This is a genomic window from Ralstonia sp. A12, from assembly GCF_000801955.1.
Taxonomy (GTDB): domain Bacteria; phylum Pseudomonadota; class Gammaproteobacteria; order Burkholderiales; family Burkholderiaceae; genus Ralstonia.
This window is the reverse complement of record NZ_JSZO01000028.1, coordinates 287,728-336,686: the sequence shown is the minus strand read 5'-3', so window position 1 is coordinate 336,686 and position 48,959 is coordinate 287,728. Positions and strand designations below refer to the sequence as shown.

51 protein-coding genes (1 of these 51 running past the window's edge) are annotated in these 48,959 nt (G+C 64.1%); 29 read left to right on the top strand and 22 right to left on the bottom strand.

What is annotated here, in order from left to right; translation table 11 throughout:
• Nucleotides 1-590: 590 nt before the first annotated feature.
• The gene (locus tag PI87_RS23565; protein ID WP_039600132.1) at nucleotides 591-1,991 is read right to left on the bottom strand and encodes a GntP family permease; all 1,401 of its coding nucleotides are present in this window, start codon (nucleotides 1,989-1,991) and stop codon (nucleotides 591-593) included.
• A gap of 150 nt (nucleotides 1,992-2,141) precedes the next feature.
• Nucleotides 2,142-2,468, bottom strand: a complete 327-nt coding sequence (locus PI87_RS23560; RefSeq protein ID WP_039600163.1) for a hypothetical protein — start codon at nucleotides 2,466-2,468, stop codon at nucleotides 2,142-2,144.
• A gap of 177 nt (nucleotides 2,469-2,645) precedes the next feature.
• On the opposite strand from PI87_RS23560, the gene PI87_RS23555 reads away from it, so the two are divergent.
• Nucleotides 2,646-3,977 carry an MFS transporter gene (locus PI87_RS23555; RefSeq protein WP_039600131.1) on the top strand — a complete coding sequence of 444 codons (1,332 nt, stop codon included), beginning with the start codon at nucleotides 2,646-2,648 and terminating at the stop codon, nucleotides 3,975-3,977.
• A 37-nt stretch (nucleotides 3,978-4,014) separates the two neighbouring features.
• Here PI87_RS23555 and PI87_RS23550 read toward each other — a convergent pair whose 3' ends face one another.
• Nucleotides 4,015-4,767, bottom strand: coding sequence for an oxidoreductase (locus tag PI87_RS23550; protein ID WP_039600162.1), 753 nt, complete (start codon nucleotides 4,765-4,767; stop codon nucleotides 4,015-4,017).
• A gap of 301 nt (nucleotides 4,768-5,068) precedes the next feature.
• On the opposite strand from PI87_RS23550, the gene PI87_RS23545 reads away from it, so the two are divergent.
• Nucleotides 5,069-5,353, top strand: a complete 285-nt coding sequence (locus PI87_RS23545; protein WP_003272088.1) for an HU family DNA-binding protein — start codon at nucleotides 5,069-5,071, stop codon at nucleotides 5,351-5,353.
• A 93-nt stretch (nucleotides 5,354-5,446) separates the two neighbouring features.
• On the opposite strand, the gene PI87_RS23540 is transcribed toward PI87_RS23545, so the two are convergent.
• The 7 genes from PI87_RS23540 to PI87_RS23510 all read right to left on the bottom strand — a co-directional run bounded on the left by PI87_RS23540 (nucleotide 5,447) and on the right by PI87_RS23510 (nucleotide 10,664).
• Nucleotides 5,447-6,025, bottom strand: coding sequence for a HutD/Ves family protein (locus PI87_RS23540; protein ID WP_039600130.1), 579 nt, complete (start codon nucleotides 6,023-6,025; stop codon nucleotides 5,447-5,449).
• The gene (gene hutG / locus PI87_RS23535) at nucleotides 6,022-6,972 is read right to left on the bottom strand and encodes a formimidoylglutamase (protein ID WP_039600129.1); all 951 of its coding nucleotides are present in this window, start codon (nucleotides 6,970-6,972) and stop codon (nucleotides 6,022-6,024) included. Before hutG ends, PI87_RS23540 begins: the two co-directional genes overlap by 4 nt.
• Nucleotides 6,969-7,760 (bottom strand): amino acid ABC transporter ATP-binding protein, encoded by a 792-nt coding sequence (locus PI87_RS23530; protein WP_039600128.1) that lies wholly within the window; start codon nucleotides 7,758-7,760, stop codon nucleotides 6,969-6,971. The genes hutG and PI87_RS23530 overlap by 4 nt, the downstream gene beginning before the upstream one ends.
• Nucleotides 7,757-8,425, bottom strand: coding sequence for an amino acid ABC transporter permease (locus PI87_RS23525; protein ID WP_039600127.1), 669 nt, complete (start codon nucleotides 8,423-8,425; stop codon nucleotides 7,757-7,759). The genes PI87_RS23530 and PI87_RS23525 overlap by 4 nt, the downstream gene beginning before the upstream one ends.
• Nucleotides 8,426-8,443: 18 nt before the next feature.
• The gene (locus PI87_RS23520; RefSeq protein WP_039600126.1) at nucleotides 8,444-9,208 is read right to left on the bottom strand and encodes a glutamine ABC transporter substrate-binding protein; all 765 of its coding nucleotides are present in this window, start codon (nucleotides 9,206-9,208) and stop codon (nucleotides 8,444-8,446) included.
• A 69-nt stretch (nucleotides 9,209-9,277) separates the two neighbouring features.
• The gene (locus PI87_RS23515; protein ID WP_039600125.1) at nucleotides 9,278-10,036 is read right to left on the bottom strand and encodes an IclR family transcriptional regulator; all 759 of its coding nucleotides are present in this window, start codon (nucleotides 10,034-10,036) and stop codon (nucleotides 9,278-9,280) included.
• Nucleotides 10,037-10,145: 109 nt separating this feature from the next.
• Complete coding sequence (locus PI87_RS23510) at nucleotides 10,146-10,664, bottom strand: hypothetical protein (RefSeq protein ID WP_039600124.1); 519 nt, start codon at nucleotides 10,662-10,664, stop codon at nucleotides 10,146-10,148.
• Between the two features lie 299 nt (nucleotides 10,665-10,963).
• Here PI87_RS23510 and PI87_RS23505 point away from each other — a divergent pair, with 299 nt between their 5' ends.
• Together PI87_RS23505 and PI87_RS23500 are read left to right on the top strand one after the other, a co-directional pair.
• Nucleotides 10,964-11,884 carry a DUF2167 domain-containing protein gene (locus tag PI87_RS23505; RefSeq protein ID WP_039600123.1) on the top strand — a complete coding sequence of 307 codons (921 nt, stop codon included), beginning with the start codon at nucleotides 10,964-10,966 and terminating at the stop codon, nucleotides 11,882-11,884.
• Between the two features lie 19 nt (nucleotides 11,885-11,903).
• Nucleotides 11,904-12,629, top strand: coding sequence for a site-2 protease family protein (locus PI87_RS23500; RefSeq protein WP_039600122.1), 726 nt, complete (start codon nucleotides 11,904-11,906; stop codon nucleotides 12,627-12,629).
• Between the two features lie 81 nt (nucleotides 12,630-12,710).
• Here the strand turns inward: PI87_RS23500 and sodB are convergent, their stop codons facing one another.
• Both sodB and xseA read right to left on the bottom strand, forming a co-directional pair.
• Nucleotides 12,711-13,289, bottom strand: coding sequence for a superoxide dismutase [Fe] (sodB, locus tag PI87_RS23495; RefSeq protein WP_039600121.1), 579 nt, complete (start codon nucleotides 13,287-13,289; stop codon nucleotides 12,711-12,713).
• Nucleotides 13,290-13,449: 160 nt separating this feature from the next.
• Nucleotides 13,450-14,856, bottom strand: a complete 1,407-nt coding sequence (xseA, locus tag PI87_RS23490) for an exodeoxyribonuclease VII large subunit (protein ID WP_039600161.1) — start codon at nucleotides 14,854-14,856, stop codon at nucleotides 13,450-13,452.
• Between the two features lie 1,089 nt (nucleotides 14,857-15,945).
• Here xseA and PI87_RS23485 point away from each other — a divergent pair.
• From PI87_RS23485 to PI87_RS23455, 7 genes are all read left to right on the top strand, one after another.
• A complete protein-coding gene (locus tag PI87_RS23485; RefSeq protein ID WP_039600120.1) occupies nucleotides 15,946-16,566 on the top strand; it encodes a MotA/TolQ/ExbB proton channel family protein in 621 nt (206 codons plus the stop codon).
• Between the two features lie 27 nt (nucleotides 16,567-16,593).
• Nucleotides 16,594-17,025 (top strand): ExbD/TolR family protein, encoded by a 432-nt coding sequence (locus PI87_RS23480; RefSeq protein ID WP_039600119.1) that lies wholly within the window; start codon nucleotides 16,594-16,596, stop codon nucleotides 17,023-17,025.
• A 28-nt stretch (nucleotides 17,026-17,053) separates the two neighbouring features.
• Entirely contained in the window at nucleotides 17,054-18,103 is a 1,050-nt protein-coding gene (lpxK, locus tag PI87_RS23475; protein ID WP_039600118.1) for a tetraacyldisaccharide 4'-kinase, read from the top strand.
• 70 nt (nucleotides 18,104-18,173) lie between these two features.
• A complete protein-coding gene (locus tag PI87_RS23470; RefSeq protein ID WP_004631803.1) occupies nucleotides 18,174-18,362 on the top strand; it encodes a Trm112 family protein in 189 nt (62 codons plus the stop codon).
• Nucleotides 18,363-18,379: 17 nt separating this feature from the next.
• On the top strand, nucleotides 18,380-19,186 hold the full coding sequence (gene kdsB / locus PI87_RS23465) for a 3-deoxy-manno-octulosonate cytidylyltransferase (protein WP_039600117.1): 807 nt from the start codon (nucleotides 18,380-18,382) through the stop codon (nucleotides 19,184-19,186).
• A gap of 335 nt (nucleotides 19,187-19,521) precedes the next feature.
• The gene (gene adk, locus PI87_RS23460; RefSeq protein WP_039600116.1) at nucleotides 19,522-20,190 is read left to right on the top strand and encodes an adenylate kinase; all 669 of its coding nucleotides are present in this window, start codon (nucleotides 19,522-19,524) and stop codon (nucleotides 20,188-20,190) included.
• Between the two features lie 146 nt (nucleotides 20,191-20,336).
• Nucleotides 20,337-21,095, top strand: a complete 759-nt coding sequence (locus tag PI87_RS23455; protein ID WP_039600115.1) for a 3-hydroxyacyl-CoA dehydrogenase — start codon at nucleotides 20,337-20,339, stop codon at nucleotides 21,093-21,095.
• 9 nt (nucleotides 21,096-21,104) lie between these two features.
• On the opposite strand, the gene PI87_RS23450 is transcribed toward PI87_RS23455, so the two are convergent.
• Entirely contained in the window at nucleotides 21,105-22,001 is an 897-nt protein-coding gene (locus PI87_RS23450) for a LysR family transcriptional regulator (RefSeq protein WP_039600114.1), read from the bottom strand.
• Between the two features lie 119 nt (nucleotides 22,002-22,120).
• On the opposite strand from PI87_RS23450, the gene PI87_RS23445 reads away from it, so the two are divergent.
• Nucleotides 22,121-23,140 (top strand): bile acid:sodium symporter family protein, encoded by a 1,020-nt coding sequence (locus tag PI87_RS23445; RefSeq protein ID WP_039600113.1) that lies wholly within the window; start codon nucleotides 22,121-22,123, stop codon nucleotides 23,138-23,140.
• A gap of 13 nt (nucleotides 23,141-23,153) precedes the next feature.
• Here the strand turns inward: PI87_RS23445 and PI87_RS23440 are convergent, their stop codons facing one another.
• From PI87_RS23440 to tsaE, 3 genes are read right to left on the bottom strand one after another with little or no spacing between them, the layout of a single operon-like run.
• Nucleotides 23,154-23,693 (bottom strand): GNAT family N-acetyltransferase, encoded by a 540-nt coding sequence (locus PI87_RS23440; protein WP_039600112.1) that lies wholly within the window; start codon nucleotides 23,691-23,693, stop codon nucleotides 23,154-23,156.
• Nucleotides 23,693-25,231 (bottom strand): N-acetylmuramoyl-L-alanine amidase, encoded by a 1,539-nt coding sequence (locus PI87_RS23435; protein WP_039600111.1) that lies wholly within the window; start codon nucleotides 25,229-25,231, stop codon nucleotides 23,693-23,695. The genes PI87_RS23440 and PI87_RS23435 overlap by 1 nt, the downstream gene beginning before the upstream one ends.
• The gene (gene tsaE / locus PI87_RS23430; RefSeq protein WP_039600110.1) at nucleotides 25,225-25,779 is read right to left on the bottom strand and encodes a tRNA (adenosine(37)-N6)-threonylcarbamoyltransferase complex ATPase subunit type 1 TsaE; all 555 of its coding nucleotides are present in this window, start codon (nucleotides 25,777-25,779) and stop codon (nucleotides 25,225-25,227) included. The genes PI87_RS23435 and tsaE overlap by 7 nt, the downstream gene beginning before the upstream one ends.
• A gap of 51 nt (nucleotides 25,780-25,830) precedes the next feature.
• On the opposite strand from tsaE, the gene queG reads away from it, so the two are divergent.
• From queG to plsY, 6 genes are all read left to right on the top strand, one after another.
• Nucleotides 25,831-26,994: a tRNA epoxyqueuosine(34) reductase QueG gene (gene queG, locus PI87_RS23425; RefSeq protein ID WP_039600109.1), complete on the top strand. Its 1,164-nt coding sequence runs from the start codon at nucleotides 25,831-25,833 to the stop codon at nucleotides 26,992-26,994.
• 231 nt (nucleotides 26,995-27,225) lie between these two features.
• A complete protein-coding gene (locus PI87_RS23420) occupies nucleotides 27,226-27,888 on the top strand; it encodes a chalcone isomerase family protein (RefSeq protein ID WP_039600108.1) in 663 nt (220 codons plus the stop codon).
• Between the two features lie 108 nt (nucleotides 27,889-27,996).
• On the top strand, nucleotides 27,997-28,473 hold the full coding sequence (locus tag PI87_RS23415; protein ID WP_039600107.1) for a methylated-DNA--[protein]-cysteine S-methyltransferase: 477 nt from the start codon (nucleotides 27,997-27,999) through the stop codon (nucleotides 28,471-28,473).
• The gene (gene xerD, locus PI87_RS23410) at nucleotides 28,470-29,405 is read left to right on the top strand and encodes a site-specific tyrosine recombinase XerD (RefSeq protein ID WP_039600106.1); all 936 of its coding nucleotides are present in this window, start codon (nucleotides 28,470-28,472) and stop codon (nucleotides 29,403-29,405) included. Before PI87_RS23415 ends, xerD begins: the two co-directional genes overlap by 4 nt.
• A gap of 14 nt (nucleotides 29,406-29,419) precedes the next feature.
• A complete protein-coding gene (ybaK, locus tag PI87_RS23405; protein ID WP_039600105.1) occupies nucleotides 29,420-29,911 on the top strand; it encodes a Cys-tRNA(Pro) deacylase in 492 nt (163 codons plus the stop codon).
• 70 nt (nucleotides 29,912-29,981) lie between these two features.
• Entirely contained in the window at nucleotides 29,982-30,605 is a 624-nt protein-coding gene (gene plsY / locus PI87_RS23400) for a glycerol-3-phosphate 1-O-acyltransferase PlsY (protein WP_039600104.1), read from the top strand.
• 7 nt (nucleotides 30,606-30,612) lie between these two features.
• On the opposite strand, the gene PI87_RS23395 is transcribed toward plsY, so the two are convergent.
• Nucleotides 30,613-31,629, bottom strand: coding sequence for a GlxA family transcriptional regulator (locus PI87_RS23395; RefSeq protein ID WP_039600103.1), 1,017 nt, complete (start codon nucleotides 31,627-31,629; stop codon nucleotides 30,613-30,615).
• Nucleotides 31,630-31,780: 151 nt separating this feature from the next.
• Between PI87_RS23395 and PI87_RS23390 the strand changes: the two genes are divergently transcribed.
• On the top strand, nucleotides 31,781-34,165 hold the full coding sequence (locus PI87_RS23390; protein ID WP_039600102.1) for an acylase: 2,385 nt from the start codon (nucleotides 31,781-31,783) through the stop codon (nucleotides 34,163-34,165).
• Nucleotides 34,166-34,374: 209 nt separating this feature from the next.
• Nucleotides 34,375-35,781: an aspartate ammonia-lyase gene (gene aspA, locus PI87_RS23385; protein WP_039600101.1), complete on the top strand. Its 1,407-nt coding sequence runs from the start codon at nucleotides 34,375-34,377 to the stop codon at nucleotides 35,779-35,781.
• Between the two features lie 62 nt (nucleotides 35,782-35,843).
• On the opposite strand, the gene PI87_RS23380 is transcribed toward aspA, so the two are convergent.
• Nucleotides 35,844-36,329, bottom strand: a complete 486-nt coding sequence (locus PI87_RS23380; protein ID WP_009241389.1) for a YajQ family cyclic di-GMP-binding protein — start codon at nucleotides 36,327-36,329, stop codon at nucleotides 35,844-35,846.
• Between the two features lie 106 nt (nucleotides 36,330-36,435).
• Here PI87_RS23380 and murB point away from each other — a divergent pair, with 106 nt between their 5' ends.
• Entirely contained in the window at nucleotides 36,436-37,464 is a 1,029-nt protein-coding gene (gene murB, locus PI87_RS23375) for a UDP-N-acetylmuramate dehydrogenase (RefSeq protein WP_039600100.1), read from the top strand.
• Nucleotides 37,465-37,468: 4 nt separating this feature from the next.
• On the opposite strand, the gene PI87_RS23370 is transcribed toward murB, so the two are convergent.
• The gene (locus PI87_RS23370) at nucleotides 37,469-38,521 is read right to left on the bottom strand and encodes a patatin-like phospholipase family protein (protein WP_039600099.1); all 1,053 of its coding nucleotides are present in this window, start codon (nucleotides 38,519-38,521) and stop codon (nucleotides 37,469-37,471) included.
• Nucleotides 38,522-38,716: 195 nt separating this feature from the next.
• Here PI87_RS23370 and ppnP point away from each other — a divergent pair, with 195 nt between their 5' ends.
• Nucleotides 38,717-39,034, top strand: coding sequence for a pyrimidine/purine nucleoside phosphorylase (ppnP, locus tag PI87_RS23365; RefSeq protein WP_039600098.1), 318 nt, complete (start codon nucleotides 38,717-38,719; stop codon nucleotides 39,032-39,034).
• 39 nt (nucleotides 39,035-39,073) lie between these two features.
• Complete coding sequence (gene argG / locus PI87_RS23360; RefSeq protein ID WP_039600097.1) at nucleotides 39,074-40,411, top strand: argininosuccinate synthase; 1,338 nt, start codon at nucleotides 39,074-39,076, stop codon at nucleotides 40,409-40,411.
• Between the two features lie 83 nt (nucleotides 40,412-40,494).
• Here argG and argF read toward each other — a convergent pair whose 3' ends face one another.
• Entirely contained in the window at nucleotides 40,495-41,421 is a 927-nt protein-coding gene (gene argF, locus PI87_RS23355) for an ornithine carbamoyltransferase (protein WP_039600096.1), read from the bottom strand.
• A gap of 379 nt (nucleotides 41,422-41,800) precedes the next feature.
• Here argF and PI87_RS23350 point away from each other — a divergent pair, with 379 nt between their 5' ends.
• Nucleotides 41,801-42,118, top strand: a complete 318-nt coding sequence (locus PI87_RS23350) for a DUF3579 domain-containing protein (RefSeq protein ID WP_039600095.1) — start codon at nucleotides 41,801-41,803, stop codon at nucleotides 42,116-42,118.
• Between the two features lie 139 nt (nucleotides 42,119-42,257).
• Here the strand turns inward: PI87_RS23350 and rpsT are convergent, their stop codons facing one another.
• Nucleotides 42,258-42,524, bottom strand: a complete 267-nt coding sequence (gene rpsT / locus PI87_RS23345; RefSeq protein WP_039600094.1) for a 30S ribosomal protein S20 — start codon at nucleotides 42,522-42,524, stop codon at nucleotides 42,258-42,260.
• A gap of 309 nt (nucleotides 42,525-42,833) precedes the next feature.
• On the opposite strand from rpsT, the gene murJ reads away from it, so the two are divergent.
• Together murJ and PI87_RS23335 are read left to right on the top strand one after the other, a co-directional pair.
• Nucleotides 42,834-44,387: a murein biosynthesis integral membrane protein MurJ gene (gene murJ / locus PI87_RS23340; RefSeq protein WP_039600160.1), complete on the top strand. Its 1,554-nt coding sequence runs from the start codon at nucleotides 42,834-42,836 to the stop codon at nucleotides 44,385-44,387.
• On the top strand, nucleotides 44,387-45,232 hold the full coding sequence (locus PI87_RS23335) for a SirB1 family protein (RefSeq protein WP_039600093.1): 846 nt from the start codon (nucleotides 44,387-44,389) through the stop codon (nucleotides 45,230-45,232). Before murJ ends, PI87_RS23335 begins: the two co-directional genes overlap by 1 nt.
• Before the next feature lie 3 nt (nucleotides 45,233-45,235).
• On the opposite strand, the gene PI87_RS23330 is transcribed toward PI87_RS23335, so the two are convergent.
• Nucleotides 45,236-45,883 carry a VTT domain-containing protein gene (locus PI87_RS23330; protein WP_039600092.1) on the bottom strand — a complete coding sequence of 216 codons (648 nt, stop codon included), beginning with the start codon at nucleotides 45,881-45,883 and terminating at the stop codon, nucleotides 45,236-45,238.
• A gap of 135 nt (nucleotides 45,884-46,018) precedes the next feature.
• Between PI87_RS23330 and mutL the strand changes: the two genes are divergently transcribed.
• The 3 genes in view from mutL to PI87_RS23315 are tightly spaced (at most 7 nt apart) and all read left to right on the top strand, a layout consistent with a single transcriptional unit that may run on beyond the window.
• A complete protein-coding gene (gene mutL, locus PI87_RS23325) occupies nucleotides 46,019-47,938 on the top strand; it encodes a DNA mismatch repair endonuclease MutL (protein ID WP_039600091.1) in 1,920 nt (639 codons plus the stop codon).
• Nucleotides 47,939-47,945: 7 nt separating this feature from the next.
• Entirely contained in the window at nucleotides 47,946-48,926 is a 981-nt protein-coding gene (miaA, locus tag PI87_RS23320) for a tRNA (adenosine(37)-N6)-dimethylallyltransferase MiaA (RefSeq protein ID WP_039600090.1), read from the top strand.
• Nucleotides 48,923-48,959, top strand: the beginning of a protein-coding gene (locus PI87_RS23315; protein ID WP_039600089.1) for a GNAT family N-acetyltransferase. 488 nt of this gene lie beyond the right edge of the window; only the first 37 of its 525 coding nucleotides appear in the window; the start codon lies at nucleotides 48,923-48,925; its stop codon lies off the right edge, out of view. Before miaA ends, PI87_RS23315 begins: the two co-directional genes overlap by 4 nt.

Genomic DNA, 48,959 nt, shown 5'->3' with positions numbered 1-48,959 from the left:
GTTTGGCCTTGGTGGTCCATCCCCTGTTTCATCCCCTGCCGGGGCTGACTCACTTTCTTTGTCTTGCCAAAGAAAGTCAGCAAAGAAAGGCGCGCCCGATGCGGCGAAAGCCTCCTTGAATTTCTGTCGCAAGGAGGGGAAGGGAAAAACTCGCTGCGCTCAAACAGTTTCCCTTCCTTTTTCCTCCTTGCAACAGAAATTCAAGGCGCCGCATAGGGCAGGGAAAGTCAAAGGCCACACCATCTGGACGCCAGCCAAAACGACAAGGCCAACCCCGCGAGGGGTTGGCCTTTGTCTTTTGACGTTCCTGCCCTAGATGGCGCCTTGAATTTTCGTAAGCGGGCGGATAAAGGAAGGAGGCTTGTCTGAGCGAAGCGAGTTTGCCTCCTTCCCCGCACGGTTACGAAAATTCAAGGAGGGGGTCGCCATCTCGGGCGCGCCTTTCTTTGCCTACTTTCTTTGGCAAGACAAAGAAAGTAGGTCAGCCCCGGCAGGGGATGAAACCAGGGATGGACCACCAAAAGCAAAACAGGGAATGAACCCAAAGAGCCCATTCCCCGTTTCCCCACAGCAACCTGCTGCAAGCAGAATCAAACAATCCCAGTGGCGTAGAACATCGCAATCACAAAGAACACTGCCAGCGTCTTGATGATCGTGACGCAGAACACATCGCGATACGCCTCGCGGTGCGTGAGGCCGGTCACGGCCAGCAGCGTGATGACAGCGCCGTTATGCGGCAGCGTGTCCATACCGCCCGAGGCCATCGCCGCCACACGGTGCAGCACCTCCATCGGAATGCCCGTCGCCTGTGCGGCCTGCACGAACTGATCTGCCATCGCAGCCAGCGCAATGCTCATACCGCCCGAGGCCGAACCGGTGATACCCGCCAGCGTGCTCACCGTCACGGCTTCGTTGACGAGCGGATTCGGAATCGCGCGCAGCCCGTCAGCCAGCACTAGGAAGCCCGGCAGTGCAGCGATCACGCCGCCAAAGCCGTATTCCGATGCCGTGTTCATGGCGGCCAGCAATGCGCCCGACACAGCCGCTTTGCTGCCTTCAGCAAAGCGCCCCTTCACAGCGCGGAAGCCGAACACGAGCACGACGATGATGCCGATCAGCAGCGCCGCTTCCACCGCCCAGATCGCCGTCAGCTTGTCAGCTTCCACCGTCAGCGGCTTGGGCAGGCCCGGCAGCGCAACGGTGACGACCTTGCTGTACCACATCGGAATCCAGCGTGTGAACAGCAGGTTCATCACGCCCACCAGCACCAGCGGCGACAGCGCGATCAGCGGATGCGCGAGCGTGCCAGTCTCGGCCGTTTCCGGCTCGTTCACCAGCTTGGTCAGGCCATGGTCATAACCATGGCCGTTGCGCAGTGCCACGCGGCGACGCCATTCCAGATACGCCATGCCCACCACGATGATGAACAGCGCGCCGATCGTACCGAGCCACGGTGCCGCCCACGAGGTGGTGTGGAAGAACGTGGTCGGGATGATGTTCTGGATTTGCGGCGTGCCCGGCAGCGAATCCATCGTGAACGAGAACGCGCCCAGCGCGATCGTGCCCGGGATCAGGCGCTTGGGGATGTTGCCCTGGCGGAACATCTCCGCCGCAAACGGGTACACCGCAAACACCACCACAAACAGCGACACGCCGCCATACGTCAGCAGCGCACACACCAGCACGATGGACAGCATCGCGCGCTTGGCCCCCACCACGCGGATGACCGAGGCTACGATCGAGCGCGAAAAGCCCGACAACTCGATCACCTTGCCGAACACGGCACCGAGCAGGAACACCGGAAAATACAGTTTGACGAAGCCGACCATCTTCTCCATGAAGATGCCGGAGAACACCGGCGCCACGGCCGATGGATCGGTCAGGAGCACCGCGCCCAGGGCGGCCAGCGGTGCAAACAGGATGACGCTGTAGCCGCGGTAGGCGGCGAACATCAGAAATGCCAGCGCAGCCAGCACGATGATCACGGACATCGACAATCTCCTCGCATTCTTCTTTTAAGAGCGATGGATTGTATGTCGCGATGCAGCAGACTCCGTTACGCAATCACGCGTATTGAACTGGCTGCGGAATTGGCGTTGAGCCGCGCCAGGCGTGTGTCTTCGTCACGTTGATATGACAGATCAATGACGGTGGCCCCAGCCACCGCGTCCGCCCCAACCCCGGCCGCCCCAGCCGCGACCACAGCCCCAGCAACCGCCGCCGCCAATCCATACGCTGCCAAAGACCGGCGCCGGATAGAAGGCGGGGCCATAGTAGTAATACGGGTCGTACGGATACGCCGGATATGAAGCCACCGGTGCCGGCGCAACGGCCGCCGGAGCAATCGGATTGCCATAAGCGTCGTAGTACGGCGCGACCACGCAACCGCCCAGCAAGGCGGCTGCGCACACGGCCAGCGCCCCCGGCAAGACTGCGACAAGGCGACCGCGTTGCGATGTCGGGTTCATGATGTGCTCCGTCAGATGCATGTGCATATGCGTTGGACAATGATTGGCCGAGTCGATTCAATGGCTTTCACACTGTGTGACCGCATTCCTTGCCGAATCACTTACTATGGCCGCTTCGCCGTCGCGCGGGGGAGAGATCGCGGCGTGCGATGCCCATAACAACTGGAGGACACATCCATGCAAGCCACGGCAACGCCCGCTCCGGGTGCTCGTGCAACGGCCCCGGCCATATCCGCATCCACCCGGCGCAAGGCCATCATCGCCGCCACCATCGGCAACGGCCTTGAATGGTTCGACTTTACTGTCTACAGCTTCTTTGCGGTCATCATCGCGCGGCTGTTCTTTCCCACGGGTAACGACTTCACCTCATTCATGCTGACGGTTGCGACCTTTGGCGTGGGCTTCTTCATGCGGCCGGTCGGAGCGGTGGTGCTCGGCGTCTATGCCGATCGCGTGGGACGCAAGGCAGCACTGACGCTCACCATCATGCTGATGGCGATCGGCACGGCCATCATCGGGCTCGCACCAACGTATTCGCAGATCGGCATCGGCGCGCCGATCCTGATCGTGATCGCGCGGCTCATCCAGGGCTTCTCGGCTGGCGGTGAAGTCGGCGGTGCCACGGCATTCCTGATCGAATACTCGCCGGATGAACGCCGCGGTTACTTCGCAAGCTGGCAGCAGGCGAGCCAGGGCATCTCGTTCATCCTCGGTGCAGCGATGGGCGCGATCGTCACCAACGGCCTGTCGCCCGAGCAGATCGACGCCTGGGGCTGGCGCATTCCGTTCCTGTTCGGCTTGCTGATCGGCCCGGTGGGCATGTACATCCGCTCGCACCTGCATGAGCCGCCCGCGTTTGAAGAGCAGAAGGCCAAGGCCGAGATGGAATCGCGTCTCGCGCCGCTGTCGCAGGTGCTACGCGATCACCCGCGCGAAGTGCTCGGCGGCCTGGGCGTGACCATCCTGTGGACGGTCTGCACGTACACGCTGGTGTTCTACATGCCGACGTATGCCAAGCAGCAGCTCGGCCTGCCGCTGGGCGCGACGTTCCAGTCGACGGCACTGTGCGGGGCGATCATCTTCGTGCTGTGCCCGATCATGGGCACGCTGTCTGACCGCATCGGCCGCAAGCGCATGTTGGGCACGGTGGCACTCATCATCGCCGCCGCCGCGTATCCGCTCTTCCACTGGCTGAACGTCGACCCGACCGTGCAGACGCTGCTGCAGGTGCAGGTAATCCTGGGGGTGCTGCTGGCCGCGTTCACCGGCCCCGCGCCGGCGGTGCTGGCCGAGCAGTTCCCGACCGCGGTGCGCTCTACCGGCCTGTCTATTTCGTACAACCTGGCGGTGACGATCTTCGGCGGCTTTGCTCCGCTGATCGTGACGTGGCTGATCGCCAGCACGGGCAGCAAGCTGGCACCGTCGTACTACGTGATGGTCGCTGCCATCATCAGCGTGTTTGCACTGTCGCTGATGCACGATCGCACAGGCAAGCCGATCGAGAAGTAAGCCACTGAAATCATCCGACTCGGCAACGGCCGGTGGCTCAAACCACCGGCCGTTCGTCTTTTGCGGCCAGTAGCGCAGCGTTCTCGAGCACACGCGCACCCGGCGCATCCACACGCGCCGCGGCCACCAGTGCGGCCGCCACCGATTCCGCAGGCACCGGCCGCCATGCTTTGGGCACCACCCATCCGATTGCGTGCGACAGATTTTGTGCAATGCGTTCGCCAAACCGGAATTCGCTGCGCTTGCCGAGCAGCAGCGACGGCCGCACGATCGTGACCGACGGAAAGCCGATCGACAGAATGTCTGCTTCCACTTCGCCCTTGCAGCGATTGTAAAAAACGCCCGAACGCGCATCGGCGCCCAGCGCGCTCACCAGCAGGAAATGGTGCGCACCCGCCGCGAACGCGCGCCGTGCCAGCTCCGCCGGATATTCAACATCAACACGCCGGAATGCCGCCTGTGAACCGGCCTGGCGGATGGTCGTGCCAAGCGCGCAGATGACGATGTCGGCGGCCAGTGCGGACTGCGCTTCGGGAGCGTCCAGCCGGTCGAAATCGACCACGCACTCGCGCAACCTGCCGGGCATCGCCTGCCCCGGTGTCAAGGCCCCCTGACGCCGCACCAGCGCGGTCACGCTGCCGGCCCAGGTCTGCGCAACCAGGCGGTGCACCACCGCGCGGCCCACCAATCCGTTGGCGCCGGCCACCAGCACGGCCGGTCCGCGTGGCTGCTCGGCGGCATCGCCGCTGCCCGCGAAGCCTTGTGCGACAGGCGTTTGCGAACTCGACATGATGTTCTCCATGAGGTTTGCATTGGCTGCGAACACACAGTGTACGGCGGCTTTCGTGCCCGCTTCCGGCACCCGGCGTGCGCGCTTTCGGTGCGGACGATGCTTTTCGAAATGCAAACAAACCCTGTCGATATCAGGTGTTTCCCGGATGCCCGGCCCGCAAACGTAGACAGGACAAGTGTCGGTTACGAGCAACGGCCCGCAAAGCCTTGCAGTTAGGGGATTTGCAACCCTTCGCAACGGTGATATAAAACGGGTCGCAGTACAACGCTGTCCAACAAACCTGATGTGGGGAACTGACATGACGACCAAATCCGAACTCGTAGCCGCCATTGCAAAAGACGCAGAACTGAGCAACGCCGCCGCCGAGCGCGCGCTGAACTCCGCGCTGGAAAACATCAAGAAGACCGTCGCCAAGGGCGGCACCATCACGCTGGTTGGCTTCGGTTCGTTCTCGTCGGGCAAGCGTGCTGCACGCACCGGCCGCAACCCGCGCACCGGCGAAGCCATCAAGATCCCGGCAACCAAGACCGTGAAGTTCACGGCTGGCAAGGGCTTCAAGGATGCCGTGAACAAGAAGAAGTAAGAGTCTTCTGCCGAGCTCTACGGAGCCGGGAGACTTGCAAGGGACCCTACGGGGTCCCTTTTCTTTTGGCCGCTTTCTTGACCCAGCGCAAACTCACGCGACCGGCCAGAGCGCGACCAGATAGCCGATCGAACCAACGCGCGCGACCAGCGCATCGCTACCGGACGGCGCATCCAGCCACACTGCCCCACCTTGCGGCACGTCAACGCCATCAAGCGACAGTACGCCGTGCACGCAGTAGACCAGCCATTGCATGCCCGGATGCGTGCGCGGCAACGACCGGCGCTCGCCGGCGGCCAGCGTGATCGCTTCGGCGTGATGCGCCCAAGCGCTGCGGCGCGTCATCACGTTGAAGTCCGAGAGCGGTGCGTCGAGCGTGGCGTGAATGTCCACTTCCCCAGGAAAGCGCACGGGAGCCTCGCCCGGCGAAAGCGACACGACTTCGCCGTCCGCGCGATGCATCGTCAGCCGCCCACCCGCGATCACCGCCAGCGAGCGGTCGATGCCGGCAAAGCGCGAGAACGGTCCCGCCGCATCCACTTGCGCGGTGCTCACGCGCCAGTCAAAGTTTTCAATCGTGGCACCGGCCGGTGCGATGGCGATTTCGGTGGTGACACCGCCGCCGTTCTTCCACGGCATGCGGCGCATTGCGTCGGCAGGGATCAGCTTCATGAGCGGCGCAGCAAGTGATACGCCAGGCGTGCCGCCACACGGACGGTGCGGCGATCTTGGTCGTATTCGGGATTGGTCTCGGCGATGTCCGCCACGCGCACCTTGCCCGTCGCGCACACATGCTGCACGAGTGCTTCAAGCACTGGCAGCGTGATGCCATAGGCGGCAGGCGCGGACACACCCGGCGCCACAGCGGCAGCCAACACATCCATGTCGATGGTCAGGTAAACGTGATCGACATTGGCCAGCCACGCGTCCAGATCGGCCATGCGTGCATCGAGGTGGCGCTCCTGCACGTCGGTGTCTTCCACGTAGTGCGCGTGCAGCGCATCGGCGCGGTCGAACAACGCGGGCGTGTTGGATAAGCGGCTCACACCCAGGCAGCAGTACGTCAGGTCAATGCCGTGCGCGGCGCAGTCCTCAGCGATCTGGTCGAACGGCGTGCCGGAGTTGCCAGGGCGGCTCGTGCGCAGATCGAAATGCGCGTCAAAGTTGACGACGGCCAGACGCCCGCGCCAACCCTGTTTCTGCCAGTGCTTGCGCAACCCCTGATAGGTGCCGAATGCCACCTCGTGACCACCGCCCAGCACGACCGGACGTGCGCCGGCATCGAGCAGTTCGCACACGGCTTCACCGAGTTCGGCTTGGGCACCTTCGAGATCGCCGTCATCACACGTGACATCACCCGCATCGGCGAGCACCGCAAGGCCATGCGCCGGCACGTTGGCCAACGCACGACGAATCTCGCGCGGCGCCTGCACGGCACCCACGCGACCATGGTTGCGTGCGACGCCAGCATCGCAGGCGAAACCGAGCAGCGTAGGCGTACCAGACAGCGACGTCACATAGGCAGACTGCGCGACCTGGAACAGGCGCGTCACATCACCACGCTCGCCTGTGTCATCACGGCCTCGCCAGATAGAAGCATCAAACGTCGTCATCGTCATGAGCGCGTGAGCACCGCTTGCAGGAACGAACGCGTACGCGCTTCCTTGGGCTCGCCAAAGATGACCGACGGCGGACCGGCTTCGACAATGCCGCCGCCATCCATGACCACCACCACGTCAGCCACTTCGCGTGCAAAGCCCATCTCGTGTGTGACGACCAGCATCGTCATGCCTTCCTTGGCGAGCAGCTTCATCACCTGCAGCACCTCGCCGACGAGTTCGGGGTCGAGCGCAGACGTCGGCTCGTCGAACAGCATCACCTTCGGTTCCATCGCCAGCGCACGTGCAATCGCCACGCGCTGCTTCTGACCGCCGGAGAGGCTCGCGGGCATCGCATCCGCCTTGTGCGCCAGGCCCACCTTCTGCAACAGCTCACGCGCTTGCGTTTCGGCTTCGTGCTTCGACTTGCCGCGCAGCATGCGCGGCCCGACGGTGACGTTGTGCAGCACCGAAAGGTGCGGGAACAGATTGAACGACTGGAACACCATGCCGACCTGCTGGCGCAAGTGGTTCAGATCGCTCTCGGGCAGCATTGTGCCGTTGTCGATCAGCCGCTTGCCGCAGATGTCGATGGTGCCGCCTTCCGGCACTTCCAGTCCGTTGCAGCAGCGCAGGAAGGTGCTCTTGCCCGAACCGCTGGGGCCGATCACAACCACCACCTGCGAGGCATCGACCTCGAAGTCGATGCCCTTGAGCACCGTGTGATCACCGTACGATTTGGTCAGGCCGCGGATCTGGATCATGGGCACATCCAGCGCAGATTTAAGTGTTTGCGGGTTCACGTTCATTGCACCATGCCTCCCGCACGGATGTTGCGCTCAAGCCGATGCAGCAGGTAGCTGGCAGCGCTGGTCAGCACCAGGTACACCAGGGCAATCGCCAGATAGACCTCCAGCGAGCGATACGACACGCTGATGATCTTCTGCCCCTCGTGCATCAGGTCGTGAATCGTGAGCAGCGACACCAGCGCCGAGTTCTTGATCAGCGCGATGAACTCGTTGCCCAGCGGCGGGATCATCCGCACCACAGCCTGCGGCAGGATGATCGCGCGCATCGATTGCGCCGACGACATGCCGATCGAACGTGCGGCTTCCATCTGGCCGCGGTCCACCGACTGGATCGCACCACGCACGATCTCCGACACATAGGCGCCCGAATACACGCCCAGCCCCAGCACGCCGCACACGAAGGCCGGCAGCAGGATGTCGAACTGCGGCAGCCCGAAGAACAGCAGGAAGAGCTGCACCAGCAGCGGCGTGCCACGGATGAACGTCACGTACACCGTGCAGATGCCGTAGATAAACCGCCGGCGCGGGTTCAACCGCCCGATGCCGACCAGCAGGCCCAGCACGCAGCCGAGCATCAGCGCGACGGCCGTCACCTCCACGGTGACGAGCGCACCGTGAAGGATGTCGGACCAGCCGGCCCAGACAGGGGAGAAATCCAGTTCCATCAGCGTGTCCGGTCGTCGTTACTTGGCGGCAGCGCCAAACCACTTCTTGAGGATCTGGTCGTACGTGCCATCGGCCTTGATCTTCTCCAGCGCGGCGTTGAGCGCCTTCGTCAGCTCGGGCTGGTCACGGCGCACGGCGATACCGTATTCCTCGGTGGTCAACGCCGGCTCAACGATGCGCAAACCCGGGCGTGCCTTCACGTAGTACGCGGCAGCCGGGCGGCCCGTGACCGCGGCGTCAGCACGGCCGATCTCGACCAGATTGAACATCTGCTCGTTCTTCTCGACTTCCACGCGTTCGACCTTCGGGTAGTTCTCGCGCAGGTAGTTGACCGACTTGGTGCCCACCTGCACGCTCACCTTCTTGCCGTTCAGGTCGGCCGGCGTCTTGACGGCCGTGTTGCCCTGCTTGACCAGCGCAACCAGGCCGCCGTGGTAGTACGGCACCGTGAAGTCCACGACCTTCTTGCGCTCTTCCGTGATGTAGATACCCGAGATGGCCACGTCGAAGCGGCGCGAGATCAGGCCCGGCACGAGGCCCTTGAAGTCGATGTCGGTCCACTCGACCGGGCGGCCCATGGTGCGGGCCAGCGCTTCGATCAGGTCCACATCAAAACCGGTGCGCTTGCCGTTCTCGACAAACTCCATCGGCGCGAAGGTGGCATCGGTGGCCACGCGCAGCGGCTCGCCCGCGGCGTGCGCTGCGGTTGCGAAGGACGCCGCAGCGGACAACGCCACGGCACAAGCCAGCATCGAATGCATGAAATGACGGCGATTCCCCATGAGTGGTCTCCTTGTGTGGTGCGTGTGGGGTGGAAAAAATAATTCGAGTAGTTCGAGTCGTTCGAAGATTCAGATGTCCTGCAGCCGCGCCGAAATAGAGGCGGCCGCAGCCACAGTCATATCGATCAGACGCTGTTCCTTGCCACGCACGCGCGTAGCAGGTGCCATCAACGTGATGGAGCCGAGCGCGTGACCGGGCATGCGGAACACCGGCGCACTCACGCCCCAGACGCCGGGGTCGACTTCACCTTCGGACAACGCATAGCCCGCAGCGCGGATCTCAGTCAGTTCGGTTTGCAGTTGCGCTTGGCTGTCGGCATCAATGGCCAGCAAGTCGGCGAGGATGGCGCGCGCTGCCGTCGGCGGCATGAACGCGAGCAGTGATTTGGCCGAGGCGCCGGCCAGCAGCGGCACGCCGCGCCCCTTCTCGAACGAGCAGCGCAGCGACTGCTGGCTCTCGACCATCTCCAGGCACACGGCCTGGTCTTTGACGGCCACCACAAGCCCGACCGATTCGCCCGACTCGGCCACCAGTTTTGCCATGCCGATGCGCGCTTCCTGCACCAGATGCGAGGCGTGGTCGAAGCCGAGTGCGAGTTGCAGGCTGATCGGCCCGGGCGCGTAGGTGCCCGCCGATTCGAGCACGAAGCCCCAGCGCTTGAGCATCGCCACCTGGCGGTACAGCGTGCTCTGCGGCAGACCGGTCAGCTCAACCAGCTCACGCGCTGCGACCGGGCGGCCGTGGCGCGCGATGGTGGCGAGCACCATCAGCACGCGGTCCGAACCGCTGGTAGCGGCTGCGGGTTGTGCTGAGGTTGATTCGGTCATCGCAACAGCTCCGTGGCATGGAATGCGACGGAGAATGCGACTGTTTTCTCAAATCATCAACGCACGATTCCCGGTATATGAGAAAAGTACGCAAATTCAGTATTTACACCTAGGACGTCTCGGTCACATTCCAGCCCTCTTCGTCCAAACGCGCTTCCAGGAACGCGACGACGGCGTGGGCAGATGCCTCGCTGCGGCAGGTGGTCAACGCGGCGTACAGCGGTGCGGCCAAGCCATTGAGAAAGTCGAGCGGCGCTTCCGGACCTTCGGCAAGGTAGCGCTGCAGCGCCGAGAACGCGCCCGCCTGGCTCAGGCGCCAGTCGGCAATCGAGGCCTGCCGCACGTGGCGCGGCGCCGCCGGCGCGGCTGATGCCGGTTTCGGCGGTGCCTTGGGCTTCGGGGCCACCTTGACTGGTGCGCGGCTTGTTACGTAGCCGTCCGCAATCAAACGCACTATGTCTTCCATGTCGGGGCCGGCGCTGCTCAACTGCGCCAGGATCTCCGCGGCCGACCGCTCGCCGTTGATCAGCAGCAGAATCGCGCGCTGGCGGTGCGTGACATGTCCACTGCGCGTTTGCAGCTCCTGTGTGCCGCGCTCGGTGCGCGCCAGGATATGGCTCAGGTCCATCGTTCCCCTCCCTTTTTTGTATGTGTCTGTTCGGTGAAGGGTCAGTCTAGAAAAACCCGGCGCAGCGCGGACCGTTTGAACGCCGTCAGGCGCCGCATACCGACTATCACGTGCGCAGCATTGCGCTCAACGCCAAAGCAGTCTTTCCGACAGCCGATCCGCCGTCTTGTTAACGCGTGATAACAGCCCGGCGCCCTGCTCCCGCTATGCTTCGCCCCAGCTTGCAGGCCGCTTAGCGGCAGATAGAGCGATAGAAGAAACGAGCCAACGAATACACAAAACGTCTTCAGGAGAAGCACATGGGAATGGGGTTTCAGGGCGCACTGCGCGCCTGGGCGAGCGCGCTCGCCTGCGCATCGACGATGGGCCTGATGGGTGTCACGGCAGCCCACGCACAACAGGCCAGCAATCCGGAACAGGAAATCAAGCAGGCCTGGGCTGCCGCCAAGGCCAGCGCACAGGCGGGGCCCACGTCGGTCGCGCTGCGTGACCAAGCCACGCTCAAGATCGGTGCGAACGAGGTCTTCATCCCGCAGCCGGCCGCCGGCCAGCTCATGCACGCAATGGGCAACGGCAACAACCAGGACTTGCTCGGCCTGGTCATGCCCACCGACGAAGAGAGCGACTGGATGGTGATCGCCGAGTACGAGGCTTCGGGCTACATCAAGGACGACGACGCCAAAGACTGGAACGTCGACGACCTGTTCAAGTCGCTCAAGGAAGGCACCGCTGCCGCCAACGAAGAGCGCGAGAAGCGCGGCATCCCCGCGCTGGAGATCCAGGGCTGGGTTGAGCGCCCGCACTATGACGCCGCCACGCACCGCCTGATCTGGTCGATGGCCGCGCGCTCCAAGGGCCAGCCCGCCAACGAGCCGGAATCGGTCAACTACAACACCTACGCGCTGGGCCGCGACGGCTACATCAGCCTGAACCTGATCACGGCAAGCGACCACGTCAACGCCGACAAGCCTGCCGTGCAGAAGCTGCTGGCCGACCTCGACTTCAAGGACGGCAAGCGCTACACCGACTTCAACGCCAAGACCGACAAGGTGGCCGAGTACGGCCTGGCCGCGCTGGTGGGTGGTATCGCGGCCAAAAAGCTGGGCCTGTTTGCCGTGATTGCCGCGTTCCTGGCCAAGTTCGCCAAGGTGGCGATCTTGGCGGTGGCAGGCTTTGGCGCGGCGATTGCCAAGTTCTTCAAGCGCAAGCCGAGCGCCTGATCACGCCGGCACACACACCATGACCAAGCTGCTGATCCTGCTGTTCTCGGGGCTCAAGTTCGGCAAGCTGCTGACCACCGGCGGCACGATGCTGCTGTCGGTGGTGGTGTACGCCTTTGCGTTTGGCTGGCGCTATGCGGTGGGCTTCGTGGTACTGCTGTTCATCCACGAGATGGGGCATTTCATGGCCGCGCGTCAGCGTGGGCTGGCCGTGGGTGCGCCCACCTTCATCCCATTCGTGGGCGCGTGGATCGAGCTCAAAGAACAGCCGATGGATGTCGAGACCGAGGCGTACATCGGCCTGGCAGGCCCCGTTGCAGGCACCGTTGGGGCGATGCTCTGCTATGGCCTCGCGCGCTATACCGACAGCCAGTTGTTGCTGGCATTGGCCTACGCCGGCTGCTTCCTGAACCTGTTCAACCTGATCCCGATGTCGCCGTTTGACGGTGGCCGCATCACCGCGGTGCTGTCACCGCGCATCTGGTTTTTAGGGGTGCCCGTGCTGGTGGCACTGTTCATGTGGCGGCCGAGCCCGATCCTGATCCTAATTGCAGTGCTGGCCGTGCCGCAGTTGATGAAGGCCTGGCGTTACGATCCGGATGCGCCCGAAAACCGCGCGTACTACAGCATCTCCAACGAGTCCCGCCTGACCTACACCGTGTACTACATCGGTCTGGTCGCCTTCCTGGCAATGATGAGCCACGAGCTGCACGACATGCTGGGCAACGTACGTGCCGTCAGTTGAGCCGTGTAAAAACCAAGCGCGCATAAAAAAACCTCCGCCCTAGAGCGGAGGTTTTTTCTTGGATCGCCGGAGCGGTTCGCTTTAGGCGAAGTTTGCAGCGACGAAGTCCCAGTTGACCAGGGTCCAGAACGCTTCGACGTACTTCGGACGGGCGTTGCGGTAGTCGATGTAGTAAGCGTGTTCCCACACGTCGCAGGTCAGCAGCGGCTTGGCGTCGGTGGTCAGCGGCGTGGCGGCGTTCGAGGTGGACACCAGGTCCAGCGAGCCGTCGGCCTTCTTCACCAGCCAGGCCCAGCCCGAACCGAAGGTGCCAACGGCCGTCTTCGTGAACTCTTCCTTGAACTTGTCGAAGCTGCCCCACTTGGCGTTGATGGCGTCAGCCAGCGCGCCGGTCGGAGCGCCGCCGCCGTTCGGCTTCAGGCCGTTCCAGTAGAACGTGTGGTTCCACACCTGTGCGGCGTTGTTGAACACACCGCCCGAGGACTTCTTGACGATGTCTTCCAGGCTCAGGTTTTCGAACTCGGTACCCGGGATCAGGTTGTTCAGGTTCGTGACGTAGGTCTGGTGGTGCTTGCCGTAGTGGAACTCCAGGGTTTCCTTGGAGATGGTCGGCGCCAGGGCGTCGAGTGCGTAGGGCAGCGGGGGGAGCGTGTGGGCCATTTGTTCTTCCCTTCTGTGGGTTCGTGGGTTGGGAGCGACGATTGTAGGAGAGTTGCAAAACCGGCGCAAACCGCGCGCCAAATACTCGGAATACCCGTGAAACACGTGCGGCATCACACAAACGCGCGCACGCGATCGTTATCAGTAGCTCATGCGTTGGTCACATATCGAGCTTGGGCTGCACCTGGGCGATCTCGATATCGACCGTGCCCTGCGCCAGCCTTGCCTCGATGCGTGCCCGGGCATGCAACGCGTTCGGATCGCGGATCGCGTGCCCCTTGGCGTCGAGCAGGACCGCATAGCCGCGCTCCAAGGTGCGCTGCGGTGCCAACAGCTCCAGGCCGGTGTGTTGGCGCGCCAAACGCTCTTGAGTGCGGGCCAGCGTGTCACGCATGGCGCGTGCCAGAGCCGCCCCAATGCGCTGCACGGCCGCGCGCTCCTGCGCGACATCCGGGCGGGCAGCGGTCAGGCGCATCGTCAGCAAACGTTGCACGTGCTCGGCACGCTGCACGCGGCCGGTCAGGGCAAAACGCAGCCGCCCTTCCAGGTGCGACAGCTGCGTGCGGCGCTCGCGCATCTGCGCCTGCGGGCTGCGTAGACGGCGCGCGAGCCAGTCGACCGTCTGGGCGCGGCGGTCAAGCTGGCGGCGGAACTGTGCTGAGAGTGCATCCCAGTCGCGCCCCACGTCGCGCAGCATGCGAGCGCGGTCCGGGCTGACCAGTTCTGCAGCACCGGTGGGCGTCGGGGCACGCACGTCGGCCACAAAATCGACGATGGTCACGTCCGTCTCATGCCCAACGCCGGCCACGATGGGAATCTCCGAAGCCGCCACGGCACGCGCGACCGGCTCTTCGTTGAACGCCCACAAGTCTTCAATGCTGCCGCCACCTCGGCACAGGATGACGACATCGACTTCTGCCCGGGCATTGACGTTGTCGAGCATGGCAGCGATGCGCTCGGAGGCGCCCGTGCCCTGCACCGGCACTGGATAAACGATCACCGGCACATGCGGCGCACGCCGGCGCAGCGTGGTCAGCACGTCGCGCAAAGCCGCCGCCTGTAATGAAGTCACCACCCCGATGGCACGCGGGTGCCTAGGCAGCGGCCGCTTGCGTTCCGGATCAAACAACCCCTGTGCCTCCAGCGCGGCTTTCAGTCGCAGGAACGCTTCATACAGATTGCCCAAACCGGCGCGGCGGATGCCCTCGACGCTCAGTTGCAGTTCGCCGCGCGCCTCGTACATCGTGACCAAGGCGCGCACCTCGACGGCTTCGCCTTCGCGCGGGGTGAAATCGGCGTACTGGTTGCGCCCCTTGAACATCACGCAGCGGATCTGCGCGCCGGCGTCCTTGAGCGAGAAGTACCAGTGACCGCTGGCCGCACGCGTGAAATTGGAGATCTCGCCACGCACCCAGCCCAGCGGAAAGTTGCGCTCAAGCAGCCCAGCGATCCGCCGGTTGACCTCGCTGACGGTCAACACATCCTGCCCACCCCGAGCCGGTGCGGACGGCGCCGGAGACACTTGAGTGGCTTGCGATGCACTCGCCGCGGGGGCGGGAGCATCCATCCAAAAGGGGCGGCGGGAAGACGGCGGCGTGGTCATAAGTGGTCGTGGCGGCGCAATGCGATGGGGCTCCGGGGCGACTTCTACCTTGAATGAGGGAGAGAATTCGCGTCAGCCGGGCTACCTGTCCACAGCATAACCTCCTTGTCAAGCTTGACAGACGTTACGTGACGCGCTCTCTGCATTTTGACGCAACCCGTTGATTTTTATGAAAAATCCCCTCGTGTCAAAAATTCAGCAGCCCAAGTAATTTCGTTCTGCGTCAAGCATTTAGCGCATGCGCCCCAAGGATGTTCACAAAGTTATCCACAGCAGCGCTGGAAAACCAGGATGTGACGCCTAGGCAGTGGATAAATCGGCGGTGGATTTTCACACGTGCAGGGCTTGCATCCCCATTTCTCCGTAGAAAACCCTGTTGCCCATTTTTTAGGCGGCACACCGAACACCCTTTTGAATCAGTCACTTAAGGTGCTTGTCCGGGCAATGTCCACAACCCGTCCACAAGACTGTCCCGTATCCGTGTGGATTTCCCGCCGGTTTTGCGAGCGGCACGCGGCTTTTTCCCAAAATCTGCACAGAAACCCCGGCTGCACATTTTTTAAGCATGGCATCAGACTCCCTTATGCATCAAGCACTTAGCTCGCTTGTTCGGGGAATGTCCACAACCCGTCCACAAAACTGTCCCGCTGCGATGTGGATTACCCACCGGCTTCAGAGGGAGTCGGGCGTTTTGCACGTGGATTGGCCCCAAAAATGTCCATTGCACATTTTTTAAGCAGAGCACCGAACACCCTTTCGCATCAAGCACTTAGCTTGCTTGTTCCGGCAATGTCCACAACCCGTCCACAAGACTGTCCCGCATGGTTGTGGATTGTGCGCGCACTGAACTCTGTGACGACGCTTTGACTATCGGACGTGCCTGTCGCTACGGTGCGCCATCGTGTTGCCGAGGCAGGTCCGACGCGCTAGAGTGGCGCCTGTTTTTGCCGCAACGGACCGCGTTCGGGGACGCGGACGGCATGAACAGCACACGAGGGCCGCATCCATTGCGCCCCAAATCACTCTTTCCACAACGACAAAACGGGTTGTCCAGTGTTTTCCATCATTCAAGCCGCCGGCTGGCCGATCTGGCCGCTGTTGATTGCCTCGGTGCTCGCTCTCGCGCTCATCATCGAACGCTTCGTCGCCTTGCAGCGCAAGAAGATCATTCCGTCCAAGGTGTATGACGAGGCGCTGGCCGTTGCGCATCAACGCAAGGCCACGCCGGAAGTGGTGAATACGCTGGAACAGGGTTCGCCGCTGGGCCGCCTGCTGGCCGCCGCGCTGCGCCACGTGGTGCTGCATCCCAACACCACGCGCGACGCCGCCAAAGAAGTGGTGGAAGAAGCCGGCCAGAACGTCGCCCACCGTCTGGAGCGCTATCTGAACGCGCTCGGCACGATCGCTTCGGTGGCGCCGCTGATGGGCCTGTTTGGCACCGTGGTCGGCATGATCGAAATTTTCGGCAGCCAAACCGCCGCGGGCACCAACCCGCAAACCCTGGCACACGGTATCTCCGTCGCCCTGTACAACACGGCGCTGGGCCTGGTCGTGGCCATCCCGACGCTGATCTTCTGGCGCTACTTCCGTGGCGTGGTCGATAACTATGTGGCCGAGCTGGAACACCTGTCGACCATGTACCTCGACGCGATCCTGCCGCCGCGGCGCGGTTGATCCGGGCTTTGCGAACTGGATAGAGCCATGCGCTTCCGCCCGCGCCACGCCCGCGAAGAGCCGGAGATCAACCTGATCCCGCTGATCGACGTGCTGCTTGTGATCCTCATCTTCCTGATGATCACGACCACGTATTCCCGCTACACCGAACTGAAGGTCAACCTGCCGACTGCCGACGCCGAGAAGGCAACCGAGCGCCCGGGCCAGATCGTCGTGTCCGTCACTGCCAACGGCGTCTACTCCGTTGACAAGCAAGTGCTCGATACACGCGACGTGACCAGCCTGGCCGACGCCCTGCACAATGCCGCAGGCAACGCCGGCGGCCGCGAACCCATCGTCGTCGTCAACGCCGATGCGCAAGCCGCGCACCAGGCCGTGGTGAACGTGATGGAAGCCGCCCGCGTGGCCGGCCTCTCGCACCTGACCTTCGCAACGCAAACCGGCAACGCCGCCCACTAAACCGACACCCCACCGCCACCGCCTGCGCATGCCCGTCGCCCAGCACCGCCTCGCCAGCTTCGTCACCCGCCAATGGCAGCAACGGGGCTGGTTCGCGTGGCTGATGCGACCGCTGTCGTGGCTGTTCGGGGCAATCAGCGCGCTGCGCCGGCTGCTGTTCCGCTGGGGCTGGCTGCGCTCGGTGCGCCTGCCGATGCCGGTGGTGGTGATCGGCAACGTCACCGTGGGTGGCGCAGGCAAGACGCCCGCCGTGATTGCGCTGGCCTCGGCACTGGCCGATGCGGGCCTGCGCCCGGGCATCGTCTCGCGCGGCTACGGTGTCGAACTCAAGCACCCGCGCCCGGTGCGTGAGCACTCCCGCGCAGAAGACGTCGGCGACGAGCCGCTGCTCATCGCCCGCGCCACCGATCTGCCCGTGTGGGTCTTCCCCGACCGCGTGCTCTGCGCACAAACCCTGCTGGCCTCACACCCGGGCTGCAACGTCATCGTGTGCGACGACGGCCTGCAGCACTACCGCCTGCGCCGCGACATCGAGATCATCGTGTTCGACACGCGCATGGGCGGCAACGGCTTCCTGCTGCCCGCCGGCCCGCTGCGCGAACCGATGACGCGCAAGCGCGACGCCACGCTCATCAACGACCCGAACTACCGCGCGACGCCCGATCGCCCGAACATCTTCGGCATGCACCTCGCGCTGCAGGACGCCTACAACCTGGCCGACCCGGCGCTGCGCCGCCCGCTCGCCCAGTTCGCACGCGTCGAAGGCGAGCAACTGCTGGCCGCCGCCGGCATCGGCAACCCCGAGCGCTTCTTTGCCTCGCTGCGCGCCGAGGGCCTCAAGCCCAGCACGCTGCCGCTGCCCGATCACTACGACTTCGCGAGCAACCCGTTCGCCGACAGCCACGCCGAGGTGATCCTGATCACCGAAAAGGATGCCGTAAAATGCGGCCATCTCGACGATCCGCGCATCTGGGTAGTGCCGACCACACCGGTGGTCGACGCGGCGCTGGTCGAACAGGTCTGCCAGCGCGTGCGCGCCCTGGCCGATCGCGCTACGCCCAAGGCAAGCGCACAATAACGCCCTCTGCCCTATCTGCTGTATCGGCGCGCTGCCCGGCTTGGGTGGCCGCCCCGGAGCCACTACCGCCATGGACAATCGCCTGCTGGAAATCCTCGTCTGCCCGTTGTGCAAGGGCACGCTGCAACACGACCGCGCCAATAACGAACTGATCTGCCACGTCGACAAGCTCGCCTACCCAATCCGCGACGGCATCCCCGTCATGCTGGCTGACGAAGCCCGCCAGACCGTGGAAGGCACGCCGGTCGATCCGGCCTGACATCCGAGCTGATCGTCATGTCGCACGCACCGTTCATCGCCGTCATTCCCGCACGGCTAGCTTCCACGCGATTGCCCAACAAGCCACTGGCCGACATCGGCGGCAAGCCGATGGTGGTGCGCGTGGCCGAGCGTGCGCACCAGTCGTCTGCCGCGCGCGTGGTGGTCGCCACCGATGCGGCATCGGTGGCCGACGCCTGCATGCAGCATCACGTGGAAGCCGTGCTCACCCGCGCCGACCACGCCTCCGGCACCGACCGCCTGGCCGAAGTGGCCACCGTGCTGGGGCTGCCCGATGACGCCATCGTCGTCAACGTGCAAGGCGATGAGCCGCTGATCGCCCCGACGCTGATCGACAATGTGGCCGCCCACCTGCGCGACCACCCGGACTGCGCCATCGCCACCGCTGCGCACCCGATTCACGACGCGGCCGATGTGTTCAACCCGAACGTCGTCAAAGTCGTGCTGGATGCTGCCGAGCGTGCTCTGCTGTTCTCGCGCGCGCCGCTGCCCTGGGCGCGTGATACCTGGACGCCCGCTGTGCTGGCGCAACCCGCCGCCGAGCGTCCGCTGCCGGCCATGCCGGTGCTGCGCCATATCGGCATCTACGCCTATCGCGCCGGCTTCCTGCGCCGCTTCCCGCAACTGGCCGCCGCACCGCTTGAGCAGACCGAGCAGCTCGAACAACTGCGCGCCATGTGGCACGGTGAGCGCATCGCCGTGCTCACCACCGACGACGCTCCCGCCGCCGGTGTCGACACGCCGGAAGACCTCGCCCGCGTGCGCGCCGCCTGGAGCGAACTGCTGGCCCAGGATGGCCCCTGAAGCATAGATTTCGCGGAACTTGCGGCCACCACGCCGAAACCCCGGCGCTGGCGTGGCATAATCGCGAGGACGACAAGTCGCATGCAGGCGCCCACGCAAGGCGCCGCAGCGATAACAGGGAGACAAATCGAGCCCTCGGTGCCGCCGTCCGGCGGGTACCGGATCCCCAGTGTCCCGGTAAGGCTGGCGTCAACTTCGCCAGCTAGGCTGCCTGTTTGTGTCGATCAGGCGCGCATTAAGGCGTATTGGGAATCCGCCCTCTCGGACCGATTCCCAACGCGCTTCACGCTGCCAGAGAGCGCGACAAGATTCGAAAACTTGAGGAACTCGTCACCATGCGGTTGATTCTGTTGGGCGCGCCCGGCGCCGGCAAAGGTACGCAAGCCAAATTCATCTGCGAGAAATTCGGTATTCCGCAGATCTCCACCGGCGACATGCTGCGCGCCGCCGTCAAGGCCGGCACCCCGCTGGGTATCGAAGCCAAGAAGGTGATGGACGCAGGCGGCCTGGTGTCGGATGACATCATCATCGGCTTGGTCAAAGATCGCCTGCAGCAGCCTGACTGCAAGAACGGCTACCTGTTCGACGGCTTCCCGCGCACCATCCCGCAAGCGGAAGCCATGAAGGACGCCGCCGTGGCGATCGACTACGTGCTGGAAATCGACGTGCCGTTCGACGCCATCATCGAACGCATGAGCGGCCGCCGCGTACACGTGGCCTCGGGCCGCACGTACCACGTCAAGTACAACCCGCCCAAGACGGAAGGCGTGGATAACGAAACCGGCGAACCGCTGATCCAGCGCGACGACGACAAGGAAGAAACCGTGCGCAAGCGCCTGGACGTGTATGAAAACCAGACGCGTCCGCTGGTCGACTACTACTCGCAGTGGGCTGCCAACGGCAACGACACCGCCAAGGTGGCACCGCCGAAGTACCGCAAGATCAGCGGCGTGGGTAATGTGGATGAAATTACCGCCCGCGCGTTCGGTGCACTGCAGGACTGATCGCCCCCTACGGACCCGCTAAGGAAAACGGCGCCTCATGAACGAGGCGCCGTTTTTTTTTGCGCGATCGCCCACCGCTTCGCGCTACCATATGACGTTGACGTAAACGTCAAGTAACGCACAGACCACACACAAGGAGACACGGCATGGAGATTCGCGATCAGGTATTCATCGTCACCGGCGGCGCGTCGGGACTGGGCGCCGGCACGGCACGCACGCTGGCAGAGGCTGGCGGCAAGGTGGTGATTGCTGACCTGAACGAGGCGGCGGGCACGGCGCTGGCACAAGAACTGGGCGGCCGCTTCGTGCGCTGCGACGTTGCATCGGAAGCCGACGGGCAAGCCGTGGTCGACGCCGCCACCTCGCTGGGCACGCTGCGTGGGTTGGTGAACTGCGCAGGCATCGCCACGGCTTCGCGTACGGTGGGCAAGACAGGACCGCATCCGCTGGACCAGTTCGCGCGCGTCATCAACATCAACCTGATCGGCACGTTCAACATGATCCGCCTGGCCGCGACGGCCATGGCCGGCAATGAACCCAACGCGGGCGGCGAGCGCGGCGTGATCATCAACACGGCGTCGGTGGCAGCGTTTGACGGGCAGATCGGCCAGGCGGCCTATGCGGCGTCCAAGGGCGGCGTAGTGGCGATGACGCTGGCGATTGCCCGTGACCTGTCGCGCGACGGCATCCGCGTGATGACGATTGCGCCGGGCATCTTCGAGACGCCGATGCTGCTGGGCATGCCGCCCGAAGTGCAGGACGCGCTGGGCAAGATGGTGCCGTTCCCACCTCGCCTTGGTAAGCCGGCGGAGTATGCGCAGCTCGCGCGCGCCATCGTCGAGAACCCGATGCTCAACGGCGAAACCATCCGCCTGGATGGCGCCATCCGCATGCAACCCAAGTAAGCCAGGCGATCAGGCGGCCGCCGGCAGCGCCATCCGGCGAATCATCTGCCACGCCGCCTCGGCCGCCGGCGACAGCGACCTGTCATGCCGGCGCGCCAGCACAATGGCGCGCGTCTCCTTCGGTGCAAGCGGCACCGACACCAACGGCGACGACGACGGCAGCGGCAACGACAGCGACGGCACCACGCCTGCGCCGATCCCCGCCTCCACCATGCCGAACACGGCACTGCTGTGGCCCATCTCCTGGGCCACGTCAGGGTGCACGCCGTGGCGCAAAAAAATCCGGTCGATCAGCGGGCGACTGCCTGAAGCATGGTCCAGCAGAACGACCGCCGTGCGATGCAAGTCTTTCCAGCGCACGCTGCTGCGCTGGGCGAAGGGATGATCCTTGCGGCAGACCAGGCAGAACGGGTCGATCAGCAACGGCTCCGTCCACAGGCCCTCGGTGTCGAGCGGCTCCACCACCACACCGAAATCCGCCCCGCCCGTGCGGATCAACTGCAGCGTGTCGACTTGCACCGAGTCCCGCACGATCATGCGGATGTCCGGATAGCGCGCTGCGCATTCGGCCACGTACACCGGCATCAAACGCGTCGATACCGTGGGGCTGGATGCCACCACCACGCGCCCGCGCCGCTGCTCACTCACCTGACGCGCCTGATGCAGCGTGTCATCCAGATCGGCAATGAGGCGATCCAGCGCCGTCGCCAGTGAGCGCCCCACCTCCGTCAGCACCACTTCGCGCGTGGTGCGATCGAGCAGCTTCAGGCCGAGCTCGCCTTCCAGCTCTGAGATCGAGCGACTGACGGCCGGCTGCGTCAGGCCAATGGTGTCGCCCGCGCGACTGAAGCTGTGCGCACGTGCCACCGCCAGGAAGACGCGCAACTGACGCAGGGTCACATTCATGCCGACACCGTATAAATTGATTCGATCAATGCATTTGTATTCTAGATGCGGATGTTGTGCAATAGCGCCTATCCCCGCATCCCACTGGCGCCAGCACGTAATTGTGATGGCACATGCATATGAAAATTCCGCTGTTGTCTCGTATTGATGGATTCATCCAAGCCATGTTGGTGATGGTGGCGCTGGCCCTGCTCTTCCCATCGCTCGGCGCCAGCGATGGTCCGCTGCATCTGGATGTCGTCACCATCCTTGGCGTTTCGTTGATCTTCTTTCTGCACGGCGCGGCACTGTCGCCCGAGAAAATCGTGGAAGGGGCGCGCAATTGGCGCTTGCACTTGTTCGTGCAGAGCTGCACGTTCATCCTGTTCCCTCTGATTGGCGCAGCCATCCTGCTGGTGTGCAAACCGTTCATTCCGGCCGAGTTGCTGCTGGGCGTGTTCTACCTGTGCGCGCTGCCGTCCACGGTGTCGTCGTCTGTGGCGATGACGGCCATCGCCAGGGGCAACGTGCCCGCGGCAATCTTCAACGCCACCATCTCGGGCTTGATCGGCATGATGGTCACACCGCTGCTCATGAGCTTCCTGATCCACGCGTCGGGTGCGGACTTGTCGGTCGGCAAGGCGATGTTGGGTGTTGCTGAGCAATTGCTGTTGCCCTTCGTGCTGGGTCAGTTGCTGCGTCCGGCACTGCGTGGCGTCATGACCAAACACAAGGCCATCATCAACAAGATCGACCGCGCGGTGATCCTGCTGATCGTGTTCAACTCGTTTGCCGATTCGACGCACGCAGGGGTGTGGTCGAAGTATCCGTGGGAGACCGTCGTAGCCGTGGCCGCTATGAGTGGCGCGCTGCTGTTCGTGGTGCTGGGCGCGACGACGTGGCTCGCGCGGCGTGCGGGCTTCGGGCTGGCTGACGAGATCACCGCCGTGTTCTGCGGCTCGAAGAAGAGCCTGTCCAGCGGTGTGCCGATGGCGAAGATTCTGTTTGCGGGCAACCCCGCACTGGGGCTGATCGTGCTACCAATCATGATCTACCACCAACTGCAGTTGATCGTGTGCTCGGCGCTGGCACGCAAGTATGCAGATCGCGTGGCGCACGCCGAGGCGGGTGCCGGTGCACCGGCCAGCCGTCCGGCCTGACCGCTTGGGCCAACTAAGGCAAGTCCACCAAACCCGTCGTTTCCGGCCAGTGGTAGGTGCGCACCCACGCATGCCCACCATCGGCCGTCTCCAGCCAATCACGGCTGACCGGCACACCGCCCAGGGCTTCGTAGAAGCCGATTGCGGCGGTGTTCGCCTCGTACACCAGCAGATGCAGTTGTTTGACACCCTGGGCCGCGGCCCAGCGCGCCACCTCACCCATCAGGCGCTTGCCGACGCCGTGGCCGCGCGCGGCGGGCAGTAGGTGGAGGTTGTCGATAAGCGCGCCCCATGGCGTGTCGTCATGCAGGAGTGCGCAGAGAAACCCGATGGTCTGGCCGTCGAGATCAGCACACCAGACGTATTGGCCAGCCACCGGAGCCGACATGCGCTCGCGCCACTTCGCCTGCATATCGACCAAGGCTGTGTCATCGAGGTAGGCATCCGAGAGGATGCCTAGCCCGCGATACGCGCTCTGCCAGCTCCGCGTGTGGAGGCTGGCGATGGTGTCGGCGTCAGCCGCACCGCCTTCGCGCAACGCGGCCGTCGCCATCAGACACCCGGGTTGTGCGACAGCGGCGGGTTCTTGGCGAAGTACGCGCGGATGCCGCGCAGGATGGCGTCAGCCAGTTGGTTTTGGTGGCCGAGGTCGTTGAGCTTGGCCTCTTCTTCCGGGTTGGAGATGAAGGCTGTCTCGACCAGGATCGACGGAATATCCGGTGCCTTGAGCACCGCAAAGCCGGCTTGCTCGACGGCCCCCTTGTGCAGGCGGTTGATGCCGCCAATCTGCTCCAGCACGGCGCGGCCGACCTTCATGCTGTCGCTGATCTGCGCGGTGGTCGACAGGTCCAGCAGCACGCGCGTGACCTGTGCGTCCTTCGAGCCCAGGTTGGCGCCGCCGATCATGTCCGCCGCGTTCTCCTTGTTGGCGAGCCATTTGGCCTGCGCGCTGGAGGCTCCGCGGTCGGACAACGCAAACACCGACGCCCCACGCGCCTCCGGCGTCACGAAGGCATCAGCGTGGATGGAGACGAACAGGTCGGCCTGCACGCGGCGCGCCTTCTGCACGCGCACACCCAGTGGCACGAAGTAGTCGGAATCGCGCGTCATCATGGCGCGCATGTTGGGCTGCGCATCGATCTTGGCCTTGAGCATGCGGGCGATCGACAGCACCACGTCTTTCTCATGCGTGCCCGCACCACCCGTAGCACCGGGGTCTTCGCCACCGTGGCCCGGATCAATGGCGACCGTCAGCAGCCGACGCATGCGTGGGCTGCCGGACGATGTACGTGGCGGCACCGGTTGGTCGGGCACGATATCCAGCGGCGGCGACTGCGGCGCATTCGCCAGTGTCGAAGGCGGATTCGCAGGCTTGGTGGGCGGTGTCTTGGCCGGTGGCGTACGGCTGGCAATGGTCGGACGCGTGTCATTGGCCGGCGGCACTGCCGGCGTGGCGGTGCCACTGCTCTCGCGACGGGCCAGCGCGGCGATCGGGTCATCGTCGTCCCCCGCAGATGACGACTGCGGCATCGGCGTACCGCCCGAGGCCGCAAAGCGCTCCTGCTTGCCCTCGGTGGCCTGCACAAGCTGCATCAGCGGGTCAGGCGGATTGGTCGGATACAGGTCGAACACGAGCCGGTTTCGGTAGCCCGCAATCGGCAGCAGCGTAAAGACCTGCGGATTGACGCTCTCCTTCAGGTCAAACACCAGGCGCACCACGCTGGGCCGGTTCTGGCCCACGCGCACCTGGCGAATGTACGGATCGTTCGGCGTGATCTTGGCGACCAGTTCGCGCAGGGTCGGATTCAGGTCCAGCCCTTCGACGTCGACCATCAGACGGTCCGGATCCTTGATGAGCTGGTGCGTGGCCTTGAGCGCGACGTCGGATTCGATGGTCACGCGCGTGTAATCCTCTGCCGGCCACACGCGCACGGCGACGATGTTGGCGCCGCGTGCGATCTGCGTGCCAGCCAGGCTGAGGATGACGGTACCCGCGCCAGCCTTGGCCATGCGCGTGAGCCATTGCCTGCGGGCCTGGCTCGGCAGGGTGGGATCATCCGGTTGATCGGTCGGCAGATGCTTGATCAGCATGGGGGCAAAGGTGACAGCGACTGTAAGAGTTGAAGGCCGGTTGGCGTGTACGCGCTCAGGTGCGCGGCGCGCGGTGCATGTTCAACGCCGTCATCATAGGTTTCGTGCACAACGTCAACGGCCAAAGCGATATGCAGGTCAGGCGTGCCAAGCAGCGCCTGCGCTTTCTCGGGCCATTCGACCAGGCACAGGGCGGGCTCGGCAAAGCAGTCGCGAAAACCCGCATCGGTCCATTCTTCCGGATCGGCAAAGCGATACAGGTCGAAGTGATAGACCTTCTGCGTGCCGGTGGTTCCCGCAACATCGTATGGCTCGACCAGCGTATAGGTGGGGCTGCGCACGCGCCCGGTATGGCCCAGGCCGCGCAGGATGGCCCGTGACAGCGTGGTCTTGCCCGCGCCCAGATCGCCCGAGAGCTGCACCTGCACGGGCCGCGGACCAAGCGCCAGCACGGCCTGGGCGAGCGCCGCCCCAAAGGCCGACGTAGCAGCCTCATCGGCGAGCGGCACAGTGCGCTCGGCAAGCGGTGCGTTCAAACCAATGGGCATGGCAAGTGGATGAGAGCAGGAAGCACGGTAGGCATTGCGTACAATTTAGGCATGTCCGCCACCCCCACGCCAGCGCTCACAGCAGCGCTCGAAACGAACCTCGATGCGCGCCTGCCCAGCAATGCGGCAGATGTTGCTGCGCTTGTCGCGCAGATCCGCGCCTGGGGCGCCGAGCTCGGCTTCGATGCCATCCGCATCGCCAGCGTCGACCTCTCGCACGCTGAAGAAGGGCTCCAGACGTGGCTTGCGCAGGGGTTTCACGGTGACATGGATTATATGGCGAACCATGGATTGCTCCGCGCACGTCCCGCCGAACTTGTTGCCGGAACGGTACGCGCCATCGTCGCGCGCATGCCGTATCTGCCACATCATCGAGATCAGCAAGCGGCCGGCAGCGACTGGCGCGCCATCGAGTGGGACCGCATGCGCCGGCCCGAAGACGCCACCATCTCGCTCTACGCGCGTGGTCGGGACTACCACAAGGTGCTGCGCCAGCGTCTGCAGAAGCTGGCCGAGAAGATTGCCGGCGCGGTCGGGCCCTATGGCTTTCGCGTGTTCACGGATTCCGCACCGGTGCTGGAAGTGGCGCTGGCCAGCAACGGCGGCCTGGGCTGGCGCGGCAAGCACACGCTGCTGCTCGATCGCGACGCGGGCTCGATGTTCTTCCTGGGCGAGATCCTGATCGACCTGCCGCTGCCCGTCGACCCACCAGTCGAACCACACTGCGGCAACTGCACGCGCTGCATTGACGTCTGCCCCACGCAGGCAATCGTCGCCCCGTACACGGTGGACGCACGCCGCTGCATCTCGTACCTGACCATCGAGCACAAGGGCAGCATTCCCGTCGAACTGCGCGAGGCGATGGGCAACCGCGTGTACGGCTGCGACGACTGCCAGCTCATCTGCCCCTGGAACAAGTTTGCGGTACCCGCCAACCTGCCCGATTTCGACGTGCGCAACGGATTGGACGCCACCGCGCTGGTCGACCTGTTCAACTGGACGGAAGGCGAGTTCAACCAACGCCTCGAAGGCAGCCCGATCCGGCGCATCGGGCATGAGCGCTGGCTACGCAACATCGCGGTTGCGCTGGGCAATGCGCTGCGCGCGCCGTTGCCGGAGACGTCGCGTGCGCAGTTGCGGGCTGCGTTGCACGCGCGGGCTAATCACCCCTCAGACATCGTGCGTGAGCATGTCGCCTGGGCCCTAGCGGCCTGACGGCAAATCAATACCTGGCGCTTTAATTCCCTATTGGAATCAGGGGCGGATATTGTTTTAAAAACAAGACAATTTGCGCCTAGCACAAACAGGAGAAACCGTGGTTAACGTCAAGTGAAATGCAGCCTTATTCCTGGCGGAACGCAAACGGTTGCGGATCAGGGCAGACACCAATGGTTTTGAAATAGAAATTTGCAAAAATAGAGCCTTACAAAAAACCGCGTGTTTTCGATGTTCTCCGCCTTGCTTTCCCTCCGTCGCGCACTGCGTTTTGAAGTGCGTGCCCGCTCATTCAGCCGCTCGCACATCATTCGGCGCACATGGCGCCACGGCATCGCAGGTGCCGCGCTGCTGACCGCATGCGCGCTTCCCGCCTGGGCGACGGTGGACATCGAGGGCGTGCACTTTGACGACGCCGCACGCCTGGCTGGCCGCGAACTGCCGCTCAACGGCACGGGACTGCGCTCGGTGTTCGTCATCAAAGGCTATGTGGCGGGCCTGTACCTGCCCGAGCGCGCCAAGAACGCGGCGCTGATCCTCGCAATGAAAGGGCCGAAGCGGCTGCAGATCCACCCGCTGCGCGATGTGGGTGCCGACACGTTCATCCGCGCGCTGAATGACGGCATCCACCACAATCAGACCGAGATTCAACTGCAACGGCTGTCCGATCGCCTGACGCAGCTGGAAGACGCCATGCGCCAGATCGGCTCCACCCGCCGCGGCGACACCATCAACTTCGACTACACGCCCGACGCCGGCACCACCATCAGCATCAACGGCGTGGCACGCGGCAAGCCCATCCCCGGCGAAGACTTCTACCAGGCCGTGCTCAGCATCTTCATCGGCAACAACCCGGTCGACCGTGACCTGAAAAGCGGACTGCTCGGTAGCTGACGATCCGCTTTCCCAGCCGCAGGCCGCGATGGTATGCATTGCGGCGGGCACCCGGCACTGAGCGACGTGCTAGATTCCCGGGGTCGCTTTTCCGCGCTGGACCCTATCATGCCCTCCCCTTTCGATGCCGTTCTCGAAGCGCCCTTCGGCAAGCTGGGCGTGCGCGTGGCCGGCGGCGCCCTGCGTGAACTCTCCTATCTGCCGGAGAGCACGCCCACTGTCGACTCCAACGACGCGCTGATCACCAAGCTGGCCCGCCAGCTCGACGCGTATTACAGCAACCCCAACGCCACGTTCGACGTACCACTCGCGCCCGCCGGCACGGACTTCCAGCACCGTGTGTGGAATGCCATCAGCGCCATCCCATGCGGCAGCGTCATCACCTACGGCACCATCGCCAAGCAAATCGGCAGCGTGCCGCGTGCGGTGGGCCAGGCGTGTGGCGACAACTGGTTTCCGATCCTCATCCCGTGCCACCGCGTAGTGAGCGCATCGGGCATCGGCGGGTTCTCGCACCACACCGACGGCTACCTGCTGAACATCAAGCACTGGCTGCTGCGCCACGAAGGCGTGATGCTGATATGAGAAACGCTGCACCGAAAGACACCGAAACCCCGGCCCTGCCCCCGCAGAGCGCCGACGCCATCCAGCGCTTTTGCGATGCGCTCTGGCTCGAAGATGGTCTGGCGCGCAACACGCTCGATGCGTACCGACGCGACCTGACGCTCTACGCGCACTGGCTGGCCGAGCGCAGCAAATCCATCGCCGAAACCGAAGATGGTGACCTGGCGGACTACTTTGCCGCTCGCCATGCCGAAAGCCGCGCCTCCACCGCCAACCGACGTCGTACGGTGTTCAAGCGCTTCTTCGTGTGGGCCTTGCGCGAGCACGTGGTGAGCACCGATCCGTCGCGCCTGCTGCCCACGGCCAAGCAGCCGCCGCGCTATCCGAAGACGCTGTCTGAAGCACAGGTCGAGGCGCTCATCAATGCACCCGACGTCGACACACCGCTCGGCCTGCGCGACCGCGCGATGATCGAACTGATGTACGCCAGTGGCCTGCGCGTGTCGGAGATCGTCGCGCTGAAGACGGTGGAAGTCGGCCTGAACGAAGGCGTGGTGCGCGTGATCGGCGGCAAGGGCGGCAAGGACCGGCTGGTGCCGTTCGGCGCCGAGGCCGGCGACTGGCTGCGGCGCTACCTACGTGATGGCCGCACAGCACTGCTTGGCGAGCGCACGACCGACGCGCTGTTCGTCACCACGCGTGGTGAGGGCATGACGCGTCAGGCGTTCTGGCACCTCATCAAACGCTATGCGCTGCGTGCAGACATTCACGCGCCGCTTTCGCCGCACACGCTGCGCCACGCGTTCGCCACACACCTGCTCAACCACGGTGCTGACCTGCGCGTGGTGCAGATGCTGCTCGGCCACGCGGACATTTCCACCACGCAGATCTACACCCACGTCGCGCGTGAGCGGCTGCGCACGCTGCATGCGCAGCACCATCCGCGCGGATAGCGTTTTCCTTCCCTATGAGCAAGTCCAAACACGTTTCCGAAACGCCCGCCACGCAGTTCCTCAAGGCCCACGGCGTCGCCTTTACCGAACACACCTACGACTATGTCGACAAGGGCGGCACGACGGAATCGTCGCGCCAGCTCGGCGTGGATGAGCATGCCGTCGTCAAGACGCTGGTCATGGAAGACGAGCACGCCAAACCGCTGATCGTGCTGATGCACGGCGATTGCTCGGTCTCCACCAAGAACCTCGCGCGCCAGACTGGCCGCAAGAGCGTGCAGCCGTGCAAGCCCGAAGTGGCGCAACGGCACAGTGGCTACCTGGTCGGCGGCACGTCGCCGTTTGGCGTGCGCAAGGCGATGCCGGTGTACGTGGAGGCCTCCGTGCTGGAACTGGAGCGCATCTATATCAACGGCGGGCGGCGCGGCTTTCTGGTGAGCCTGGCGCCCAGCGTGCTAACCACGGCGCTGAACGCGCAGCCCGTCAACTGTGCAAACCCCGATTGATACGAACGCGGCCGCCGGTGCACGCTACGCACCACGCTACAATCGCGCAGCCTGATTTCACAGAACCCCTATGTCCCCAGTCGTCGCAACCGTCCTTTTTACCGTAGCCGCCTACCTGATCGGCTCGATCTCGTTTGCTGTGGTGGTCAGCCGCGTGATGGGACTGGCTGATCCGCGCACCTACGGCTCGGGCAACCCAGGCGCCACCAACGTGCTGCGCTCGGGCAACAAGAAGGCCGCGATCCTGACGTTGCTGGGCGATGCGGCCAAGGGCTGGCTGGCGGTATGGCTGGCGCAACTGCTGGCGGCGCGCTTTGGCGTGGACGAAACGGGCATCGCTCTGGTGGTGATTGCCGTGTTCCTCGGCCACTTGTATCCGGTATTCCACCGCTTTGCCGGCGGCAAGGGTGTGGCTACCGCAGCCGGTATCCTGCTGGCGCTGAACGTCTGGCTGGGCCTGGCGACGCTGGCCACCTGGATCATCATCGCCGTGTTCTTCCGCTATTCGTCGCTGGCGGCGCTGGTGTCGGCGGTGTTTGCACCGTTCTTCTACGTGCTGATGAACGGCTTCGACTGGGTTGCCGGCGCGGTTGCGCTGATGGCCGTGCTGCTGATTGCACGCCACCGCGCCAATATCGCCAAGCTGCTGGCCGGCAAGGAAAGCCGCATCGGCGAGAAGAAGAAAGCCGCCTAACTCGGCACTAGCTCCGCAACTCCGCGCGCACGGAATGCGCGCGTCGATGTTCTCCCGGCGGCCGCCCCGTGTGCCGCCGGATCAACCGCCGGAAGGCGGACATGTCCTGATAGCCGCACTGTTCGGCAATTGCCGTCAGGCTCAGCGTGCTAACTTCCAACAGGTGACACGCGCGCTCCACGCGCAGCCGATGCAGCAATTGCAGCGGTGACGTCCCCACCGTTTTCGCGAAATGCCGCAGCAGCGTCCGCTCGCTGGTCGAGGCGGCGGCAGCGAGTTTCCCCAGATCAAACGGTTCGTGCAGATGCTGCTGCAGGTAGCGCCGCGCGCGCAGCACGACGCTGTCGCGGATGGCCGGCTTGCTGCGCAGCCAGATGCCGATGGCCTCGCCGCGCGTAGGGTGGTCGAGCGCCGTATTCGCCAGCGTGCGGGCGAGCCGTGCGTCGGACAGCCGCCCCACTACACGATGCATCAGCGCCACACCATGCTCCATCGCCCGCGCGGTGATCACGTTGCCGCTGCTGACGATGGCCTGTGCCGGCGCCACCTTCAGGTGTGGGAAATTGCCCTGAACCCAGCCGGCGATGAGCCAGGTCACCGTCAAGCGTTGCCCGGCTGGCAGCACATCGGCCAGCATCGCCACGCCCGTAAAAGACGAAGCCACAAGCCGCCCCGCCGCCAGATAGCGGCGGATCGCGGCGCGCTCCACCTCCAGCAAGGCCAGGCGCTGCTCCAGCGTGCCGATATGGTCGAAGTGCAGCGGCGGAACAATCAGCGCGTCGCCAAGCGCACCATCGTCTTCCGGCAACGCATCGCAGCGGCTGGCAAGCGCTTCTGCTGCGGCCCGCCAACGAACTGGATCCCGCGCGACGAGTCGCCAGCCAAACACCGGCGCCTTGGCGGCATTAGCCCGCTTGCCAGCCTGCATGGATGCCAGCGCATTCGCCACGCCCAGCGTGTCAGCAGCGGTTGCCAGCGTGGAAAAACCGGCATCGGGAAAGGTCAACAAGTCGATATTGGGCATGCCGCAGTATAGGCATGGGCGGCAATCTACGTGGCGGGATCAACCCTAACTCTGGCGGGAATACCTCTTTCAGATAAGACCCGTCCGATTGACGATGCAGCGGTGGCTGCGCACAGACGCGGCCGCTGATAACAACATCAGGAGACAACGCATGACGCAGGGATTCACACTGCGCGGCACGCTCGCCATGGCCGCGCTTGCGGCGCTGGCTGGCTGCGCAAGCACCGCTGACAGTGGCTGGGCCACGCCGTCGGACACCGGCCTCTCGGCCCAGATCAGCCGCACCCGCTTCGGCATTCCGCACGTCCGCGCCAACGACTACGCCAGCCTCGGCTTCGGCATGGCCTATGCCTATGCGCAGGACAACGTCTGCCTGCTGGCCGACCAGGTCATTACCGTCAACGGCGAGCGCTCGAAGACTTTCGGGCCGGAAGGCACCGTAACCGTGTCGTTCAAGCCGATCCCGAATACGCAGTCGGATGCGTTCTTCAAGGGCGCGTTTGATGAAGCCGGCCTGCGCGCCGGTTACGCGCAGATGTCGCCGGAAGCGCGCGAGCTGCTGCGCGGCTACATCGCGGGCTACAACCGCTATCTGAAAGACACGCCGCCGGCTGACCGCCCGTCCGCGTGCCGTAACGCGGCCTGGGTACGCCCGCTCACGCTGGGCGACATGATGCTGATGGGCGAAGAGAAAGCCATCCAGGCCAGCGCTGGTGCCATGCTGCAGAGCATCGTTGCTGCGCAGCCGCCGGGCGGTGCACCGGTGTCGAACCTGACGATCCCGCCGCACGCCATCGACACGGCCGCGCTCGACCGCGACCTGCAACTGCGCGACATGCCGATCGGCTCGAACGGCTGGGCCTTCGGCAAAGGTGCCACCGACAACGGCCACGGTGTGCTGCTCGGCAACCCGCACTTCCCGTGGACGACCACCAACCGCTTCTATCAGGTCCACCTGACGGTGCCGGGCAAGCTGGACGTGATGGGCGCGTCGATTGCCGCCTTCCCGGTCGTCAGCATCGGTTTCAACAAAGACGTGGCGTGGACGCATACCGTCTCCACCGGCCGCCGCTTCACGGTGTTCGAGCTGAAGCTCGCCGAGGGCGATTCGACCACGTACCTGATCGACGGCACGCCGCACAAGATGACCACGCGCACCGTGGCCTTTGACGTGAAGCAGCCGGACGGCCGCATCGAGCGCCGCACGCACACGTTCTACAACACGGTGTACGGCCCCGTGCTGTCGATGCCCGCAGGCGGCATGCCGTGGACCACGCAAAAGGCCTACACACTGCGTGATGCCAACCGCAACAACACACGCTCGATCGACACGTGGCTGCACATCGCGCAGGCGAAGGACGTAGCGGGCATCCGCCAGGCGATCGGCAATCTCGGCATCCCCTGGGTCAACACGATTGCCACCGACCGCAACGGCCGTGCGATGTTTGCTGACGTGTCGACCACGCCGGACGTCTCGACTGAAGCGCTCAAGCGCTGCGCGCCGTCGCCGCTGGCCGACAAGCTGTTCAAGGGCGTGGGGCTGGTGCTGCTCGACGGCTCGCGCAGCGCGTGCGACTGGCAGGTCGATCCGGCATCGCCGGTGCCGGGCCTGGTGGCACCTGCACGCATGCCGGTGCTGGAGCGCGATGACTACGTCGCCAACAGCAACGACAGCTCGTGGCTGAGCAACCCGGCGCAGAAGATGACCGGCTTCTCACCGGTGATGGGCTCGGTCGACGTGCCGCAGCGCCTGCGCACCCGCATCGGCCTGATCGAGATCGACCGTCGTCTGAGCGGCACCGATGGCCTGCCCGGCAACAAGGTCAACCTGCCGAACCTGCAGGCGATGATCTTCCGCGATGCCAACCTCGCCGGCCATCTCGTGCGCGACGATCTGCTGGCCGCGTGCAAAGCCACGCCCAATCTCGACGCCGATGTGCGCGACGGCTGTGCCGCCCTCGCGCAGTGGAACCTCACGAGCAACGCCGACGCCCGCGCCGCGCATCTGTTCCGCGAGTTCTGGATGCGCGCCAAGGACATCCCGCACGTCTACGCCGTCGCCTTCAACCCGGCTGACCCGATCCACACGCCGCGCAGCCTGCGCATGAGCGATGCAACCGTGCGCACCGCCGTGTTCAAGGCACTGAAGGATGCCGTGGGCGCCGTCCGCACGGCAGGCTTTGCGCTGGATGCGCCGCTCGGCACCGTACAGGCGGCACACGCACCGGGCGGCGGCATCGCCCTGCATGGCGGCGAGGAGTACGAAGGCGTCCTCAACAAGCTGCAAAGCACGCCGATCGGGCCGAAGGGGATGCAGGTGTACTTCGGCACCAGCTACATCCAGACCGTCACGTTCGACGACCAGGGCCCGGTAGCAGAAGCCCTCCTGACCTACGGCGAATCGAGCGATCCGGCCTCGCCGCATGCGTTCGACCAGATGCGTGAGTTCTCGGCCAAGCGCTGGAACCGGCTGCCGTTCTCCGACGCCGCCATCGCCGCTGACCCGGCGCTGAAGGTAACCAAGCTGTCGCAGTGATGGGTTGAGTGAGTCGTCCCCGGGCAACGCGGGGACGCGTCCTTTTGCCGCGCATGAGGACGATTCGCCTCGGCCCGAATAAGTCTCAGCAATTCTCCACAGAAGAGCGGAGATATTTGCGCTATCACCTGAGCTGGCCCGCGTTCATTGCGGGCCATTTCTTTTGGTGAATTCGGCACACAACAACCCCACTCTGAGACACACCAGCCATGGCCACTCGCATTGAACACGACCTGCTCGGCGACCGCGACATCCCCAACGACAAGTACTACGGTGTTCACACGCTGCGTGCGTTGGAGAACTTTCCGATTACCGGCACGCCCATTTCGGTCTATCCGCAACTGATCAATGCGCTGGCCAGCGTGAAGGCTGCCGCGGCGCTCGCCAATCACGAACTCGGTCTGCTGGACAAGACCCGCGCAGATGCCATCGTCGCGGCGTGCAAGCAGGTGCAGGCGGGCGTGGCGCATGAGCACTTTGTCGTTGATGTCATCCAGGGCGGCGCAGGCACCTCCACCAACATGAACGCGAACGAGGTGATCGCCAACCTCGCGCTCGAACAGCTCGGCCACGCGCGCGGTGCGTATGAACACCTGCACCCGAACGAGCACGTGAACATGAGCCAGAGCACCAACGACGTGTATCCGACGGCGCTGCATATCGCTACGCATGATCTCGTGCTGCAGTTGGTGGAGGCGATGAGCGTGTTGCGCGCATCGTTCGAGCGCAAGGCCAACGAATTCCGCAGCGTGCTTAAGATGGGCCGCACGCAATTGCAAGATGCCGTGCCGATGACGCTTGGCCAGGAATTCGGCAGCTATGCGGTCGGTCTGGCCGAAGATCAGGCGCGGCTGCTGGAGGCGCTGTCGACGATCCGTGAGATCAACCTGGGCGCCACGGCCATCGGCACCGGCATCAACACGCACCCGGATTACGCAGAAGCTGCGCGCAAGCATCTGGCGCAGATCACAGGCATCCCGCTGATCACCGCGCAGGATCTGGTAGCAGCCACGCCAGACGTGGGTGCGTTCATGCATATCTCGGGCGTGCTCAAGCGCATGGCGGCCAAGCTATCGAAGACGTGTAATGACCTGCGCCTGCTCTCCAGCGGCCCGCGCGCCGGCATGGGCGAGATCAACCTGCCACCCATGCAGGCTGGCTCCAGCATCATGCCGGGCAAGGTGAATCCGGTGATTCCGGAAGTGGTCAACCAGATCGCTTACGAGGTGATCGGCAACGACGTCACCATCACCTTCGCTGCCGAGGCAGGGCAGCTTCAGCTCAACGCGTTTGAGCCGGTCATTGCGCACAGCCTGTTCAAGAGCCTGGTGCACTTGCGCAACGGCTGCCTAACGCTGGCCGACAAGTGCGTCAACGGCATTACGGCCAACGTCGATCACCTGCGCGACAACGTGGAGCGCTCGATCGGCATCGTCACGGCGCTGAACCCGCACATCGGCTACACCAACGCCACGGCCATCGCGCAGGAAGCGTTGACCAGCGGCGCCAGCGTATATCAGCTCGTGCTGGACAAGCGCCTGCTCAGCCAGGAAGCATTGGACGAGATTCTGCAGCCCGAAATGCTGACGCAGCCGCGCGCCGTTGCGGCGGGTTGATCCCCGCAGCAAAACAAAACGCCCCGTTGATGCGGGGCGTTTTTGTTTGAGCAGTACTCAGCTCAGTCGCGGAAGTTATTGAAATCCAGCGGCGTATCGCTCACGTCCTTGCGCAGCATGGCGATCACGCTTTGCAGATCATCGCGCTTGGCGCCGGTCACACGCACCGCATCGCCCTGAATGCTGGCCTGCACCTTGATCTTGCTGTCCTTGATCGTCTTGACGATCTTCTTGGCCAGATCGCCCGACACGCCCTTCTTGATTTTGACGACTTGCTTCATCTTGTCGCCGCCGATCTTCTGCTTGTCCTGGTAGTCCAGGAAGCGCACGTCAACATTGCGCTTGGCGAGCTTGTTCATCAGCACGTCGTTGACTTGGCCGATCTTGAAATCGTCATCGGCAAACAGGGTCAGCTCCTGCTCCTTGTGCTCGACGCGGGAGTCCGAGCCCTTGAAATCGAATCGCGTCGAAATCTCCTTGTTGGCCTGTTCCACGGCGTTCTTCACTTCCACCATGTTGGCTTCGCATACCACGTCAAACGACGGCATCGTGTTCTCCTTACAGACTTGAATTCGGGTTGCTGCGGCGCCCTGCTGCGGGTGCCGCGTGCGCCATGGCTTCTATAATCTCGGCTTTCCCAGCAGATTTGGCGCCATGGCGTTGCTCGACACGCATTATCCCCTAGGCCGGCACAACACGTTCCGTTTTGAGGCCACCGCCCGCTATGCCGCACACGTGCGCTCGCCGGAGGACGTCCCGGCCGCGCTGGCCGACCCGCGTGTCCAGGGCTTGCCCGTGCTGGTGCTCGGTGGCGGCAGCAACGTCGTGCTCACGCGGGGCTTTGACGGTCTGGTGCTGTTGATGGAGATTCCGGGCATCACCACCGGCCGGGAAACGATTGATGGCCACGAATTCCACACCGTCACGGCCGGCGGCGGCGAATCGTGGCACGGCCTGGTGGCACACACCGTCGCCAATGGCTTGCCTGGGCTGGAAAATCTCGCGCTGATTCCCGGCACCGTGGGCGCCGCCCCCATCCAGAACGTCGGCGCATACGGCGTCGAGATCAAGGACCGCTTCCATTCCCTGCGCGCCTACGACCGCCACGCCGGCGAGTTCGTCACACTCACCGCCACCGACTGCGCCTTCGGTTATCGCGACAGCCTCTTCAAGCGGGCGGGCGTTGATCGCTACGTCATCACCGAGGTCACCTTCGCCTTGCCCGTCGACTGGCAACCCGACACGCACTACGCAGAACTCGCCCGCGAGCTGGGCGCACAGAACATCGCAACGCCGACTGCGCAAAACATCTTCGACGCGGTGGTCGCCATCCGCCGCCGCAAGCTGCCGGACCCGGCTGAGATCGGCAACGCGGGCAGCTTCTTCAAGAATCCCATCGTCGATGCTGCTGCGCGCGGTGCGCTGATCGAGCGCTTCCCGAATCTGGTCGGCTATGTACAGCCGGACGGCACCTACAAGCTCGCCGCCGGCTGGCTGATCGACCAGTGCGGTTTCAAAGGCAGGCAGAGCGGCGCGGTGGGTGTGTATGAAAAGCAGGCGCTGGTGCTGGTGCATCGCGGTGGCGGCAGCGCCGTGCAGTTGATGACGCTGGCGCGTGAGATTCAGGACACGGTCTACGCCCGCTTTGGCGTGCGCATCGAGCCCGAACCCATCGTCATCTGATCGCCTAGACCTCTTCGCCGCGCAGGTATTCCTTCTGGATGTCGACGGTCCCCTTCTTGCCAACATCGTCGAAATGCTTGCGCAGCCACGCCTTGCCCTCATGCCGGCCGCGCTCCTTGAGCATGGTCAGGAAGCTCCAGTCCGTCACCAGCTTGGTCGATGACGACAGGTCGCCCAGCGGCTTGTCCGCGCGGATGGCGTGCAGGTAGATGTATTTCAGGCGATCGCGGTATTCGGGCTTGAGCCAGTCCTCCGCAATCAGCTTCTGCACGAAAGCGATGGCGCGCATCTCGCGCAGCAACGATGCGTTGAAGGTGATCTCGTTCAGGCGCTCCATCACTTCGTGCGGCTGGTCAGGCACCTCCTTGCGCACGATCGGGTTCACGTGCACGAGCAGGATGTCCTGCGTCTTGGTCTCGTAGAAGAATGGGAACAGCACCGGGTTGCCCATGTAACCGCCGTCCCAGTAGTGGTGGCGGTGGATCTCGATGGCCGGGTACAGATATGGCAGGCAGGCGGAGGCCAGGACGACCTCGGCATTGATCTCCGGCGTATTGAACACGCGCACATTGCCCGTGTTGACGTCGGTAGCGGCCAGGAACAGCTTGGTATTGGGGCAGGCGCGCAGCCGGTCAAAATCGACGTGGTTGGCGAGCAGATCACGCAGTGGGTTGTAATGCGTGCCCTGCGAGGTAACGCTGATCCAGCTATCCCACATGCGCATCCAGTCGGCCACCGGCCAGCTATCGGGAAACAACGGCTTGCCTGAGAGCAGCGCCTTGGCGTTCTCGCCCACGGTGGAGAACGGCGAGCCGGCCGTCGACACCGCCAGCCAGAACGCATGCAGCTTTTCGCGTGCCCGTTCCGGCCCGCCTTCGAGCAAACCATCGAGCATCACCACCGCGTTCATCGAACCAGCGCTCGTGCCGCTCAGGCCTTCGAACGACAGGCGCCCATCTTCGAGCAGCGCGTCCAGCACGCCCCAGGTGAACGCCCCGTGCGCGCCGCCGCCCTGCAGCGCGAGATTGATGTGCTTGGTGCCGTGCGGCTTCTGCATGCCTTCCCCCGGGAAGCTGGCGCGCCCAGCGGCGCTTATTGGATCAGCGAACGATACCGGTTTCCGCGCCGTGGCGGGGGCTCCACACGCGGCAGGGGCAATCTGTGCAATTGGGGGCGGAGGGCGGCCCGCGCGCGTCCAGATGGCCTAAAATGGCTGGTTTGACCCTAAGACCACGCCTTTCGCGACCTTTTCATGACCACCGAATCCTTTGACGGCGTCCGCCTGACCACCAAGGCCAATGTGTACTTTGACGGAAAGTGCGTCAGCCACGGCTTTACCCTGCCCGACGGCACCAAGAAGTCCGTGGGCGTGGTGCTGCCTGCCACGCTGACCTTCGGCACGGCCGCCGCCGAGATCATGGAATGCGTGGGCGGCGCCTGCGAATACAAGCTCGACGGCACCGACGAGTGGAAGACTTCCGGCGCAGGCGAAAGCTTCCACGTTCCGGCCAACTCGAAGTTCGACATTCGCGTGACCGAGGCCTACCACTACATCTGCCACTACGCCTAACCGTCAGGCGCCAGCAGCGATCATTTGAAGAGAAAGAGTATGGAAACCATCCTGCAACACGTTCCTGTCGGCCAGAAGGTCGGCATTGCCTTCTCCGGCGGTCTCGACACCAGCGCTGCGCTGCGCTGGATGAAGAACAAGGGCGCGCTGCCCTATGCCTACACCGCCAATCTCGGTCAGCCCGACGAGGAAGACTACGATGCCATCCCGCGCAAGGCGATGGAGTACGGTGCAGAGAAGGCCCGCCTGATCGACTGCCGCCCACAACTGGCCAATGAAGGCATTGCCGCCATCCAGGCCGGCGCCTTCCACATCAGCACCGGCGGCATCACCTACTTCAACACCACGCCGCTGGGCCGCGCCGTGACCGGCACCATGCTGGTCGCCGCCATGAAGGAAGACGACGTCAACATCTGGGGCGACGGCTCGACCTTCAAGGGCAACGACATCGAGCGCTTCTACCGCTACGGCCTGCTGACCAACCCGGCGCTGAAGATCTACAAGCCGTGGCTGGACCAGACCTTCATCGACGAGCTGGGCGGCCGCGCCGAAATGTCGGCCTTCATGACGAAGGAAGGCTTCGGCTACAAGATGTCGGCTGAGAAGGCCTACTCGACGGACAGCAACATGCTGGGCGCCACCCACGAGGCCAAGGATCTGGAGCACCTGAACAGCGGTATCCGCATCGTCAACCCGATCATGGGCGTGGCGTTCTGGAAGCCGGAAGTCGAGGTCAAGGCGGAAGAAGTCTCGATCACCTTTGACGAAGGCCGTCCGGTCGCCGTCAACGGCAAGGAGATTGCCGACCCGGTCGAGATGTTCCTGGAACTGAACCGCATCGGCGGCCGCCACGGCCTGGGCATGAGCGACCAGATCGAAAACCGCATCATCGAAGCCAAGAGCCGCGGCATCTATGAAGCCCCGGGCATGGCGCTGCTGCACATCGCCTACGAGCGCCTGGTCACCGGCATTCACAACGAAGACACCATCGAGCAGTACCGCATCAACGGTCTGCGCCTGGGCCGCCTGCTGTACCAGGGCCGCTGGTTCGACCCGCAAGCCATCATGCTGCGCGAAACCGCCCAGCGCTGGGTGGCCCGTGCCGTGACCGGCACCGTGACGCTGGAACTGCGCCGCGGCAACGACTACTCGATCCTGAACACCGAGTCGGCCAACCTGACGTACGCACCTGAGCGTCTGTCGATGGAAAAGGTGGAAGACGCACCGTTCAGCCCGGCGGACCGCATCGGCCAACTGACCATGCGCAACCTGGACCTGATGGACACGCGCGACAAGCTGTCGATCTACTCGAAGGCTGGCCTGCTGTCGCTGGGCACCAGCAACGCACTGCCCCAGCTGGACGGCGGCAAGAAGTAACTGTCTGCCGCTTCAAGGCAAAAAGGCCGCTCCGACGTCAATCGGAGCGGCCTTTTTTATGGCGTCTGACTTAGCTGCGGCTCTCAGTAGCGCCCGCAGAGCAGGTATTCCATCAGCGCCTTCTGCACGTGCAGGCGGTTTTCCGCTTCGTCCCACACGACGCTCTGCTTGCCGTCGATGACTGCTGCTTCGACTTCCTCGCCGCGGTGCGCGGGCAGGCAGTGCATGAACAATGCATCGGGCTGCGCGCGCTGCATCATCGCCTCGGTGACCATCCAGTCACCGAAGGCCTTCTTGCGCGCTTCGTTCTCGGCTTCGTAGCCCATGCTGGTCCACACGTCGGTGGTCACCAGGTGGGCGCCGTCGCAGGCTTCCAGCGGGCTTTCGAACACGTGCACGAACGGGCGGGCGGAATCGGCCACCATAGCCGGATCAAGTTGATAGCCCTTCGGCGCCGAGAAATGGAAGTTGAAGCCGAGAATCTCAGCCGCCTGGATCCACGTGTACGCCATGTTGTTGGCGTCGCCCACCCAGGTGACGGTCTTGCCCTTGATCGGACCGCGCTGCTCGATGAAGGTGAAGATGTCGGCCAGCACCTGGCACGGGTGGTATTCGTTGGTCAGCCCGTTGATGACCGGCACGCGCGAATGCGCGGCAAAGCGCTCAATGATCTCCTGCCCAAAGGTGCGGATCATGATGATGTCGGTCATGCGGGAGATGACCTGCGCCGCGTCTTCGATCGGCTCGCCGCGGCCCAGTTGGGAATCGCGCGTGTTGAGAAAGACCGCGTGGCCGCCGAGCTGGTGGATGCCGGCTTCGAACGACAGGCGCGTTCGCGTGGAATTCTTCTCGAAAATCATGGCCAGCGTGCGATCGTGCAGCGGGTGCCACGTCTCGTAGTTCTTGAACTTGGCCTTGAGGATCTTGGAACGGTCCAGCAGGTACTCGTACTCTTCCAGCGAAAAGTCCTTGAACTGCAGGTAGTGCTTGATCGAGCTTGGTGGGTTCATAAAACAACGAAGGCGGCCCGCAGATGACGCACCGGGAAGTCCCGTAGCACGCCGCCCTAGCCGCCTTGTCTGTTGAAGATTCAGCCCATCATACGGGATCACCGCCGGTTTGGCGAGTTCCAGCCGGCCGGCCGGCGCTACCATAAAGGCACCGGTGAAAGGCCGATGAAAGTCTTATATAAGATATAATACTGGCTGTTCTGGATGCCCAGATCGTCTGCAATCGACCCGCAAACCAGCGCCGCAAATCGGCTCAGTTGGTTCACGCGTTCGCAACCAGACAAGCGCATCATCTGCACCACAAGTGCACCCCGTTCGAACGTTGCGGCACCCGCACGGTCGAAGCCGTTTGCAAATCTCCACAAGCCCCAAGCAGTCCATGGCAGCCTACCCTCGCCAATTCTTTATCCAGGGCGTCACCCGTGACGGAAAGACCTTCCGCCCGAGCGACTGGGCCGACCGGCTGTGCGGCGTGATGGCGCAGTTCCGCCCCGCCGGTGACACTGGGGACCCCCGCCTGACCTACTCCCCCTTTGTGCGCCCCGTCATGTCGGGCGGCATCAAGAGCGTTTTCGTTGACGAGCGCCTGCGCGAGATCGAACCCAAGGCGCTGGACTTCGTGCTGAACTTCGCGCACGACAACAACCTGCAACTGGTCGAAGCCTGCATCCTGCCCGAAGAAGGCGCGCCCACATAACGCGCCATCGGCACGGCAGCGCGCCGAACGCTCTCGCGTGCGCACCAAAGCAAAAAGCCTGTCCGAAGACAGGCTTTTTTATCGCCGGCGCGTGACAACTGCTGTCACGCCATGCCGGCTAGACCGGCATCACCCGAACTTAGGCAGCCATTGCCTTGATGGCAGCGGACAGACGCGACTTGGCGCGTGCAGCCTTGTTCTTGTGGACGATCTTCTTGTCAGCGATGCTGTCGATCGTGCTTTGAGCGGTCTTGAATGCAGCAGCGGCTGCAGCCTTGTCGCCACCAGCCACGGCCTTGCGGACGGTCTTGATAGCGGTGCGCAGACGCGAACGCAGTGCCGAGTTGTGAGCGTTCAGAACGACGGCTTGGCGTGCGCGCTTGCGTGCTTGTGCGGTGTTTGCCATGGAAAAATCCCTGAAGAAAACGGTAGCAAGCGCCCCGGGAGACACGGAAGGCCGAAGCGCGCAAATTGGTGAAAGACGGCAATTATACGCAGACTTCCGCATCCAATGCAAACCGTGTTGTGAAATCGCCCGGATGACGGCAGTTTGCGGCTTTTGCGGCACTTTTGAGCGCATGGCGAGGCAGTCCCTATAATACGGCCGCAATTGCGCCATACCGTCACGCCAACCGCGAACCCCGCATGGCGCCGCCGGTCTGACCGCCATCGCCCCATTGTGGCTGACGGGGCTGTGCCCAACCACGCATTCATCTTGAATCTCCTCAAAACCCTCGCCACGATCAGCGGCCTGACGATGCTCTCGCGCATCACCGGGCTCATCCGCGAAACGCTGATCGCCCGTGCCTTCGGCGCCTCGGTCTATACCGACGCCTTCAACGTCGCCTTCCGCATCCCGAACCTGCTGCGCCGGCTCTCTGCCGAAGGCGCGTTCTCGCAGGCGTTCGTGCCGATCCTGGGCGAGTTCAAGAACCGCCAGGGCGAGCACGAAACCCGTGCCCTGGTCGACTCCGTGGCCACGGTGATGACGTGGTTCCTGGTGATCATCTCGGCGCTGGGCGTGATCGGCGCGCCGTTGATCGTCACCGCCGTGGCGACGGGCTTCAAGGAGCACGAGAGCCAAGCCTACATCTCGGCGATCTTCATGACGCGGGTGATGTTTCCATACATCGGGCTGGTGTCGCTGGTGGCGCTGGCCTCGGGCATTCTGAATACGTGGCGGCAATTTGCGGTGCCCGCGTTCACGCCGGTGCTGCTGAACCTGTCGTTCATCGTGGCGGCAGTGTTCGTGGCGCCGTTTCTTGAGACGCCCATCTACGCGCAGGCTTATGCGGTGATGGTGGGCGGCATCCTGCAACTCGCCATTCAGATTCCGTCATTGCGCCGCGTCGGCATGCTGCCGCGCGTGTCATTCAACGTGCGCGCAGCGTGGCATCACCCGGGCGTGCGGCGCGTGCTCAAGCAAATGCTGCCGGCTACGCTGTCGGTATCGGTCGCGCAGATCAGCCTGATCATCAACACCAACATCGCCTCGCGCCTGCCGACGGGCAGCGTGTCGTGGCTGAACTATGCAGACAGGCTGATGGAATTCCCGACCGCGCTGCTGGGCGTGGCGCTCGGGACGATCCTGCTGCCGAGCCTGTCAAAGGCGAGCGCGGACAACAATCGCGAAGAGTATTCCTCGCTGCTCGACTGGGGCCTGCGGCTGACGGTGCTGCTGGCGGTGCCTTCGGCGGTGGGGCTGTTCATCTTCGGAGCGCCGCTCACGGCCACGCTGTTCCACTACGGCAAGTTCACCGGCATGGACGTCGAGATGACGCGCCAGGCGCTGACGTCGTACGGCGTCGGGCTGGTTGGCCTGATCGTCATCAAGATCCTGGCGCCGGGCTTCTATGCGCGGCAGGACATCCGTACGCCGGTGAAGATCGCGCTGGTGGTGCTGGCAGCGACGCAGCTCTCCAACTATGTCTTCGTGCCGATGTTCGGCCACGCGGGGCTGGCGCTGTCCATCAGCTTTGGCGCGACCATCAATGCGGCACTCCTGTTCTTCGGCCTGCGCCGCCGCGGGTATTACCACCCGTTGCCGGGCTGGGGGCTGTTCCTGGCGCAGGTAACGTCGGCCGTGCTGCTGCTGGCCGGCGTGCTGCTGTGGCTCGCACACAATTTTGATTGGGTGGGACTGGGCGCCAAGCCGCTCGTGCGCATCGCCTTGCTGGGGGCAAGCCTCGTCCTGTGCGCGGTGGTCTATTTCGGTACACTGTGGCTGACTGGGTTGAAGTTCTCCACGTTCCGAAAGAAGGCCATCTGATGACCACTAAAGTCCTCGATTATTTTTCGGCCCTGGTCGCGGACGACGACAGCATCCCCCTCACCGAAACCGCCCTGTCCATCGCACAGGACGCGTATCCGGACCTGGACCTGCAAAGCGAGCTGGCAGCCATTGACGTGCTGGTCGCGCGGATCAAGAACCGCGTGGCCGATGGCACACCGGCCATCCAGCGCTTGCGCCTGCTCAATCAGTTCTTCTATCGCGAACTGGGCTTCGGGCCCAACGCGAACGATTACTACGACCCCGAGAACTCCTACCTGAACGCCGTGCTGCAAAGCCGGCGCGGCATCCCGATCTCATTGGCGGTGCTGCTGATGGAGATCGGCCAGCAGATCGGCCTGCCGCTCAAGGGCGTGTCCTTCCCAAACCACTTTCTCGTGCGCATGAGCATTCCCGCCGGCGAGGTCGTACTCGATCCGCTGACGGGGCAAACGCTATCGAAGGAAGAGTTGCAGGACATGCTCGACCCGTACCTGGAAAAGGAAGGCATCGAAGACCCGAACACGGTGCCGCTCGGGGTGTTCCTGCAAGTGGCCACGCACCGCGAGATCATCGCGCGCCTGCTGCGCAACCTGAAGGCGATCTATCTGCAGGAGTCGCGCTGGCAGCGCCTGCTGGCGGTGCAGCAGCGGCTGGTGATCCTGCTGCCCGACTCCATCGAGGAAGTGCGCGACCGGGGGCTGGCCTACGCCAACCTGGAGTGCTTCCGCCCCGCCCTGGAGGACCTGGAAGCCTATGTCGACGCCCGGCCCGACGCGGCCGACACGGCCAAGCTCAAGGAGCGCATGCCAACGCTGCGCGCCATGAGCAAGAACTTGAATTAACGCTTACTTCTGCACCACCGCGCCGCGACGGCGCTTGAGCAGCTTCCACACCCCGCCCAGCGCCAGCGGCACAATCGCCGCGCCCAGGCCGATCAGCACGATCGTGTTCAGGTGCTCGCGGATGATGGGCACGTTGCCGAACAGGTCACCCGCCAGCACCAGCAGACCGACCCACAGCACGGCGCCGATCATGTTGAAGAGCTGGAACTTGGCAAACGTCATCTTCGAGACACCGGCCACGAACGGCGCGAACGTACGCACCACCGGAATGAAGCGCGCCATCACCAGCGTCTTGCCGCCGTGGCGCTCGTAGAAACCGTGCGTTTTCATCAGCGCTTCGTGATCGAGGAAGCGAATGTGACCGTCAAATACCTTGGGGCCGATCCACGAGCCGACGAAGTAGTTGACCGTGTTGCCCGTCGTGGCGGCAATCACCAGCAGCACGATCAGCAGCCAGGTATCCATCTGACCGGTCGCGCACATGGCGCCGGCAATGAAGAGCAGCGTGTCGCCCGGCAGGAACGGCAGCACCACCAGGCCGGTTTCGGCGAAGACGATGGCGAACAGCAGCACGTACACCCACGCGCCGTATTGCTGAATCAACAGCCCCAACGATTTGTCGACATGCAGCACGATGTCGACCAGTTGCATCACGATATCCAAGCCATCCCCCTAAGCGAGGCGGGAATGATACCGGATGCGACTTAGATTTCCCCTAGCCCTCGGTGGGGGCATCCGGGGCTTGCGTCCATACGCCACACAGGGTGTGACATTTATAATGCGCCGATGAATTCCGTCACCGATTCCTCCACCCCCGCCCGCCGCCCCATCCGCCCCCTTCCCGACCAGCTGATCAGCCAGATCGCGGCCGGCGAGGTGGTCGAGCGGCCGGCCTCCGTGGTCAAGGAACTGCTGGAGAACGCGCTGGATGCCGGCGCCACGCAGCTGCAGATCAAGCTGGAGGAAGGCGGCGTGCGGCGCATCGCCATCACCGACAACGGCGGCGGCATTCCGGCGGACGAACTGCCTGTTGCGCTGATGCGGCATGCGACCAGCAAGATCGGCTCGCTGGAAGAGCTGGAATCGGTGGCGACGCTGGGGTTCCGGGGCGAGGCGTTGGCCTCGATTGCCTCGGTGGCGGAATTGACGCTCACCTCGCGTACCGCCAATGACGTGCACGCCACGCAAATCCTCGCGCAAACGGGGCGGGCACAGCCGGCCTCGGGCGGCATCGGCACCACGGTCGACGTGCAGCATCTGTACTTCAACACGCCGGCGCGCCGCAAATTCCTCAAGACCGAGCAGACCGAGCTGGGCCACTGCATGGAGGTGATCCGCCGCACCGCGCTCGCGCGGCCCGATGTGGCCATCTCCGTGCATCACAACGGCAAGCCGCTGGAGCACTGGAACGCGACGCAAGCCGACTCGCGCACAGCAGCCGTGCTCGGCACCGAATTTGCCCGCGCGCGCCTGCCCTTCGAAGAAGAAGCCGGCGAGTTGCGCCTCTTCGGCTTTGCCGGCCTGCCCACCGCCTCGCGCGGCCGGGCCGACCATCAGTTCTTCTACGTCAACGGCCGCTTCGTGCGCGACCGCCTGCTCACGCACGCCGTGCGCAGCGCTTACGAAGACGTGCTGCACGGTGACCGCTTCCCCGCCTACGTGCTGTGCCTGGAGCTGCCGCCCGAAGCCGTCGACGTGAACGTGCATCCTTCCAAGATCGAGGTGCGCTTTCGCGACAGCCGCGCCGTGCACCAGTTCGTCTATCACGCGATCCAGCGCGCACTGTCGCGCCATGCGGGCGAACAGGGTGACAGCCTGCGCACCGATATTGCCGATGCACCCGGCACTGCCGGTACCACGACCGCGCCCTCGCCCGCCGACAACACCACACGCTGGATCAACCAGATGGCCGCGCGGCAGACGTCGCTCGGCATCGCGCAGCCGCGTGCGGAATATCTGTCGATGATGCGTGGTGACAGCACGCCGATGCCCTCGTCGCGCCCGGCCTGGATGGCTGACGTGCCCAGCACCACCACGCTGTTCGACGGCGGCACCGTAACCGCCGAGGCGCCCGTCACCGCGCCGGCCATGCCGACCGCAGAGCCGGAATCCGGTGACGACGCCTATCCGCTCGGCTTCGCTGTCGCCCAATTGCATGGCATCTATGTGCTGGCGCAGAACACGCGTGGCATGGTGCTGGTCGACATGCATGCCGCACACGAGCGCATCCTGTACGAGCAGCTCAAGACGGCTCTGGAAGCCAAGCGAGTCGAAGTACAACCGCTGCTGATTCCGGTCACGTTTGCCGCCAGCCCGGTGGAGATCGGCACCGCCGAGGAATTCCGCGACACGCTCGCGCTGCTCGGCTTCGATATCTCCGCCGTGTCGCCCACCACGCTGGCGGTGCGGTCCGTGCCGACACTGCTGCAGAAGGCCGATGCGCAAGCCCTCGCTCGCGACGTGCTGCGCGACCTGCAGGCCTACGGCGGCTCGCGCGTGCTGGCTGAACGCCAGAACGAGCTGCTAGCTACCCTGGCCTGCCACTCCGCCGTGCGCGCCAACCGCCGCCTGAATCTGGACGAAATGAACGCGCTGCTGCGCCAGATGGAAGCCACCGAACGCGCCGACCAATGCAACCACGGCCGCCCGACGTGGATTCAGCTCACCGTAGCTGACCTGGACCGCCTGTTCCTACGTGGCCAGTAATTTTCCGATGACCGTGTCTTCTGTAAAAGCACCACGCGCTGTCTGTCTGCTGGGCCCCACCGCATCCGGAAAGACCGCCGCTGCATTGAAGCTAGCCGAACGCTGGCCGGTCGAGATCATCAGCATGGATTCCGCGCTGGTGTATCGCGGCATGGACATCGGCACCGCCAAGCCCAGCCCCGAAGAACAGGCCATCGCGCCGCATCACCTGATCGACATCATCGATCCGCTGGATGCGTATTCCGCCGCGCAGTTTGCCAACGATGCCAACACGCTGATCGACGCCATCCGCGCGCGCGGCAAGCTGCCGCTGATCGTCGGCGGGACGATGCTGTACTACAAGGCGCTCACGCAGGGGCTCTCGGACCTGCCCGGCGCCGATCCGGCCATCCGCGCCGAGATCGACGCCGAAGCCGCGCGCGACGGCTGGCCCGCGCTACATGCCAAGCTCGCGCTGATCGATCCGATTACGGCCGCGCGATTGCACACGACCGATGCGCAGCGCATCCAGCGTGCGCTGGAGTTGTATCGGCTGACGGGGCAACCGATGTCCGCACTGCTGGCGCGAGAAGTTGGTGCGAACGCATTCCAGCAGCACGACGCTGCCGCGCCCTATCTGACGATTGCGCTGGAGCCGTCGGACCGCCTCGTGCTGCATGCACGCATCGCCCAACGCTTTGATGCCATGCTCGCCGGCGGCCTGCTCGACGAAGTGGAAACGCTGCGCCGTCGTGGCGATCTTTCGCCCACGCTGCCTTCGATCCGCTGCGTGGGCTATCGCCAGGCGTGGGCCTATCTCGACGGCGAAATCGACATGGCCGCCCTGCGCGAACAAGGCATCGCCGCCACGCGCCAGCTCTGCAAGCGCCAGATCACGTGGCTGCGCAGCACGCCGGAACGGCACGTGGTCGATTGCCTCGCCCCCGATTACGTCGACCAGGTCGCGCGCCTGGTCCAAACCTCACTGGAATCGCAATCACCGCTATGACAACCGCTGACACCGCCACCACTTTTACGCTGC

Bases quoted from the DNA above. Each gene is read 5' to 3' on its own strand.
- PI87_RS23500 (WP_039600122.1), top strand. From the start codon at position 11,904: ATGACCAAGCTGCTGATCCTGCTGTTCTCGGGGCTCAAGTTCGGCAAG.
- PI87_RS23530 (WP_039600128.1), bottom strand. From the start codon at position 7,760: ATGAACGTGAACCCGCAAACACTTAAATCTGCGCTGGATGTGCCCATG.
- argG (WP_039600097.1), top strand. From the start codon at position 39,074: ATGGAAACCATCCTGCAACACGTTCCTGTCGGCCAGAAGGTCGGCATT.
- PI87_RS23505 (WP_039600123.1), top strand. From the start codon at position 10,964: ATGGGAATGGGGTTTCAGGGCGCACTGCGCGCCTGGGCGAGCGCGCTC.
- PI87_RS23445 (WP_039600113.1), top strand. From the start codon at position 22,121: ATGAAAATTCCGCTGTTGTCTCGTATTGATGGATTCATCCAAGCCATG.
- adk (WP_039600116.1), top strand. From the start codon at position 19,522: ATGCGGTTGATTCTGTTGGGCGCGCCCGGCGCCGGCAAAGGTACGCAA.
- lpxK (WP_039600118.1), top strand. From the start codon at position 17,054: ATGCCCGTCGCCCAGCACCGCCTCGCCAGCTTCGTCACCCGCCAATGG.
- PI87_RS23540 (WP_039600130.1), bottom strand. From the start codon at position 6,025: ATGAAGCTGATCCCTGCCGACGCAATGCGCCGCATGCCGTGGAAGAAC.
- PI87_RS23520 (WP_039600126.1), bottom strand. From the start codon at position 9,208: ATGGGGAATCGCCGTCATTTCATGCATTCGATGCTGGCTTGTGCCGTG.
- PI87_RS23555 (WP_039600131.1), top strand. From the start codon at position 2,646: ATGCAAGCCACGGCAACGCCCGCTCCGGGTGCTCGTGCAACGGCCCCG.
- PI87_RS23395 (WP_039600103.1), bottom strand. From the start codon at position 31,629: ATGCCCAATATCGACTTGTTGACCTTTCCCGATGCCGGTTTTTCCACG.
- hutG (WP_039600129.1), bottom strand. From the start codon at position 6,972: ATGACGATGACGACGTTTGATGCTTCTATCTGGCGAGGCCGTGATGAC.
- PI87_RS23510 (WP_039600124.1), bottom strand. From the start codon at position 10,664: ATGGACCTGAGCCATATCCTGGCGCGCACCGAGCGCGGCACACAGGAG.
- ppnP (WP_039600098.1), top strand. From the start codon at position 38,717: ATGACCACCGAATCCTTTGACGGCGTCCGCCTGACCACCAAGGCCAAT.
- PI87_RS23380 (WP_009241389.1), bottom strand. From the start codon at position 36,329: ATGCCGTCGTTTGACGTGGTATGCGAAGCCAACATGGTGGAAGTGAAG.
- PI87_RS23450 (WP_039600114.1), bottom strand. From the start codon at position 22,001: ATGAATGTGACCCTGCGTCAGTTGCGCGTCTTCCTGGCGGTGGCACGT.
- PI87_RS23560 (WP_039600163.1), bottom strand. From the start codon at position 2,468: ATGAACCCGACATCGCAACGCGGTCGCCTTGTCGCAGTCTTGCCGGGG.
- PI87_RS23335 (WP_039600093.1), top strand. From the start codon at position 44,387: ATGACCACTAAAGTCCTCGATTATTTTTCGGCCCTGGTCGCGGACGAC.
- PI87_RS23545 (WP_003272088.1), top strand. From the start codon at position 5,069: ATGACGACCAAATCCGAACTCGTAGCCGCCATTGCAAAAGACGCAGAA.
- tsaE (WP_039600110.1), bottom strand. From the start codon at position 25,779: ATGCCCATTGGTTTGAACGCACCGCTTGCCGAGCGCACTGTGCCGCTC.
- PI87_RS23370 (WP_039600099.1), bottom strand. From the start codon at position 38,521: ATGCAGAAGCCGCACGGCACCAAGCACATCAATCTCGCGCTGCAGGGC.
- PI87_RS23525 (WP_039600127.1), bottom strand. From the start codon at position 8,425: ATGGAACTGGATTTCTCCCCTGTCTGGGCCGGCTGGTCCGACATCCTT.
- kdsB (WP_039600117.1), top strand. From the start codon at position 18,380: ATGTCGCACGCACCGTTCATCGCCGTCATTCCCGCACGGCTAGCTTCC.
- PI87_RS23565 (WP_039600132.1), bottom strand. From the start codon at position 1,991: ATGTCCGTGATCATCGTGCTGGCTGCGCTGGCATTTCTGATGTTCGCC.
- PI87_RS23350 (WP_039600095.1), top strand. From the start codon at position 41,801: ATGGCAGCCTACCCTCGCCAATTCTTTATCCAGGGCGTCACCCGTGAC.
- xseA (WP_039600161.1), bottom strand. From the start codon at position 14,856: ATGGATGCTCCCGCCCCCGCGGCGAGTGCATCGCAAGCCACTCAAGTG.
- rpsT (WP_039600094.1), bottom strand. From the start codon at position 42,524: ATGGCAAACACCGCACAAGCACGCAAGCGCGCACGCCAAGCCGTCGTT.
- PI87_RS23420 (WP_039600108.1), top strand. From the start codon at position 27,226: ATGTTCTCCGCCTTGCTTTCCCTCCGTCGCGCACTGCGTTTTGAAGTG.
- murB (WP_039600100.1), top strand. From the start codon at position 36,436: ATGGCGTTGCTCGACACGCATTATCCCCTAGGCCGGCACAACACGTTC.
- PI87_RS23550 (WP_039600162.1), bottom strand. From the start codon at position 4,767: ATGTCGAGTTCGCAAACGCCTGTCGCACAAGGCTTCGCGGGCAGCGGC.
- sodB (WP_039600121.1), bottom strand. From the start codon at position 13,289: ATGGCCCACACGCTCCCCCCGCTGCCCTACGCACTCGACGCCCTGGCG.
- PI87_RS23415 (WP_039600107.1), top strand. From the start codon at position 27,997: ATGCCCTCCCCTTTCGATGCCGTTCTCGAAGCGCCCTTCGGCAAGCTG.
- PI87_RS23440 (WP_039600112.1), bottom strand. From the start codon at position 23,693: ATGGCGACGGCCGCGTTGCGCGAAGGCGGTGCGGCTGACGCCGACACC.
- PI87_RS23480 (WP_039600119.1), top strand. From the start codon at position 16,594: ATGCGCTTCCGCCCGCGCCACGCCCGCGAAGAGCCGGAGATCAACCTG.
- PI87_RS23390 (WP_039600102.1), top strand. From the start codon at position 31,781: ATGACGCAGGGATTCACACTGCGCGGCACGCTCGCCATGGCCGCGCTT.
- argF (WP_039600096.1), bottom strand. From the start codon at position 41,421: ATGAACCCACCAAGCTCGATCAAGCACTACCTGCAGTTCAAGGACTTT.
- PI87_RS23330 (WP_039600092.1), bottom strand. From the start codon at position 45,883: ATGCAACTGGTCGACATCGTGCTGCATGTCGACAAATCGTTGGGGCTG.
- plsY (WP_039600104.1), top strand. From the start codon at position 29,982: ATGTCCCCAGTCGTCGCAACCGTCCTTTTTACCGTAGCCGCCTACCTG.
- queG (WP_039600109.1), top strand. From the start codon at position 25,831: ATGTCCGCCACCCCCACGCCAGCGCTCACAGCAGCGCTCGAAACGAAC.
- xerD (WP_039600106.1), top strand. From the start codon at position 28,470: ATGAGAAACGCTGCACCGAAAGACACCGAAACCCCGGCCCTGCCCCCG.
- PI87_RS23435 (WP_039600111.1), bottom strand. From the start codon at position 25,231: ATGCTGATCAAGCATCTGCCGACCGATCAACCGGATGATCCCACCCTG.
- PI87_RS23455 (WP_039600115.1), top strand. From the start codon at position 20,337: ATGGAGATTCGCGATCAGGTATTCATCGTCACCGGCGGCGCGTCGGGA.
- miaA (WP_039600090.1), top strand. From the start codon at position 47,946: ATGACCGTGTCTTCTGTAAAAGCACCACGCGCTGTCTGTCTGCTGGGC.
- aspA (WP_039600101.1), top strand. From the start codon at position 34,375: ATGGCCACTCGCATTGAACACGACCTGCTCGGCGACCGCGACATCCCC.
- PI87_RS23515 (WP_039600125.1), bottom strand. From the start codon at position 10,036: ATGACCGAATCAACCTCAGCACAACCCGCAGCCGCTACCAGCGGTTCG.
- ybaK (WP_039600105.1), top strand. From the start codon at position 29,420: ATGAGCAAGTCCAAACACGTTTCCGAAACGCCCGCCACGCAGTTCCTC.
- mutL (WP_039600091.1), top strand. From the start codon at position 46,019: ATGAATTCCGTCACCGATTCCTCCACCCCCGCCCGCCGCCCCATCCGC.
- PI87_RS23470 (WP_004631803.1), top strand. From the start codon at position 18,174: ATGGACAATCGCCTGCTGGAAATCCTCGTCTGCCCGTTGTGCAAGGGC.